The sequence below is a fragment of the Vibrio sp. A1-b2 genome, assembly GCF_021726015.1.
Lineage (GTDB): Bacteria > Pseudomonadota > Gammaproteobacteria > Enterobacterales > Vibrionaceae > Vibrio > Vibrio diazotrophicus.
This window is the reverse complement of the sequence record NZ_JAKKCI010000017.1, coordinates 1-49126: the sequence shown is the minus strand read 5'-3', so window position 1 is coordinate 49126 and position 49126 is coordinate 1. Positions and strand designations below refer to the sequence as shown.

The 49126-nt window shown below is 44.4% G+C and carries 43 protein-coding genes, 9 tRNA genes and 1 pseudogene; 12 read left to right on the top strand and 41 right to left on the bottom strand.

Annotation, left to right across the window (positions count from 1 at the left end; genetic code table 11):
- From L3V23_RS20845 to fkpA, 9 genes are all read right to left on the bottom strand, one after another.
- Window positions 1–128: GTP-binding protein (locus tag L3V23_RS20845; RefSeq protein WP_237292940.1), on the bottom strand; the 128-nt coding region annotated here is incomplete at its 3' end.
- A gap of 121 nt (window positions 129–249) precedes the next feature.
- A complete protein-coding gene (fusA, locus tag L3V23_RS20840; protein ID WP_042490266.1) occupies window positions 250–2346 on the bottom strand; it encodes an elongation factor G in 2097 nt (698 codons plus the stop codon).
- A 169-nt stretch (window positions 2347–2515) separates the two neighbouring features.
- The gene (rpsG, locus tag L3V23_RS20835; protein WP_042490263.1) at window positions 2516–2986 is read right to left on the bottom strand and encodes a 30S ribosomal protein S7; all 471 of its coding nucleotides are present in this window, start codon (window positions 2984–2986) and stop codon (window positions 2516–2518) included.
- Between the two features lie 98 nt (window positions 2987–3084).
- Complete coding sequence (gene rpsL / locus L3V23_RS20830; RefSeq protein WP_042490261.1) at window positions 3085–3459, bottom strand: 30S ribosomal protein S12; 375 nt, start codon at window positions 3457–3459, stop codon at window positions 3085–3087.
- A gap of 178 nt (window positions 3460–3637) precedes the next feature.
- Window positions 3638–3913: a sulfurtransferase complex subunit TusB gene (gene tusB / locus L3V23_RS20825; protein ID WP_102967335.1), complete on the bottom strand. Its 276-nt coding sequence runs from the start codon at window positions 3911–3913 to the stop codon at window positions 3638–3640.
- 9 nt (window positions 3914–3922) lie between these two features.
- A complete protein-coding gene (tusC, locus tag L3V23_RS20820) occupies window positions 3923–4279 on the bottom strand; it encodes a sulfurtransferase complex subunit TusC (protein ID WP_102967334.1) in 357 nt (118 codons plus the stop codon).
- Window positions 4276–4683, bottom strand: a complete 408-nt coding sequence (gene tusD, locus L3V23_RS20815; protein WP_102967333.1) for a sulfurtransferase complex subunit TusD — start codon at window positions 4681–4683, stop codon at window positions 4276–4278. The genes tusC and tusD overlap by 4 nt, the downstream gene beginning before the upstream one ends.
- Window positions 4680–5405 (bottom strand): transcriptional regulator, encoded by a 726-nt coding sequence (locus L3V23_RS20810; protein ID WP_042490253.1) that lies wholly within the window; start codon window positions 5403–5405, stop codon window positions 4680–4682. Before L3V23_RS20810 ends, tusD begins: the two co-directional genes overlap by 4 nt.
- Window positions 5406–5579: 174 nt before the next feature.
- On the bottom strand, window positions 5580–6356 hold the full coding sequence (fkpA, locus tag L3V23_RS20805) for an FKBP-type peptidyl-prolyl cis-trans isomerase (protein ID WP_102967332.1): 777 nt from the start codon (window positions 6354–6356) through the stop codon (window positions 5580–5582).
- 147 nt (window positions 6357–6503) lie between these two features.
- Here fkpA and L3V23_RS20800 point away from each other — a divergent pair, with 147 nt between their 5' ends.
- Window positions 6504–7484 (top strand): hypothetical protein, encoded by a 981-nt coding sequence (locus L3V23_RS20800; RefSeq protein ID WP_102967331.1) that lies wholly within the window; start codon window positions 6504–6506, stop codon window positions 7482–7484.
- A 46-nt stretch (window positions 7485–7530) separates the two neighbouring features.
- Window positions 7531–7758: a SlyX family protein gene (locus L3V23_RS20795; protein ID WP_042490246.1), complete on the top strand. Its 228-nt coding sequence runs from the start codon at window positions 7531–7533 to the stop codon at window positions 7756–7758.
- A gap of 23 nt (window positions 7759–7781) precedes the next feature.
- On the opposite strand, the gene L3V23_RS20790 is transcribed toward L3V23_RS20795, so the two are convergent.
- The 9 genes from L3V23_RS20790 to tsaE all read right to left on the bottom strand — a co-directional run bounded on the left by L3V23_RS20790 (window position 7782) and on the right by tsaE (window position 17168).
- Window positions 7782–7967 carry a DUF2065 domain-containing protein gene (locus tag L3V23_RS20790; RefSeq protein ID WP_102955671.1) on the bottom strand — a complete coding sequence of 62 codons (186 nt, stop codon included), beginning with the start codon at window positions 7965–7967 and terminating at the stop codon, window positions 7782–7784.
- A gap of 58 nt (window positions 7968–8025) precedes the next feature.
- Window positions 8026–9006: a protease modulator HflC gene (gene hflC, locus L3V23_RS20785; RefSeq protein WP_042490241.1), complete on the bottom strand. Its 981-nt coding sequence runs from the start codon at window positions 9004–9006 to the stop codon at window positions 8026–8028.
- Between the two features lie 2 nt (window positions 9007–9008).
- Window positions 9009–10211 (bottom strand): FtsH protease activity modulator HflK, encoded by a 1203-nt coding sequence (hflK, locus tag L3V23_RS20780; protein ID WP_102967330.1) that lies wholly within the window; start codon window positions 10209–10211, stop codon window positions 9009–9011.
- A 45-nt stretch (window positions 10212–10256) separates the two neighbouring features.
- On the bottom strand, window positions 10257–11546 hold the full coding sequence (gene hflX, locus L3V23_RS20775) for a ribosome rescue GTPase HflX (protein ID WP_042490237.1): 1290 nt from the start codon (window positions 11544–11546) through the stop codon (window positions 10257–10259).
- A gap of 38 nt (window positions 11547–11584) precedes the next feature.
- Window positions 11585–11848: an RNA chaperone Hfq gene (gene hfq / locus L3V23_RS20770; RefSeq protein ID WP_042490235.1), complete on the bottom strand. Its 264-nt coding sequence runs from the start codon at window positions 11846–11848 to the stop codon at window positions 11585–11587.
- A 192-nt stretch (window positions 11849–12040) separates the two neighbouring features.
- Entirely contained in the window at window positions 12041–12973 is a 933-nt protein-coding gene (gene miaA / locus L3V23_RS20765; RefSeq protein WP_042490234.1) for a tRNA (adenosine(37)-N6)-dimethylallyltransferase MiaA, read from the bottom strand.
- Between the two features lie 9 nt (window positions 12974–12982).
- On the bottom strand, window positions 12983–14983 hold the full coding sequence (gene mutL, locus L3V23_RS20760) for a DNA mismatch repair endonuclease MutL (protein ID WP_237292938.1): 2001 nt from the start codon (window positions 14981–14983) through the stop codon (window positions 12983–12985).
- An 8-nt stretch (window positions 14984–14991) separates the two neighbouring features.
- Window positions 14992–16710: an N-acetylmuramoyl-L-alanine amidase gene (locus L3V23_RS20755; RefSeq protein ID WP_237292935.1), complete on the bottom strand. Its 1719-nt coding sequence runs from the start codon at window positions 16708–16710 to the stop codon at window positions 14992–14994.
- Complete coding sequence (tsaE, locus tag L3V23_RS20750) at window positions 16704–17168, bottom strand: tRNA (adenosine(37)-N6)-threonylcarbamoyltransferase complex ATPase subunit type 1 TsaE (protein WP_042490231.1); 465 nt, start codon at window positions 17166–17168, stop codon at window positions 16704–16706. Before tsaE ends, L3V23_RS20755 begins: the two co-directional genes overlap by 7 nt.
- Window positions 17169–17433: 265 nt before the next feature.
- Here tsaE and queG point away from each other — a divergent pair, with 265 nt between their 5' ends.
- Window positions 17434–18546, top strand: coding sequence for a tRNA epoxyqueuosine(34) reductase QueG (gene queG / locus L3V23_RS20745; RefSeq protein ID WP_237292932.1), 1113 nt, complete (start codon window positions 17434–17436; stop codon window positions 18544–18546).
- A gap of 593 nt (window positions 18547–19139) precedes the next feature.
- Here queG and L3V23_RS20740 read toward each other — a convergent pair.
- The 9 genes from L3V23_RS20740 to L3V23_RS20700 all read right to left on the bottom strand — a co-directional run bounded on the left by L3V23_RS20740 (window position 19140) and on the right by L3V23_RS20700 (window position 20387).
- Window positions 19140–19216: transfer RNA gene (locus tag L3V23_RS20740), tRNA-Met, on the bottom strand.
- Window positions 19217–19277: 61 nt separating this feature from the next.
- Window positions 19278–19353, bottom strand: a tRNA-Gly gene (locus L3V23_RS20735).
- A gap of 33 nt (window positions 19354–19386) precedes the next feature.
- Window positions 19387–19463, bottom strand: a tRNA-Met gene (locus tag L3V23_RS20730).
- A gap of 149 nt (window positions 19464–19612) precedes the next feature.
- A tRNA-Gly gene (locus L3V23_RS20725) sits at window positions 19613–19688 on the bottom strand.
- A gap of 33 nt (window positions 19689–19721) precedes the next feature.
- Window positions 19722–19798 (bottom strand) — tRNA-Met (locus L3V23_RS20720).
- A gap of 149 nt (window positions 19799–19947) precedes the next feature.
- Window positions 19948–20023, bottom strand: a tRNA-Gly gene (locus L3V23_RS20715).
- Window positions 20024–20072: 49 nt separating this feature from the next.
- Window positions 20073–20148, bottom strand: a tRNA-Gly gene (locus tag L3V23_RS20710).
- Window positions 20149–20181: 33 nt separating this feature from the next.
- Window positions 20182–20258, bottom strand: a tRNA-Met gene (locus tag L3V23_RS20705).
- A 53-nt stretch (window positions 20259–20311) separates the two neighbouring features.
- Window positions 20312–20387 (bottom strand) — tRNA-Gly (locus L3V23_RS20700).
- Between the two features lie 384 nt (window positions 20388–20771).
- Here L3V23_RS20700 and L3V23_RS20695 point away from each other — a divergent pair.
- Entirely contained in the window at window positions 20772–21464 is a 693-nt protein-coding gene (locus L3V23_RS20695; RefSeq protein ID WP_102967325.1) for a hypothetical protein, read from the top strand.
- A gap of 43 nt (window positions 21465–21507) precedes the next feature.
- On the opposite strand, the gene orn is transcribed toward L3V23_RS20695, so the two are convergent.
- A complete protein-coding gene (orn, locus tag L3V23_RS20690; RefSeq protein ID WP_042490222.1) occupies window positions 21508–22053 on the bottom strand; it encodes an oligoribonuclease in 546 nt (181 codons plus the stop codon).
- A 165-nt stretch (window positions 22054–22218) separates the two neighbouring features.
- Between orn and rsgA the strand changes: the two genes are divergently transcribed.
- The 7 genes from rsgA to L3V23_RS20655 all read left to right on the top strand — a co-directional run bounded on the left by rsgA (window position 22219) and on the right by L3V23_RS20655 (window position 31816).
- Window positions 22219–23280 carry a small ribosomal subunit biogenesis GTPase RsgA gene (gene rsgA, locus L3V23_RS20685; protein WP_042490219.1) on the top strand — a complete coding sequence of 354 codons (1062 nt, stop codon included), beginning with the start codon at window positions 22219–22221 and terminating at the stop codon, window positions 23278–23280.
- A gap of 147 nt (window positions 23281–23427) precedes the next feature.
- Window positions 23428–24288, top strand: coding sequence for an archaetidylserine decarboxylase (gene asd, locus L3V23_RS20680; protein ID WP_042490217.1), 861 nt, complete (start codon window positions 23428–23430; stop codon window positions 24286–24288).
- A gap of 172 nt (window positions 24289–24460) precedes the next feature.
- Window positions 24461–25876 (top strand): SLC13 family permease, encoded by a 1416-nt coding sequence (locus L3V23_RS20675; protein WP_237292927.1) that lies wholly within the window; start codon window positions 24461–24463, stop codon window positions 25874–25876.
- 204 nt (window positions 25877–26080) lie between these two features.
- Window positions 26081–26968 (top strand): DMT family transporter, encoded by an 888-nt coding sequence (locus L3V23_RS20670; RefSeq protein WP_237292924.1) that lies wholly within the window; start codon window positions 26081–26083, stop codon window positions 26966–26968.
- Between the two features lie 191 nt (window positions 26969–27159).
- On the top strand, window positions 27160–28692 hold the full coding sequence (gene gpmM / locus L3V23_RS20665; protein WP_042490211.1) for a 2,3-bisphosphoglycerate-independent phosphoglycerate mutase: 1533 nt from the start codon (window positions 27160–27162) through the stop codon (window positions 28690–28692).
- Window positions 28693–28864: 172 nt separating this feature from the next.
- Window positions 28865–30007, top strand: a complete 1143-nt coding sequence (locus tag L3V23_RS20660; protein ID WP_102967320.1) for a murein hydrolase activator EnvC — start codon at window positions 28865–28867, stop codon at window positions 30005–30007.
- A 249-nt stretch (window positions 30008–30256) separates the two neighbouring features.
- On the top strand, window positions 30257–31816 hold the full coding sequence (locus L3V23_RS20655) for an HD domain-containing phosphohydrolase (RefSeq protein ID WP_102967321.1): 1560 nt from the start codon (window positions 30257–30259) through the stop codon (window positions 31814–31816).
- A gap of 65 nt (window positions 31817–31881) precedes the next feature.
- Here L3V23_RS20655 and L3V23_RS20650 read toward each other — a convergent pair whose 3' ends face one another.
- The 4 genes from L3V23_RS20650 to nudC all read right to left on the bottom strand — a co-directional run bounded on the left by L3V23_RS20650 (window position 31882) and on the right by nudC (window position 35876).
- Window positions 31882–32841, bottom strand: coding sequence for an acetyltransferase (locus L3V23_RS20650; protein ID WP_102967322.1), 960 nt, complete (start codon window positions 32839–32841; stop codon window positions 31882–31884).
- 118 nt (window positions 32842–32959) lie between these two features.
- The gene (locus L3V23_RS20645; protein WP_042490205.1) at window positions 32960–33595 is read right to left on the bottom strand and encodes a TetR/AcrR family transcriptional regulator; all 636 of its coding nucleotides are present in this window, start codon (window positions 33593–33595) and stop codon (window positions 32960–32962) included.
- 99 nt (window positions 33596–33694) lie between these two features.
- On the bottom strand, window positions 33695–34777 hold the full coding sequence (gene hemE, locus L3V23_RS20640) for a uroporphyrinogen decarboxylase (protein WP_102943107.1): 1083 nt from the start codon (window positions 34775–34777) through the stop codon (window positions 33695–33697).
- A 310-nt stretch (window positions 34778–35087) separates the two neighbouring features.
- Complete coding sequence (gene nudC, locus L3V23_RS20635) at window positions 35088–35876, bottom strand: NAD(+) diphosphatase (protein ID WP_102955622.1); 789 nt, start codon at window positions 35874–35876, stop codon at window positions 35088–35090.
- A gap of 181 nt (window positions 35877–36057) precedes the next feature.
- Between nudC and rsd the strand changes: the two genes are divergently transcribed.
- Window positions 36058–36546 (top strand): sigma D regulator, encoded by a 489-nt coding sequence (rsd, locus tag L3V23_RS20630; RefSeq protein ID WP_102955623.1) that lies wholly within the window; start codon window positions 36058–36060, stop codon window positions 36544–36546.
- Between the two features lie 98 nt (window positions 36547–36644).
- On the opposite strand, the gene rpoC is transcribed toward rsd, so the two are convergent.
- From rpoC to tuf, 9 genes and pseudogenes are all read right to left on the bottom strand, one after another.
- Window positions 36645–40847, bottom strand: coding sequence for a DNA-directed RNA polymerase subunit beta' (rpoC, locus tag L3V23_RS20625; protein ID WP_102967323.1), 4203 nt, complete (start codon window positions 40845–40847; stop codon window positions 36645–36647).
- Window positions 40848–40934: 87 nt separating this feature from the next.
- Window positions 40935–44963 carry a DNA-directed RNA polymerase subunit beta gene (rpoB, locus tag L3V23_RS20620; protein ID WP_102967324.1) on the bottom strand — a complete coding sequence of 1343 codons (4029 nt, stop codon included), beginning with the start codon at window positions 44961–44963 and terminating at the stop codon, window positions 40935–40937.
- 231 nt (window positions 44964–45194) lie between these two features.
- Complete coding sequence (gene rplL, locus L3V23_RS20615; protein WP_042490192.1) at window positions 45195–45563, bottom strand: 50S ribosomal protein L7/L12; 369 nt, start codon at window positions 45561–45563, stop codon at window positions 45195–45197.
- 59 nt (window positions 45564–45622) lie between these two features.
- A complete protein-coding gene (gene rplJ, locus L3V23_RS20610; RefSeq protein ID WP_042490190.1) occupies window positions 45623–46111 on the bottom strand; it encodes a 50S ribosomal protein L10 in 489 nt (162 codons plus the stop codon).
- Between the two features lie 282 nt (window positions 46112–46393).
- Window positions 46394–47095, bottom strand: a complete 702-nt coding sequence (rplA, locus tag L3V23_RS20605; RefSeq protein WP_042490187.1) for a 50S ribosomal protein L1 — start codon at window positions 47093–47095, stop codon at window positions 46394–46396.
- A gap of 4 nt (window positions 47096–47099) precedes the next feature.
- Entirely contained in the window at window positions 47100–47528 is a 429-nt protein-coding gene (gene rplK, locus L3V23_RS20600) for a 50S ribosomal protein L11 (protein WP_042490185.1), read from the bottom strand.
- A gap of 185 nt (window positions 47529–47713) precedes the next feature.
- Entirely contained in the window at window positions 47714–48262 is a 549-nt protein-coding gene (gene nusG / locus L3V23_RS20595; RefSeq protein WP_042490183.1) for a transcription termination/antitermination protein NusG, read from the bottom strand.
- A gap of 12 nt (window positions 48263–48274) precedes the next feature.
- Window positions 48275–48652 carry a preprotein translocase subunit SecE gene (gene secE, locus L3V23_RS20590; protein WP_042490180.1) on the bottom strand — a complete coding sequence of 126 codons (378 nt, stop codon included), beginning with the start codon at window positions 48650–48652 and terminating at the stop codon, window positions 48275–48277.
- A gap of 239 nt (window positions 48653–48891) precedes the next feature.
- A pseudogene (gene tuf, locus L3V23_RS20585) lies at window positions 48892–49126 on the bottom strand (elongation factor Tu); the annotation flags it as partial.

Genomic DNA, 49126 nt, shown 5'->3' with positions numbered 1-49126 from the left:
GAACCACCGTATACTTTTGATAGAGTAGTACAGATAGCTGCTGTTAGAGTTGTTTTACCGTGGTCAACGTGGCCGATAGTACCAACGTTTACGTGCGGTTTCGTACGTTCAAATTTTTCTTTAGACACGATCGTGTTCCTTCCTAGTTATGATTCACCTTAAGTCACGTACACTCAAGGCGCGCCAGAAATTGCTATTTTATGCGCCAACGCTCGTCAGCGCAATAGATTCGTTATTAATCAAATAACGTTAACCGCGTTCCGCAATAATTGCTTCTGCAATATTTTTAGGAACCTCAGAGTACTCAGCAAACTCCATAGAGTAAGAAGCACGTCCTTGGGTCGCAGAACGTAGGTCCGTTGCGTAACCAAACATCTCAGATAGAGGTACCTTAGCATGGATAATTTTCAGACCAGCAAGGCCATCATCCATACCTTCGATCATGCCGCGACGACGGTTTATGTCACCAACAACATCACCCATCCAATCTTCTGGAGTGGTTACTTCAACTTTCATTAGCGGTTCAAGAATGACTGGGTTTGCTTCGAGCGCACCTTTCTTGAATGCCATTGAGCCAGCGATTTTAAACGCCATCTCACTTGAGTCGACATCGTGGAATGAACCATCGAATAGTGTTGCCTTAACATCCAATACAGGATAGCCAGCTAACACACCGTTGTTCATTTGCTCCTCGATACCTTTCGCTACCGGGCTAATGAATTCCTTAGGAATTGCACCACCAACGATCTCATCAACGAAGACAAAGCCCTGACCTACTTCAGCAGGTTCAATCTTCAGCCAAACGTGACCGTATTGACCACGACCGCCAGACTGACGAACAAATTTGCCTTCAACTTCCGATTTACCACGAATGGTTTCACGGTAAGCAACCTGAGGTTTACCCACGTTGCAGTCAACGTTGAATTCGCGTTTCATACGATCAACGATGATGTCTAGGTGAAGTTCGCCCATACCAGAGATAAGCGTTTGACCCGTTTCTTGGTCTGTTTCAACGCGGAAAGATGGGTCTTCTGCTGCTAGTTTACCTAGCGCGATTGCCATTTTCTCTTGGTCAGCTTGAGAACGAGGCTCTACGGCGATCTGAATAACAGGTTCAGGGAATTCCATACGCTCCAAAATCACTTTGTGATTTTGGTCGCACAGAGTATCACCTGTCGTTACATCTTTCAGACCGATAGCCGCAGCGATATCGCCTGCACGAACTTCTTTAACTTCTTCACGCTTGTTAGCGTGCATTTGCACGATACGACCAAAACGCTCACGCTTTTGTTTTACTGAGTTGTAAACTGCATCGCCTGAATTCACAACACCAGAGTAAACGCGCATGAAGGTTAGAGAACCTACAAATGGGTCAGTCGCAATCTTAAATGCTAATGCTGAAAACGGTTCGTTGTCGTCAGCATGACGCTCAACTTCGTTGTCGTTTTCATCGATACCTTTGATTGAAGGTACGTCAATAGGTGCAGGTAGATATTCAATCACCGCATCCAGAACCGCTTGCACACCTTTGTTTTTGAACGCACTACCACAAGTAGCAAGCACGATTTCGTTATTCAGTGTACGTTGACGTAACGCTTGTTTGATTTCAGCTTCAGTTAACTCGCCATCATCAAGGTATTTTTCCATCAATTCTTCGCTTGCTTCAGCGGCAGTTTCAACCAAGTGGCTGCGCCATTCTTCAGCAAGTTCTTGCATGTCAGCCGGAATGTCTTCGTATGTAAACGTCATGCCTTGATCGGCTTCATTCCAGTTGATTGCTTTCATCTTGATAAGGTCGATAACACCTTTAAACTCTTCTTCTGCACCAATGTTTAGTTGGATTGGAACCGGAGTTGCACCAAGACGATGTTTAATTTGGTCTACAACACGTAAGAAGTCTGCGCCTGCACGGTCCATTTTGTTTACAAATACAATACGTGGTACGTGGTATTTGTTTGCTTGACGCCATACAGTTTCAGACTGAGGTTCAACGCCTGATGCTCCACAGAACACAACCACTGCACCATCAAGTACACGCAGTGAACGCTCTACTTCAATAGTAAAGTCTACGTGTCCTGGGGTATCAATGATGTTGATGCGATGATCTTGAAACTGTGCTTCCATACCACGCCAGAAAGTCGTAGTCGCAGCTGAAGTGATAGTGATACCACGTTCCTGCTCCTGCTCCATCCAGTCCATGGTTGCGGCACCATCGTGAACTTCGCCGATTTTGTGAGAAAGGCCAGTGTAGAACAGAATACGCTCAGTAGTGGTAGTTTTACCTGCATCTACGTGAGCACAGATACCGATGTTACGGTAGCGCTCAATAGGAGTTTTGCGAGCCACGATTGAATCCTCTTATTAGAGATAGGGACTATTGCTATAGCTAAAAACGATTCTCAGCTAAAAAACTATCTTCGAGAAAAATACTGTCCTCTAGATATAGCAATAGTTCCTAGCATAAGCATAGGAACTAAAGAAGTGCTGCAAGGAACCTTGCAGCACTGAAAAGGTATTACCAACGGTAATGAGCAAACGCTTTGTTCGCTTCAGCCATACGGTGAACGTCTTCACGTTTCTTAACAGCTGTACCTTTGTTTTCTGACGCGTCTAGCATTTCAGCAGCTAGGCGAGCAGCCATAGATTTTTCACCACGCTTGCGCGCAGCTTCAACTAACCAACGCATAGCAAGTGCGTTACGGCGAACCGGACGTACTTCTACTGGTACTTGGTAAGTTGAACCACCAACACGGCGAGACTTAACTTCTACCGCTGGGCGTACATTTTCAAGAGCTTCTTCAAATACAGCTAAGTGATCTTTACCAGATTTCTCAGCCATAGTGTCTAGTGCAGTGTAAACAATTTTCTCTGCAGTAGATTTTTTACCGTCAACCATAAGAATGTTAACGAATTTTGCCAGCAGTTCAGATTTGAACTTTGGATCTGGAAGGATCTTACGCTGACCAATAACGCGACGACGTGGCATGGATTTTCTCCGTTGTCTTTTTCAGGTTATCCAAAACTTTTCAGTTTCTTCAAAAATTAAAAATAATTTAGTGTTTGGCCTTACTTAACGGGGATCCATTAAGACTTAGGACGCTTCACACCGTACTTAGAACGAGCCTGTTTACGGTCGTTCACGCCAGCACAGTCAAGTGCACCGCGAACAGTGTGGTAACGCACACCTGGAAGGTCTTTAACACGACCACCACGGATTAGAACAACTGAGTGCTCTTGAAGGTTGTGGCCTTCACCGCCGATGTACGAAGTCACTTCGAAGCCGTTTGTTAGACGTACACGACAAACTTTACGAAGTGCTGAGTTAGGTTTTTTAGGTGTAGTAGTGTAAACACGAGTACATACACCACGTTTTTGTGGGCACGCTTCTAGTGCAGGCACGTTGCTTTTAACAACTTGCTTTACACGAGGCTTACGTACCAACTGGTTAATAGTTGCCATTAACTAGCTCCTGATTTGCTGAAATTAGCTTTGTGAAAAATCTATCCCTACTCACAATGCGTAAATAGGGACGCAAAATTCTATGCAGCAGTGGGATGTGTGTCAAGAAATATACAGATCTTTTTTTAGCCCATTGCTGAGGATAAAAATGAGAGAAAATTGATAAAGAGATGAGTAGCTACCAAGATATTGATTTTGCGTGACTTATCGTCAGCTCAACAAACTCGAATTTATTGATAATTTGAATGTTTTCCGCCGTTTTTTTCGACCACCCTCTCGCCAGAAGATCCTCTTCCAAAACAAATACCAGATTTGCCTGTGCAATTTGCTTGAAATACTCACAATGCCCACTGGTTGCGTAAACGGCATTTTCCACCAGCAATAAAGCATCTTCTTGTTGCAGATAACGAGACACAAGCTTCAGTTTTTCCAAAGATTTTACGATGTGTAGCACGTGAGCCCCTCAGAAAGTTAAAAGTTGGTCGAACTCATTCCAATGAGCTGCGATTTGCTGTGGGGAAAGAACTTCTCCCTCGATAACTAAGTCGCTCAGTTCAAGCCCCCAGTCTTGTAGGCTTTGAGAGCAAATATAACGCTGCTCAATATCATATAAATCAAGCAGTTTATAAGCGCTAATGTAATCGCGACTCAATACTTGAGACGGTTCCTGAGCCTTGAGGAGTTGCAGTACCCCTTCTCCGACGAAAAAAATGGCCAGATCTTCTGAATAGGCAGACGCAGCTAAAATAGCGTCTAACCCTTCACGTGCGGAAGATGTAGCATGAGGAGGAGTATGGAAAATAAAGGCGATTTTTTTCAAAACTGAATCACTCTATCCTGACTAAGCAACGCTTCGGCTAGACTACCCAGCCCAGATTGCTCAAAGTGCTCTGCAAGGTTATCCGAAGGTAATTGATGCTGACTCGCTTCATCTTTGCCAATCACACCACGACGCAACGCTGCAGCCACACACGTTTCCAAACGAACCTGATGTTTAGTCGCCAGCGATTGCCAAGCTTTCACCAGGTCAAACTCATCGTTGGCGGGAACTGTCAGCGATGAAGCATTAAATACACCGTCTTGATAGAAAAAGACACTTTTTAGCTGGTGCCCTTTTTCTATCAATGCCTCGGCAAACAAATAAGCGTTACGCGCCGATTGAGTTCCGTATACAGACCCGTTGACCACTAAGGTATAAGTTAACGAAGTGTGGTTCGAACTCACGCTTCATCATCCTCTGTTTTACGCTGACGGATATACAAATAAACAGTGTGCTTAGAAATATTCAGACGGTCCGCAACGCGGTTAATCGCATCTTTAATATCGAAGATACCTTTATCGAACAGCGCCATAACGATCTGACGGTTCTTAGTGTTATTCGACACGGTTTTATCCGTGTTGATTTCTTCAATCGTGCGTTCAACCGTTTGGTCTACCAGCTCTTCGACATCGCTAGCGAAGTTAACTGAAGATGCAGCATCTTGCGCTTCTTGAGTTGGCATAAACGATTGAAGAACTTGAGAGAATGGAGCATCAAGGTTGACGTTAATACACAGCAAACCAATAACACGATTCTCACCATTACGAATCGCAACCGTAATGGATTTCATCAATACGCCACCCTTAGCGCGGGTAAAGTAAGAACGAGAAAAGTTGCGTTCTGAACCTTCAATATCTCTCAGCATCTTAAGCGCAAGGTCGGTGATCGGTGAGCCGACTTGTCGACCTGTGTTTTCACCATTGGCGATTTTAATTGCAGAGGTATTTAAATCTTCTAATGAGTGCAAAACAATCTCACAAAAAGGACCAATCAAGCTGGCGATACCATCTACAACAGCTTCATAAGAGCGCAAAATCACCTTGTCGTGCTCAGTGAATGGTTTCACGTGCACGGATTCCATTTCGAGCAGCATGTCTGCATTATTAAATGTTTCTGTTGTTGTCACTGTACTTTGACCTTAAAACGCAAAATCAACAAATTGTTGTAAGTCTATCAGAAAATTTTATTTGAATGCTTAGCTATATCACTAACAAGTGATTTGAGACAAATTATGTGCTCAAACTCACTGAAAGAAAAAAGACCTGAACAAGTCAGGCCTTTATCAACGATTAAAGATAACTTATTGAGCCGCAGCGTCACCGTTATCAATTTTCAGTAACTCAACTTCAAATACAAGTGTTGAGTTCGCTGGAATTGTTGGCGTGTCTTGTTCGCCATATGCCAGCTCAGGCGGAATAACGAACTTGAATTTTGACCCAACAGGCATCAACTGAACACCTTCTGTCCAACCCGGAATAACTCGGTTTAGAGGGAATGTTGCTGGCTCACCACGATCGTATGAACTGTCGAACTGAGTACCGTCCGTCAAAGTACCTTTGTAGTGCACTTGAACAGTATCGGTTTCTTTTGGCTGTTCACCTTCTGCTGGTGTGATCACTTGGTAAAGTAGCCCAGATTCAGTTTTCTTCACACCTTCTTGCGCTTCAAACTCAGAGCGGAACTTATCGCCCGCTTCTTTGCTTGCTGCTGCTTTCTCAGCCGCTTTCGCTTGCATGGTTTCAGCCACACGTTTGTCCAACGCTTCTAGTGCTGCGCGAGTATCTTCTTCAGTAAGTTCTGCTTTGCCAGCAAAAACGTGTTCAATACCCTGAAGTACAAGATCTTTGTTTAGTTCGATACCAATTTCACGAGGCTTGTCTAAGCTGGTGTTTAGGTAGTTAGCGAAAGAAACACCAATAGCGTATGCCGCTTTATCATCGTCCGTTTTAAAAGTGACTGCCTGAGCTTGCTCTTGTGCTGCCGGGGTCGCTTCCGCTTTCGGTGCTTCATCTTTCTGGCAGCCGACTGCAAGAATGACTGTTGCAGCTAGCAGTGACACTTTAAATAGTGATTTCATTGAATTCTCCAAATTGTTGGCAAAGCTTATTTTATTGGTAAAGCTTCAGTATCATGCACAAAATCAGTTATCTAACTGGTGCATAACAAAAAGTTGTACCAATATAGCGGTATGTTTTGAGATTGTCTCTACGGATAATTAGACCTAATGCGGATAATTTACCATCTCACACTCTGTTTTACTGTCATCGTTGCGTTAAACGGCTGCTTTTTCTCTGGAAAAGAGCTAGAGCGCTGGGATTTAGAACCTAATGGTTCTGCCAGCTTCGGCTTAAGTCGTGATGGCCGATTTGCTCTTATCTATTCTCAAGAACACCAATTGGTTCTCTGGGATTTAAACTCTCGCGAGCAACTCGCGGAGCTCGGCGCTCAGGATCCTCAGCAAAACACCGTATCACGTATTCGAATTTCGGATAACGGACAATTTGCCGTTACAGCTAGCCAAATTAACTTTGCCGTTTGGAATCTCGCTTGGTCACAAGCAAAAGGGCTGTGGTCCATATCCGATGGATTAATCCGTGATATTGATATCAGCAGCGATGGTCAACAAGTCTTACTCGGTCTGTCTAATGGCAAAGCCATCTACGTCGATTTAGTCAGCGGAAGACGGATGGAGTTCCTCGCACACCAAGAAAAAGTCAATTCTGTCGCTCTTTCACCGAACGGACGCTATGCCCTCACCGGTGGTAATGACTATAAGGCTTACTTTTGGGACACGAAAACAGGACAAATCATCCACACCTTTGAACATCAACAAAGAGTCAATCGAGTCGCTCTGCAACGTGATGGTAAATTCGCTTTTACTTCTGATGGTGGAGATGAATCTTTTATCTGGCAACTACCAAGTGGAGCTCAGCAAGCACAGTTACACAGCTTTTCTCGCCAATTAATATTTTCTACTGCCCGCTTTTCTGATGACGGAACTTTGTTAGTCACAGGAACCCCATCAAGCCGAATAGAAGTTTGGGACAGTAAAACCGGCGATAAACTGGATAGCTTTGAAGCTGAGCCGAGAAAAGATGCGCGCCCTCCGCGAGCAGTAGTGTATGATGCCGCTTTCGATTCAAAGCAGCGAATCATATCAGGTACCTCCGCAGGCATAGCACAAGCTTGGCAGATGAGTAATTAAACCTGTAGAACGAACAACTGTAGACCATGACGATATGGGTATTACGATGACAGAACAACACACAGTACAGTTACAGCAACGTATTGATGATTTGGAATGCAAAGTCGCGTTTCAAGAACAGACGATTGATGAGTTAAACGAAGCTCTTGCTCAGCAGCAGTTATTGATCAACAAAATGAAAGATCAAATGAAATATGTCGTTGGGAAAATGAAAAATATGGAAACGTCAAATATGGCGGATCCAAGTAAAGAGCCACCACCTCCACATTACTAGCGCTCTCTGGTAAATCATGGGTTTTAAGCAAAGTAATACGCGATAACGGCACCCGCTACCACTAGGCACCCACCAAGGCGACGAAGTTGATTATCCGGTTGTTCACTAAGTTGAGCGACCATTTGCCGCCAGCCGTTGGGGGCAATTAAAGGGCCAAGTCCTTCTACCACCAGCACAAGTCCCAGTGCCATCCAAAGAGAATTCGACATTATTTGTTCCCATAAAGAAAGGCTCCCAAAGGAGCCTTTTTAGTCAGTTTTAAATGCGTTATTTCGCAACAGCGCCTTTTGCATTATTCATATACTGGAAGAAGTCACTCTTCGGATCCAACACTAGAATGTCGCCTTTATTGCTGAACGATTTCTCATAAGCTTTTAACGAACGTACGAAACTGAAGAACTCAGGATCTTTGTTATACGCTTCAGAGTAAATTTTCGCCGCTTTTGCGTCAGCTTCACCGCGAGTAACACGCGCTGTTTTATCTGCTTCGGCTAGAATAGTCGCCACTTCAAGTTCTGCTTGAGCACGGATAACTTCCGCTTTCTCACGACCTTGAGAACGGTGTTTACGAGCAACAGATTCACGTTCTGCACGCATACGACGATAGATAGACTCACTGATTTCGTCAGGTAAGTTGATTTTCTTCATACGGAAGTCAACCACTTCAACACCTAAGTCTTTCATCGCACTCTTACGAGTGTCGTTAAGCACGTTTTCCATGATCTGATCACGCTGACCATCAATTTCTAACGCTTGCTTCGCCGCTTCAGTTGTTACAACTTCCGCATCTGCACTGTCTGGTAATACATCTTTGTTGCGAGGACCAGAAACGATCTGCTTGATTTCGCGCGAACCGATTTCAGAACGTAGTACGTCAGTCACTTTACGCTCAAGTAACGCTTCAGCAGTCAGGGCATTACCACCACCCGTTGCTAAGTAGTATTGACCGAAGTCTTTGATACGCCACTTAACATAAGTATCGATAATTACGTCTTTTTTCTCTGACGTTACGAAACGGTCAGAACGGCCATCCATCGTTTGAATACGTGCGTCTAAAGATTTCACACGGTCAAACAAAGGCATTTTCATGTGTAGGCCAGGTTCGTAAATTTTCGCCGCATCGTTAGCATCTTTCATTACTCGGCCAAAGCGAATAACAAAGCCACGCTCACCTTCCGGGATGACGAATACTGACATCAACAACAAAGCAAGAACAACAACCACTACAGGGATCATTAACTTACGCATAATTAGTATCTCCCTTGACGTGAAGTAGTTGAACGATTTTGAGTATCGGTCTCGTTATCTGTAGCTGTACGTTGAGACTCTAACTCAATGTGGTCATAAGTCGCTGAAGACTTGTCTGAACGTTTGGTCGGCGTTGTTTGTTGACCTACTAACTTATCCATTGGCAAGTAAAGCAGATTACCGCTTGATTCAGAGTCAATCAGCACTTTAGAAGTATTGCTGTACACTTCTTCCATCGTGTCTAGATACATACGGTTACGTGTAACTTCAGGTGCCGCTTGGTATTCAGGTAACAGTTTTTCAAACTGAGCAACTTGACCTAATGATTCGTTAACTACTCGCTCACTATAACCCAACGCTTCTTTTTTCAGACGTTCTGCACGACCAGTCGCTTTAGGAAGAATTTCGTTTTTGTAAGCTTCGGCTTCACGAATGAAACGCTCTTCATCCTCACGCGCCGCAATCGCATCGTCAAAGGCATCTTTAACTTGCTCTGGCGGACGCGCAGACTGGAAGTTTACGTCAACAATCATTAAGCCCATATCGTAGCTATCAATGACTTGATTTAGCGTCTCTTGAGTGCTTTGACGAATCTGTTGGCGGCCACTTGTCAGGATGCTATCCATCAATGAGTCACCAATAACCGCACGTAGCGCTGAATCTGTCGCTTGGCGTAAGCTGTCGTCAGCATTGGTCACACGGTATAAATACTTGAACGGATCAGCAACACGGTATTGAACATCCATTGCTACCGTCACAACGTTCTCATCTTTAGTCAACATAAGACCTGATGCACGCATTGAACGGATTGCCTGAATGTTTACTGGTGTAACTTCATCAATAAAGCGAGGACGCCAGTTCAGACCTGGGTCAACAATACGGTCGTATTTACCTAGTCGTAAAACCACGCCGCGCTCAGCTTCGCTGATGGTATAGAAACCAGCAAAGAACCAGATAGCAATAGCGATAACTGCGATAACACCAAAACCAATGGCACCACCACCAGGGAAAGAAGGTCCTTTACCGCTTCCACCTTTGTTACCAAATTTTCCGCCCAGTTTTTGACTTAGCTTGTTAAATACTTCGTCCAAATCTGGCGGACCTTGCTCACGGCCGCCTTTGTCACCACGATTATTGTTATTACCCCAAGGGTCATTATCGCGGCCATTGTTGCCGTTGTTATTTCCGGGCTCATTCCACGCCATTAGAAAGCTCCATCATTTGATATGACGTTATACTTTAGCAGTCCTTTAAGTAACTATAAAGTCACGTAAAACTGCCTCTTCTCTTTTTTCTAGTCTAGACCAATCTACTTGCTGCATACGAATTGATATCAGCAAATTGCCATCAGAATCATACTCTTCGTCTTGAATGCACTTCATTTGGAAGAACGTACTGCGAATTCTACCTTGATGTTGTGGTGGAACACACAATCTGTATTCAACTATTTGGCTAGCCAGACGCTCTGTCAGAGCTTGGAATAGCAGATCAATGCCTAAACCATCCATCGCCGAAATCCATACGGTTCTCGGCAAACCTTCATCATCTCTTTCAATGCGAGGTTCTTGAACGTCTAGATTGTCAATCTTGTTCATGACTAGCAGGGTTGGCACTTCGTTAGCGTCAATCTCCTGTAACACATCATTTACAGCTTGAATATTCTCACGAAAACGGTCATCGCTGGCATCAACAACATGTAACAAAATGTCAGCTTCTTGCGTTTCTTGTAACGTCGCCTTAAATGCCGCTACCAAATCATGCGGTAGATGACGAATAAACCCTACAGTATCAGCCAAGATTGCAGGGCCGACATCCTTGAGTTCAATTTTTCTAAGCGTAGGGTCCAGCGTTGCAAACAATTGGTCTGCAGCATATACCCCAGCTTCAGTGATTCGGTTAAATAGGGTCGATTTACCCGCGTTGGTATAACCAACCAATGACACCGTAGGTATCTCTGCACGGGTTCTAGCACGCCTACCTTGCTCACGCTGCTTAGCTACTCGATCTAAACGGCGCAAAATCGCTTTAATACGTTCACGCAGTAAACGTCTGTCGGTCTCTAACTGAGTTTCACCCGGTCCACGTAAACCGATACCCCCTTTCTGACGCTCCAAGTGAGTCCAACCACGAATCAAACGAGTCGAGATGTGACGTAACTGAGCTAACTCAACTTGCAACTTACCTTCGTGGGTACGAGCGCGTTGAGCAAAGATATCGAGGATCAAACCCGTTCTGTCTATGACACGACACTGGCAAAGATGTTCGAGGTTACGTTCTTGGGCAGGAGAAAGAGAATGGTTAAAGATCACGACATCTGCTTCTGTCGCTTGAACCGCTTGTGCGATCTCTTGGGCTTTACCTTCACCAACATAATATTTAGGGTGAGGAGATTGACGGCTTCCTGTTACAACTTGAAGTGTCTCTACTCCTGCAGAAGATACCAGCATTTGACACTCGCTGAGATCTTCCCATTCACCCTGTTGCGTGAAGTTGATATGAACAAGTACGGCTCGCTCACCGGCTTCATAACGGTCAAACAAGCTATCAACTCCTTAATAAATATAGCTTTATGTTACTATTAATCTTCTGATTTCTCTGAAGGACGATCTGAAGGAGAACGCTCTGCAGTGTGGTGACTTACTGGACGAGCAGGTACCACAGTAGAAATTGCGTGCTTGTAAACCATTTGGTTAACAGTGTTCTTCAGTAGGATCACAAATTGATCGAAAGACTCAATTTGGCCTTGTAGCTTAATGCCGTTAACCAGATAGATAGACACTGGAATACGCTCGCGACGTAATGCATTTAAGAATGGGTCTTGTAGAGATTGCCCCTTAGCCATTTTATTTTCCTTATTTGTATTTTGTTGTAGTTATTTAGCTAGCGGTGCACTAAAAGTCTGTGCAGACCATGCCTATGAGCTAAATGAATAAAACCCCGTTGTTACTAGATATGGTGATAAAAACACCAAAAACAAGTAACGATCCCTGACAGGGTAAATTACGCAAAAGCGATCACATTATACACAGCGAAATCAATCTAACGCTATGGCATTTGAAACTGTTTCGAATGCAAGATCAATGTTTTCACTATCTAACCAAGTTAGATCATCCCAGCTGCGCAACCAAGTGATCTGGCGCTTGGCCAATTGACGGGTTGCACAGACTCCACGAAAGATCGCTTCATCTAAAGTACAGTTCCCATCTAAATAGTCCCACATCTGTCTGTAGCCAACACATCGAATCGACGGCAGATCAGGATGAAGATCTTTTCGAGCATAGAGTGCTTTCATTTCATCTTCAAATCCATTCTCAACCATTTTTTCGAATCTTAGCTCAATTCGACGATGGAGCTCTGCCCTTTCCTTGGGCGCTATTGCAAACTGCTTAACTCGAAATGGAAGTGGTTCTCCTTTCGTTTTAGTCAGCTCAGTTAGAGTTTTACCTGAAATTCGATAAACTTCCAATGCCCGTGACAATCTTTGTGGATCATTTGGGTGGATTCTCTCAGCAGAAACCGGATCGATCGCTTTTAACTGGTCATGCAAAGCATCCCAACCCAGTTCGATCGCTTCTTTTTCAATCTGTTGCCGAATTTCTGGATCCGCCGCCGGAAGTGGCGATAACCCTTCCAACAGCGCTTTGTAGTAAAGCATTGTGCCGCCCACCAGCAGTGGGATCTTGCCCTCTGCAACGATGTCGTTCATTTCTTTTAGTGCATCGCGTCTAAAATCCGCAGCAGAATAAGATTCACTCGGATCCAAAATATCAATTAAGCGATGCGGAGCAAGTTCTTGCTCCCGAGCGTCAGGCTTCGCTGTACCAATATCCATACCTTTATAAATCAAAGCCGAATCGACACTGATGATTTCAATCGGGTACTTTTGGCGCAGGCGTATTGCCAGCTCTGTTTTGCCCGATGCGGTTGGCCCCATAAGAAACAGAGCTAAAGGTAATTGTTTGGTCATGAGTTTTGCTTAAATGTTTAATGCTTGGATAGTCGCTGTAAAATCGACAGGCTTAACAAAATGTGCATCATGCAAAGGCAACTTGCCTTGCCATAACTGCTCTAATTCAGCAATCAACTGAATCGCTTCAGACAAAGTGTAGCTGGATTTGTTCACTGTCACATGGTCACTTAACCACTGAGCGAGCACTTGAGTATCAAGCTCACTTTCAGCCTGCGCTAAGTTCGAAGCGGCGTAAGATAACAGATCTTGAACTAAATTTTGTAAGTTTTGCTGACGCAATGGTTGAGGCACTCCCATCAACATGACGCTTTGTGCTGAGCGACGCTGAAACTCAATGCCAAACCTAGCAAATACCGCCTGATAATGCTCTAAGGCTGAAACTTCTTGTGACGATATTTTCAGTGATAACGGGACGAGCAGCGGCTGACTTTTTAACGCCCCTTGCTCAACACTCAGTTGTCCAAGCACTTTGAACCATTCAGCTTTGTGCAGTGAGAGCAGAACACAACCACTAGGGGAGTTCATCAGCAAATATCGTTCTTGAACAATAGAGATCGCTTTGCCCAGTTGCTCAATAAGCACAGGTTCGAGAGAAGATTGTGAAGAACCTGTTATTTCAAGCTCGTGGTTATCCACGTTGTTTACCAGTGCAGTTGCTGGCTTTTCAGTATGCTCAGGTGTTTTCATTAATTCCTGATAGGCATAAACCTCAGCTTTGCTCGGCGATTTAGAAACCACTCTCTCCTGAGGCGATTTACTCTTCGCTCTGTCGGATACCATCCACTCACTGCGTTGCGCATTTTCTCGCACCTGATAGGAATCATTCTGTGGTGAATAACTCCGTTCTGAACTCGCCTTTCTTGGATAGGCCGGTGAATTCTCGACCGCTTGCCTAGCTCTTTCCGCAGCCTCTTCAGACCGCTTGACGGGTTCTTGATTATCTTGCGTATGATTCCATTCGTCTGGAGAGTGGAACGCTCCCTCATTAATGCTTGGAGCATCAATATGCTGGCTCTCAGCCAACGCGCTGCTTAACGCTTGATAAATAAAATCATGTACTAAACGAGCTTGATGGAATCGCACTTCGTGTTTGGCTGGATGGACATTGACATCCACCTGATGAGGATCGATTTCGATATAAAGCACATAAGTAGCGAATTGATCTGCACGCAGACTACTTTCATAGCTTTGACGAATAGCATGATTGATCAACTTATCGCGCATCATGCGACCGTTGACGTAGCAATACTGAATATCGCTTTGCTGACGGGCACCTTCAGGCGTCGTAATCCAACCATGCAAACGCAAGCCCTGATGCTCAAGCTCAATCTTCAGCATTGAACGAACAAAGGCGCTACCACACACTGCGGCGATGCGTTTTTCCGCCTGAATTTCTGTTTTGGCGGCTCGGTACTGACGCACCATTTTCCCGTTGTGTCGCAGGTTGAATGTCACATCAAAACGACTTAATGCAATGCGCTTCAGAAGTTCATCAATGTGAGTAAATTCGGTTTTCTCGGTACGCAGAAATTTTCGGCGAGCAGGAGTGTTGAAAAACAAATCCAGAACTTCAACCGTGGAACCAATGGGATGCGCTGCTGGTTGAAGCTTAACTTCCATCTCGCGCCCTTCGCTATAAGCGGACCAAGCTTCTTCTTGAGTAGCAGGACGCGAAGTCAGCGTTAAACGAGAAACAGAGCTGATACTAGCCAGCGCTTCGCCTCGGAACCCGAGGCTGATAATCGCTTCAAGATCATCCAAAGTATGGATTTTTGACGTCGCATGGCGACTCAACGCCAAACCAAGTTCCTCTTTTGCTATTCCACAACCGTTATCGCGGATACGAATAAGCTTAGCGCCACCCTTCTCGATATCGATATCGATACGTGTAGCGCCAGAGTCTAAACTGTTTTCCACCAGCTCTTTCACTACTGATGCAGGTCTTTCCACTACCTCGCCCGCAGCGATTTGGTTTGCTAAACGGGCGGGTAATATTTGGATGGTCATAATCTTGATTACTTGTTTGGAATAATGAGCACTTGTCCGACGGCGAGCTGATCGGAGCGTAAATTGTTCGCTTTTCTGACACTATCAACATCGACGCCATACTGGCTAGATATCTTGCCTAAGTATTCGCCTCTTTTCACTGTATGTTTGCGTAAAGGCTTATCTTTCAGGCTCACCGTAATTCTCAATTTCTGTCCTAGTTTAAGAGTGTCAGATTTTAAACTGTTCTCACGCTTAATCTCAGCCACAGAAACTTTGTAAGTACTGGCGATCTTACCCAAATAATCACCTTTCGCGACCGTATGGGTAATCGTTTCGGTTTCTACCGGATTACTCACGACAGGAACCGGAATCGGGCTTGAAATACCCCCCGGAATAGTGATGACCTGACCAACCGATAAACTGTTACTGGTTAATTTATTGGTTCGTTTAATCGCTTCAATGCTCGTGCCGTATTTGTGGGCAATAGCAGAGAGTGAGTCGCCTCGCTGCACTTTGTATTTCTGAGTCTTATTGCGATTCGCGAAAAGTGTCCCTTCTGGAGGGTTCTCTTCAAAATATTGAGTTATCGCCTTTGCTAGCGCACGAGCCAGTTTGTCTTGATGGCTACGTTGGAAGAGTAACTGCTCTTCAGTAGGGTTAGAGATAAACCCAGTTTCCACAAGAACTGAAGGAATATCCGGTGATTTCAGAACAGCAAGACTGGCATTGACCGGATCCGCTTTGTGCAAGTGTGCCACTTTACCCATTTCGCTCAGGATGTTGGTAGCCACCTTGTAGCCTTCTTTTTGCGAATGGCTAAACTGTAAATCCAATAAGGTTTGGCTTACGTTTCGGTCACTGTTGTTCTTGGCTAATACCTGCCCAGCACCACCAAGCAACTCGGATTGCTGCTCATGATTCTCAACCCAACGGGCAATTTCCGTATTCGCACGACGTGTATTGAGAACAAACACAGAAGCTCCCCTCGGTTTCGGCGAGCTAAATGCGTCAGCGTGAATCGAAACCAACAAATGGGCTTTATTCTTACGAGCAATTTCTGAACGTTTATTGAGGTTAACGAAGTAATCTCCGCGACGAGTGAGAACACCTTTAATTCCCGGAACTGCATCCAACTGGTCAACTAACTTCTTTGAGATACTCAGCGTTGCATTCTTTTCGTATTTGCGAGTTGGACCAATGGAACCTGGGTCTTCGCCACCATGTCCAGCGTCAATAGCAACGACAATATTGGCATTGCCATAAAACTGAGAGGCGTCTCTGCTCACCTGAGTTGGAGAGCCAGAGCTCGAACCGCCTTGTGAAGAGGCATCATCATGAGGTAGGTCAACGACCAGACGGTGCCCATATTGTCCGCCGGGAGTCGGCGCTAATGTGAATAGTTTGGCTGGGGATTTTTTCTTTAACTCAAACACCAGACGATAAGTGCCCTTATCTGGAGGAGAACTGGCACGAATCTTCGTCAATACATCACTGTCCGTTACCTTCATCGGTAACTTGGATTTTGATGAAGTATTTTTAAGATCAATCACTAGCCTTTCGGGGCTAGTCAGAGTGAAATAGGTAAAACTAACTTCCGATTGAACATCTATCACCACTCGAGTTTCGTCTGGAGAGGGCCAAACACGAACCCCCTCTAGAACATTGGCACTCGCATTAGAAGTGATGAATGCTATCGCTAAAGTGAAAAAAACTACAAAAAGGCGCAGGCGCGATCCTATCAACATAACTCCAACTGACTCAGTAACGTACGTCCATAATCATTATTGGCTGTCAGCAACGCTTGGCGTTGTTCACCATCGTAACGAATTTCAATATCTATATCCGATGTAGGCAATAGCCCTTGGCCTTTCTCTGGCCACTCCACCAAACAAATAGCGTCGGCAGTAAAATAGTCGCGGATCCCCATGAATTCTAATTCTTCAGGATCAGCTAAACGGTAAAGATCAAAGTGATAAACCTGCCAGTCAGCCAATTGGTAAGGCTCAACCAGTGTATAGGTTGGGCTTTTCACATTACCTTGATGGCCTAGAGCACGAATAAAACCACGGCTAAAAGTTGTTTTTCCAGCACCAAGATCTCCGTGCAAATAGAGGGTCGTTTGCTGAGAACACAACTTTGATAGGGCTGTGCCAAGTTTTACCGTCTCTTGCTCATCTTTTAAAATAAACGTCTTAGTGCTCATTCAATACTTTCTCAAATTCATCTCAGGATCGTTTGATCCCAATGACTATATAAAAACCAATAGAAACCGAATAGTAAACTGGTATCGAATTGAGAGACAAGATCTCTTGTGTAAGCAAACAGAAAAATGTCTGTATGAACTCGCTAAATAACGTGAAGATCCTATCTTTTTACCTTGAGTGGTTCGAGTTTGAGCTAGATCCACTTGGTGAGATCCGTTAAGATCCGCTCCCTTTTAGGCTAACAATCCTAGTACATACTACGCCATGAACTATCAAGCACTCACTGATCAAATAAAACAATGGGCTACTGAACTCGGCTTCGAGAAAGTAGGCATCTGCGATATTGATCTTCATGAGCATGAAGCGGCTCTGCAAAAATGGTTAGATGCCGGATATCATGGCGAGATGGATTGGATGGCAAGGCACGGGATGATGCGTGCTCGTCCAGCAGAACTTCTGCCCGGCACAATCCGAGTCATCAGTGCACGGATGAACTATCTGCCTCCGAAAGCCCAATTCGCGTCGAACTTATCCGATCCGACTCAAGCCTATATAAGCCGATATGCTCTTGGACGTGACTATCACAAATTAGTTCGCAACCAATTGAAAAAACTCGGTGAAAAGATAGAAAAGGAAGTCGAAAAGTTAAGTTATCGTCCTTTTGTCGACTCAGCACCAATCCTGGAGCGCCCGCTTGCCCAAAAAGCAGGATTGGGTTGGACAGGTAAGCATTCGCTTATTCTCGATAAAGAAGCGGGGTCTTGGTTTTTCCTTGGTGAACTATTGGTAGATATTCCTCTGCCGGTGGATACACCTTCGGAAAATGAATGTGGCAAATGCAAAGCCTGCATCACCTCTTGCCCAACGGGTGCGATTGTCGCTGATGGTATTGTCGACGCAAGGAAGTGCATCTCCTATCTCACCATAGAGTTCGATGGCATCATTCCTGAAGAATTTCGTACAGCGATGGGAAATCGTATTTATGGGTGTGACGACTGTCAGCTCGTTTGTCCTTGGAATCGGTTTTCCGATCTCACACAGCAAAAAGACTTTCATCGTAGGGAGTCTTTTGAATCACCAGACTTATTGAGTTTGTTCGCATGGGATGAAAAAACCTTTCTGCAAAAAATGGAAGGCTCTGCCATTCGAAGAATTGGCCATCTGCAATGGCAGAGAAATATAGTCATTGCACTAGGCAATGCACCCTATTCGGAACAAATTGTTTCTGCTTTAGAAAAGGCTAAAGGCCAATCAGAGACTTTAGACGTGCACTTAAATTGGGCTATAGAAAAACAATTGGCGAATCTGCCAAGCTCCGTCACGAGCCATCAAAGGCTCATTCGTATAGTGCAGAAAGGGCTTCCGAGAGACGCGTAGTGAACCAATATAACGACTGATTACGCACAATTAATAAGCATATTCTTTGATACGCTTCTCAAAATGCACCAATGTGGAAAAAATTTCAAAGACGCGTCTATTTTTATATTTGAGAAAAGTTAGTCACATTAGCAGGAAATGATTAGGATCAATGAAAATACAGTTAATGATCGTTTTTTGACTATCCACATTAACATCATGAACATTACATTGTCATTAAAATCATACAGTTAAATAAAGATTCAACTATTCACTCAATCTCTATTACCGCAAAAGATCCTACTGACTCAAGCATTTTTTCTTGTAAAAAACAAATTATTCACTGAGTTATCCACATGCAAAATTTGTGGATAAGTCTGTTAATGAACAGTACAAAGAATGCCTGAACACACAGTATCAAAGGGATAAAGAGGCAAGTTTATGATTTGCGTTTATCTGGGGGTATTCTGCCTATGGGAATAGGAGAATTTCTTATTAGGGGGCTTATGCTTCACAGCATTATAGAAAGAGCATTGGCAGATTGCCAAATAATTGCAGTATTAAAAGAAAAAAAATCTGCGAACGAGCGCAGTTTACTTTTAATATTTTGAAATTGGTTGCGGGGGCCGGATTTGAACCGACGACCTTCGGGTTATGAGCCCGACGAGCTACCAAGCTGCTCCACCCCGCGTCCGTATTGTATCACCGTTAAGCACGATGAAGGCTTTTACTTTCTAATGAAAGAAAGAAACTGGAGCGACACACGAGGTTCGAACTCGTGACCTCAACCTTGGCAAGGTTGCGCTCTACCAACTGAGCTAGTGTCGCACGATTAACCGCATTTTGCGTTTAATCTAAATTTGGTTGCGGGAGCTGGATTTGAACCAACGACCTTCGGGTTATGAGCCCGACGAGCTACCAAGCTGCTCCATCCCGCGTCCGTATCATTGTTAAGCACAATGAGAGCTTTACTTTCTACTTAAAGAAAGGAATTTGTAGTGACACACGAGGTTTCCATTTCTTAACAAAAAGGCGTGACCTCAACCTTGGCAAGCTTGCGCTCTAAAGGGTGTGCAACTCTTCAAACTGGAGCGACACACGAGGTTCGAACTCGTGACCTCAACCTTGGCAAGGTTGCGCTCTACCAACTGAGCTAGTGTCGCACGATTAACCGCATTTTGCGTTTAATCTAAATTTGGTTGCGGGAGCTGGATTTGAACCAACGACCTTCGGGTTATGAGCCCGACGAGCTACCAAGCTGCTCCATCCCGCGTCCGTATCATTGTTAAGCACAATGAGAGCTTTACTTTCTACTTAAAGAAAGGAATTTGTAGTGACACACGAGGTTTCCATTTCTTAACAAAAAGGCGTGACCTCAACCTTGGCAAGCTTGCGCTCTAAAGGGTGTGCAACTCTTCAAACTGGAGCGACACACGAGGTTCGAACTCGTGACCTCAACCTTGGCAAGGTTGCGCTCTACCAACTGAGCTAGTGTCGCATGTCATTGTTCAGCACAATAAGAGCTTTCGCTTTCTAACTAAAGAAAGTGGAGCGACACACGAGGTTCGAACTCGTGACCTCAACCTTGGCAAGGTTGCGCTCTACCAACTGAGCTAGTGTCGCATGATTAACCGCATTTTGCGTTTAATCTAAATTTGGTTGCGGGAGCTGGATTTGAACCAACGACCTTCGGGTTATGAGCCCGACGAGCTACCAAGCTGCTCCATCCCGCGTCCGTAATCATTGTTAAGCACAATGAGAGCTTTCGCTTTCTAACTAGAGAAAGTGGAGCGACACACGAGGTTCGAACTCGTGACCTCAACCTTGGCAAGGTTGCGCTCTACCAACTGAGCTAGTGTCGCATCAACAACGTTTCCGTTGTTCAGGGCTGCGAATTATAAGAGCATTTTTGTGTGATGCAAGCCCTTATCGAAAAAAAAATTCTTTTTTTTATCGCTTGACTAAAAAGCATCCGCAAACAGCGCATTTTGCTTAAAAGACCACCAGTCTCGGTTAGTCATTTAAGGTTTCACTTAAATTCGAGCCCACGCATTATGCGAGATAAACCGTTATTCTGACAGAATTATTTGCAACTTATTTTGCGACCGACGTATTTTTAACCGTACAGCACTAAAATCTGCGTAAACTGACATTCGTAAAAGCTTCCATCTTTGAAAGCTTCTGACAAGGAAAGTAAAAAGGAAAATGGATTGAGAAAACTAATCCCTCAGCCACTCAAGCGTGAAATTTCACTACTGCTGGTGCTGATCACCACTTTTTTCTTCCTATCTGGTTGTGGCTCAATGCCAAAACCCATGCGCAATTTAGGGAAAAGTGATGTTGATTTTGTTATGGATGTTCACGCCAAACAGCAAAAACAAATGCTGATGGAATTGACTCGAAAACTTTACGTTCGAAATCCTTGGCAACTCAGAAAAAGTTCCGGCATGAGTGTGGACGCTCGTATGGCACAGATATTCGGCACCTACAATACGATTGAAATTCCCTCTTTGATTTTTGATGAACTAAACGGTGTCACTGGTATTGATGCGATTCTTCTTAGTTTCGATGAAAGCTTTCAGGGAGATCGGGTTTTCGCCGCTATGGTTGGGTTAACGGAGATGCTCAGGCGATCTTACAACCACCAGCAGGAATTTTTCATTATCGATTCATTAAATGAGCAATCCCTTTATAACAGCGCTCGTAACATTGAAATTTTTGTCTGGCGCCTCTATCAACGCAGAGACAGTAAAGGTGAGTTATTTCTGTTATCAAACCGCATGGGTGAATCAGATTACGACATCAGCTTTGATCGGTTGTTTTCCAAAATGGTTATGGTTCAGGACATGATGGCCTTGATCGTGGCCGATAAAACTAATCGTGGTATTACCAAAGTGGTTCAAAGTGTTGCTCAACTTGCCTTTCTACCCGTTCCATAAAAAAACCGCAGCGATTGCCGCGGTTTGATTCATGTATATACGCTTAAATCGACATGATGGTTTGACGATAATACTTAAGCTCTGCGATTGATTCGCGAATATCATCCAACGCCAAGTGACTCCCCTTCTTAGAGAAACCGTCCAACACTTCAGGTTTCCAACGACGAGTCAGCTCTTTCAAAGTACTAACGTCGATATAGCGGTAATGGAAATACTCTTCTAATTCCGGCATATGTTTATAGAGAAAACGGCGATCTTGTCCAATACTGTTACCGCAAATCGGTGATTTTCCGCGAGGAACCCATTTTTCTAGAAACTCAATAGTTTGTGCAACGGCTTGTTCTTCTGTCACTGAACTTTGGCGAATACGCTCTACCAGACCGCTACCTGTGTGCGTGTTGGTACACCAATCATCCATTTTGTCTAACTCTGACTCTGGTTGGTGAATCGCCAACACAGGTCCTTCCGCTAGAATATTTAACTGACTATCGGTGACAATAGTGGCAATTTCGATGATTTTGTGAGCTTCAGGGTCTAAGCCAGTCATCTCTAAATCGATCCAAATAAGATTTTGATCGCTATAAGACATAAGTGAGTGCCTATATGGGTTTGTCGATAAAAGAGGTACTATACCCAAATTCAGATAGCCAAGAAACCTAGCTCACCGCATTTACTCAAATGTGTAGAGCTTCAAATTTGGCACCAAACTCAATCAAATTCATCAGTACCATCGAATTCATAAAAGTAGATCATAGTGGCAAAGAAAAAAAAGCTGACTAAAGGCCAAGTGAGGCGAGTAAGAAACAACCAACATCGCAAACTTAAGCAAGAAGACTCCGTGCAATGGGAAGAGTCGATGCTTGAAAGCGCAAAATTAGGCTTGGTTATTACTCGTTTTGGTCAACATGCTGACATTGAAGATCCGGAAACAGGAACGATTCATCGCTGCAACTTACGACGCGGCATTGAAAGTCTCGTCTCTGGTGACAAAGTGATTTGGCGACCGGGCAATGAAATTCTGGCGGGAATATCCGGCGTAGTTGAGGCTGTAGAACCTCGAACCTCAGTATTAACTCGCCCTGATTATTATGACGGTTTAAAACCAGTTGCTGCCAACGTTAATCAGATGATCATCGTCTCTTCTGTATTGCCTGAATTATCGCTCAACATCATTGACCGATACCTAATCGCTTCAGAAACACTGGAAATTGCGCCACTGATTGTCCTCAATAAGATTGATTTATTAACTGACGCTCAGCGCTTGCAGTATCAAGAGTCTCTGGCTGAGTATGAGCGCATCGGTTACGAGGTGCTTTACGTCAGTAAGCAAACTGGCGAAGGCATTAAGGCTTTGGAAGAGAAACTGCGCGATAAGATCAATATCTTCGTGGGTCAGTCAGGCGTGGGCAAATCCAGCTTAGTCAATGCACTAATGCCAGAATTAGCCGAGTCGGTAGAAGAAGGGGCTATCTCTGAAGCTTCAGGTTTAGGTCAACACACAACTACTGCGGCTCGTCTCTACCACATTCCATCTGGCGGTGACTTGATAGACTCTCCGGGAGTTCGTGAGTTTGGTTTATGGCATTTAGAAGCAGATGACATCACAAAAGCTTATGTGGAATTTCGTTCTTATTTAGGCGGTTGTAAATTCAGAGACTGTAAACACGGTGATGATCCTGGATGCATATTACGAGAAGCCGTTGAGAAAGGTGAAGTGAGCCGAACTCGATACGAGAACTATCACAGAATCATCGAAAGTATGGATGAAAACAAAGCCAATCGTCAGTACTCGCGTAATAAGAAAGCGGATCTGTAGCGATATTTTGTTGCCATTTATAACCAAGTTGCTGACACCTGTGGTGAATTTCAGTAACATCTCGCGCCCAAAGCATAAGGTTTGCTGACCTTTTGAACAGAACAAACAATTTGGTTTATTGACCTAAACACATTGGAATGACAGACAATGGATAAAATTAAAGTTGGACTGCAGTATTGGATTCCACAACACGGTTTAACTCGCTTAGTCGGTAAGTTAGCCTCAGCTAAGGCGGGTGGTCTAACTACAGCCGTTATCCGCTGGTTCATCAAACAATATAACGTGAACATGGATGAAGCTCTGCATTCAGATCCAAAGCATTTTAAATCATTTAACGAATTCTTTGTGCGTGAACTAAAGCCTGGCGCTCGCACTATTGTTGAAGATGAATTAGTGATTACTCACCCAGCGGATGCTTGCGTGAGTCAATTTGGCTCTATCAACAATGGGCAGTTAATTCAGGCAAAAGGCCATGACTTCTCAGCACAAGAGCTGTTAGGTGGCGATGCTAAATTGGCTGAAGAGTTCCGTGATGGCGAATTCGCAACACTGTACTTATCTCCTCGCGACTACCACCGAGTGCACATGCCATGTGATGGCACTTTACGCCAGATGATTTACGTACCGGGTGATTTGTTTTCAGTTAACCCACTAACGGCTGAAAACGTACCAAACCTTTTTGCACGCAATGAACGCGTAGTTTGTATCTTTGATACCGAGTTCGGTCCAATGGCTCAGGTATTAGTAGGTGCAACCATCGTTGGTAGTATTGAACTAACTTGGGCAGGAACGGTAACGCCTCCTCGTGGTAACACGGTTTATCGTTGGGATTATCCGGCAACAGGTAACAAAGCAGTTTCATTCAAGAAAGGCGAAGAAATGGGTCGCTTTAAACTTGGTTCAACGGTCATCAACCTGTTTGCTAAAGACGCAATCCGCTTTGATGAGAGCATGAAAAATAATGTACCGACTCAACTAGGTACACCATACGCTCACATCAACAAATAAGCGTGTCTTCATCTTTTAAAATGCCCAGCTAAGTCTGGGCATTTTGTTTTTGACCTAACCCACACATCCGCCTTTTATCTCAGCAAAAAAACAAAACTTTAACCCCGCTCTAAGACCCTATTATTTCAATGGGTTAAGATTTAGCCATTCTTCTTGGAGTGAGGATATACCCATGCCGACTTTGCAACCCATGTTGCTCATAAAACTGTTAGTGTGTCTTTTGATTCCTCTTGGTGTCCTGATGATGCCAATAGATGCAATTCCCATTGATAACCTCACTCTGATACAGCATCGATTGCTGGCGATCTTCTTACTTGCAGCGCTCTTATGGGTATTGGAGCCTGTACCTGTGTTTGCAACTTCGATATTCATCATCACTCTTGAGCTCATTATGATCTCAAATAAAGGATTGCATTGGTTTCGTGCACCTTCCGAAGGTCATGAGTTAGGTGTACTCATTCCTTACACTGAAATATTTAGTGCATTCTCCTCTCCCATCATCATTTTATTTATGGGTGGCTTTGCACTGGCAATCGCGGCATCAAAATATGAGTTGGACAACAACTTAGCCCGAGTACTGCTCAAACCTTTTGGTACTCAACCGAGATTTATCATGCTTGGTCTGATGCTGATTACCTCTGTGTTTTCAATGTTTATGTCCAATACCGCAACCACGGTAATGATGCTGGCATTATTGGGGCCTATTGTGGCATCGGCACCCAAGGGCGATTTAGGTATTAAAGCTTTAGTGTTGTGTATACCTATTGCAGCAAACACCGGTGGTATTGCCACCCCAATAGGTACACCGCCCAATGCTATTGCTTTACAGTACCTAACGGGTGAACACAGTATTAGTTTCTTATCTTGGATGAAGATGGGTCTGCCCTTTGTCTTTATCCAGCTCACCTTCGCATGGTTCTTATTACAAAAGTTATTTCCCTCTTCTCAACCATCTATGACGCTTAAACTTGAAGGAACGTTTATGCGCAGTTGGCGAGCTATCGTGGTGTACATCACTTTTGCTGCAACCATACTTCTATGGATGACAACCTCGCTACACGGTATGAACACCTATGTTGTAGCAGTAATCCCGCTAGCGATATTTACCTTAACTGGCATTATGGGCAAAGAAGAGCTCAAACAAATCAACTGGGACGTACTCTGGCTGGTTGCCGGTGGTATCGCCATTGGCATTGGCTTAGAACAAACCGGTTTAGCAAAAGCTCTCGCGCACGCGATTGATTATGAGTCTCTGTCACCAATGTCCGTTGTTATTACGCTCTCAATCATCTGCTGGTTAATGGCGAACTTTATGTCAAATACCGCAACCGCGAACTTGTTGATGCCAATAGCAGCCGCAATTGGCACATCAATGCAAAGCTTATCCGAAGTTGGCGGTATTCAAGGGCTGCTGGTTGTTGTCGCGTTTTCAGCTTCTTTAGGGATGATTTTGCCCGTCTCTACACCGCCAAATTCACTGGCGTATTCAACAGGATTAATCGAAAGCAGAGACATGGCAAAAGCAGGTGTCATCATTGGTGTGGTGGGCTTGTTGATTGTGTATATCGCTACCTGGATACTCACCTAGCCGACTTTCCCTCTCTCAAAATCTCCCTTGTACAAGGGAGATTTTTGTTTTCAGCTATAAAAAGTTTTCCTGTCGCTGCACTACCCATAAAAAGCACCAATAACGCTGCTGTTGCTTCCATCGTAAATGATATGAATTTACTTTGTTTTCCCAAATCTTGATGGCATATTGAGTACCCTTTTCTCTCCCTCTCAAGGATCAATCATGGGCTATGAATGGCTGGCGCTTGCTGCGGCGTTTCTGTGGGCTATTGCCAGTTTACTTTCTGTTACTCCCGCCAGACATCTTGGAACCTTTGCCTATAGCCGATGGAGAATGGGATCAACGTTTACCATTTTAGCCACAATGGCACTGATTACTGGTGGATGGTCAACGGTAGAAGCATCAGCCGTTCCACCAATGATGCTGTCGGGACTTATCGGCATATTCATCGGTGATACCGCACTCTTTGCCTGCTTGAACCGTATGGGGCCTCGCCAGTCTGGACTACTTTTCTCTTGTCATGCCGTTTTTTCAACGGTGCTGGGATACTTTCTCTTTAGCGAAAGCATGACGCCTCTTGAACTCTTAGGTTCAACGCTGGTTTTCTCTGGTGTATTGACTGCCATCTTTTTCGGCAGAAGAGGACAAGCCAGCAACCATTTAGAAATGGTGCATGGCAACGTTTGGATAGGGCTAGGCTTAGGATTAACCGCAGCGCTATGCCAAGCTTTGGGTGGTGTGATTGCAAAACCAATTATGCAGACAGATATTGATCCTGTAGCTGCATCCTCAATCCGAATGCTGACGGCGTTTGTCGCCCACTGCATGCTACGAGCGACAGGAACTCGCGTTGCACGCCCGACTCAGAAAATGAATTGGAAAATTTTTGGTATTACTACCATCAACGGTTTTATCGGTATGGCGCTGGGCATGACGCTGATCTTGTATGCCCTGCGGGAGGGTAATGTAGGTATGGTTGCTCTGCTTTCTTCCACTACACCTATCATGCTATTGCCTATACTTTGGATCTATACCAAGCAAAGGCCGAACCGTTTTGCTTGGCTAGGCGCCATTGTCGCCGTCGCTGGAACAAGTATTTTGGTCTACTAACGAACTATTTTTAGTTTACTAACTATAAGAATAAACTAGCAATTTGAGACAATTTTTTTGATCAATTGGCTACATTTTATTGCAACGATAGGGAGAATCATTGATCTTGCCCTACAGTAACGGCTATAAAGTGTAGTAAAATTACGCTAATTTCAGTTTTTAGTTACTTTGAATTTGACGAGGTTATAAGTATGTCAGCTAAGAAGCCAATGGCTCTAGTGATTCTTGACGGTTGGGGTTACCGTGAAGACAGCAGCAACAATGCTATCAACAATGCGAACACTCCTGTGATGGATGCATTGATGGCAAACAACCCAAATACTCTGATTTCGGCTTCTGGTATGGATGTAGGTCTGCCTGACGGTCAAATGGGTAACTCTGAAGTAGGCCACACTAACATCGGCGCAGGTCGTATTGTTTATCAAGACCTAACTCGCATCACTAAATCTATCGCTGACGGTGATTTCCAAACAAACGAAGCACTAGTAACAGCAATTGATAACGCCGTTACTGCTGGTAAAGCGGTTCACCTAATGGGTCTTATGTCTCCAGGTGGTGTTCACTCTCACGAAGATCACATCTACGCAGCTATCGAATTAGCAGCAGCTCGTGGCGCAGAGAAGATTTACCTACACTGCTTCCTAGATGGTCGTGATACACCGCCACGTAGCGCTGAAGGTTCTCTACAACGTTTTGATGAACTGTTCGCAAAACTAGGTAAAGGCCGTATCGCATCTTTAGTTGGTCGTTACTACGCTATGGACCGCGACAACAACTGGGAACGTGTAGAAAAAGCTTACGACCTATTAACTGCAGCTAAAGGTGATTTCACTTTCGACTCTGCTCTAGCAGCTCTAGAAGCGGCATACGCTCGTGATGAAAACGATGAGTTCGTTAAAGCTACAGAACTCCGCGCAGAAGGCCAAGAGTCTGCTGCAATGCAAGACGGTGACGCGGTTCTATTCATGAACTACCGTGCTGACCGTGCGCGTCAAATCACTCGCACTTTCGTTACTGATTTTGCTGGTTTCGAGCGTAAAGTATTCCCTGCTCTTAACTTTGTGATGCTGACTCAATACGCTGCAGACATTCCACTACCAGCCGCTTTCCCACCAGCATCACTAGAAAACACTTACGGTGAATGGTTATCGAAAGCAGGTAAAACTCAGCTACGTATCTCTGAAACTGAGAAATACGCACACGTAACTTTCTTCTTCAACGGTGGCGTTGAGAATGAATTTGCTGGTGAAGAGCGTCAACTTGTTGCTTCACCAAAAGTGGCAACTTACGACCTTCAACCAGAAATGAGCTCTGCTGAGCTAACGGATAAACTTGTAGCGGCTATCAAATCTGGCAAATACGACGCTATCATCTGTAACTACCCGAACGGCGACATGGTTGGTCACACAGGTGTGTACGAAGCGGCAGTTAAAGCTTGTGAAGCGGTTGACGAATGTATCGGTCGTGTTGTTGAAGCAATCAAAGAAGTGGATGGTCAACTACTTATCACGGCTGACCACGGTAACGCAGAAATGATGATCAACCCAGAAACGGGTGGCGTACATACTGCACACACTAGCCTTCCAGTACCTCTAGTGTATGTTGGTAGCAAAGACATCGAGTTTATCGAAGGCGGTAAACTGTCAGACCTAGCACCAACGATGCTTGCTTTGACTGATACTGAAATTCCAGCAGAAATGTCTGGTCAAGTTATTTACAAATAAGTAGAACTTGCGAAGTGATTGTGGAAGCCCTAACTCAGTTAGGGCTTTTTTATCGCCAAATTTCGCTATAAGGCAAATACTATGACAAAGTTTTTGCATCCGGCACTCGCCTCATTCCACTCTTTGAGTATACTGGTTACTCATTGAATCTATTGGCGAACATACTCCCTACATGACAATCACGTTACGACACTACCTAAAGCACAACCTCGTCCACATAACAGTGACGTTGTTTTTCTGTTTTTCTGTTTTGTCTGTGTCCAATGTTTTTGCAGCTTCGCAGCAAGAACTGAAAGGCGTGACTGGAGAAATATCTCGCCAGAAACAAGAGTTGACCAAACAACAGAGCCAGCTTGATCAATTACAACAATCTCTGAAACAACAAGAGATTAATATTTCGAATCTTGAAAAGCAGATCAAAGACAGCAAAAGAGAGCTCACATCTGCAAATAAAAACATCAGTAAACTTCAAGCGAAAATAAAAGAACTCGAAGCAAAGCGCACACAGCAAGCTGATAAGTTAGAACAACTGCTTCAGACTTATTACATCACTAAAAACTCAACCGCAAACGGCAACTTACTCAACAACAACGTGGAAGAAGACCGCATCAGTCAATACTTCCAACATTTAGCCAAAGCACGTAGTGAGACCATTCAAGCGCTGAAACAGACTAGAGAACAGCTCGAAGAAAGCCAGAAACAGATACAGCTAGAACGAGACCAAATTGCCTCGTTGTTAGAAGAACAAACCCAAAAACGTGATCAGCTAGCAAAGACCCAGTCTCAGCGTAAAGGCACGGTAAACAAGATTCAGAAGAGCATCTCAGGCGACAAAGTGTATCTTGCAGAACTGCAACGTAATGAAACACGTCTGAAAGCTGAAATAGCCAAAGCAGCGAAACGTAATGCCATCCCTATGGATGGTATAAGCCAGCAACGCGGCAAACTCGCTTGGCCAATTAAGGGCTCCGTTTTGCATAATTTTGGCGAGCGTCAAACCGGTCAGGTGGATTGGAAAGGCATCGTGATATCTGCCAATTATGGCCAAGCCGTCACTGCGGTCTATCCGGGCACGGTTGTATTTGCGGAATATCTTCGAGGTTATGGTTTAGTCGTCCTGTTAGATCATGGTAAAGGTGACATGACCTTATATGGTTTCAATCAGTCTTTGATGAAAAAAGAGGGCGATAAGGTTACCGCTGGTGAAACCATTGCGTTGGCTGGCGATACCGGCGGTCAATCCCGACCTAGCCTATACTTCGAGGTGCGACGTAATAGCCGTGCTGAAAATCCTCGCACTTGGCTGACTCGATAACCTATTACTGAAACCGACCACTCTGTAACGTCAGTATCCATTGATATCTCGACATTGATTTAGCCTCGATTTATAAGCCAAATCTATTGGTAATCTATATTAATTAACCCCATCTTTACTTGTGCCATTTTTCGAATAGGTACAAAGCCAAAGCGTTGTCAGATAACCCTTATCTCTCACTCCACGCCGTAATTCCCTCAGCAAAACAGGTTAAAATTAAACCGTCTATTCACCAAACCCATAATCATTATGTCTATTACTGAAAAAGCGAAAAAGCTCATCACAGATAGCACTGACATTCTAACGGACAATGTCATTACATTAGGGAACCAGTACGGCTATATTGCCTATACATCAAACACCAGTGCGGCTTGGAGAGAGTCCATTGTTGGCGTTTCCAAAGGTTTAAATACTTTGCTATCTAACGACAAAGTACACACCCTTGATCCGAATATCCGTATAGAACTTAATGATTGGGATGAAGAAATCACAGCTTATTTCAGTGATCGTGCCATCGTGCATCAAAAAAGAGCCATAGAGCTCTATATGTACACGGGGTTACTAAAACATTATCGTCAGGCTTACATCACTTTAATTCAATCGCTGGATGCCAGCCATGATGATATTAACTGGGTGATTTCATTAATTCACGGTTACTTTGACCGTGGAGAGGCTATCACCTGTTACGAGTACCAAAAATTATCGTCTAACTCAAACCAAGAACTGGAAGAGATCAAACGGAGCCACAGAGAAGTGCTCAACAACAAGAACCAGTTGCTGTCGATTATCGAAAGTATTGACCAGCCTCTGTTTGGTGTTGATAACCAAGGCTATATCCGCCACGCCAATGGTTTAGGTCACAAGATACTCTCACTACAATCCCTCGAAGGTGATAATCAAAATTATTGGGATGTGAACCTAGACGATAAAGAATTTAACGTTAACAAACTCATCCCTGATTTCAATACCATCAGTGATTCGGATAAAACCAACAAGCACCTGTACAACATCGTCAATATCCACGGTACTCCTTATGAGTTGTATTTCTACAAATACAAAGGCATGGTACGTTATCGCGATGAACATGATTCCATCATAGTGATGCTGCGTGAGATCTCCAGTTTAGTGGCCTATGAAAATCAACTGGAATCAGAACGTCAAAAACGATTTGCAGAAAAACAAGAAATCATCCAAGTTTTGGGCGACATACTTGAAAACCGTTCAGATGAAACGGGGTTGCACGTTCGACGTGTTGCCTGCGTTGCAAGCAAATTAGGTATGCTTTATGGTCTCAGCCATGAAGAGGTGACCACTATTTATACCGCAAGTCCGCTTCACGATGTGGGCAAAATCGCAGTTCCTGATGCGATACTAAACAAAGCGGGCAGACTCACCAAAGAAGAGTTTGAGGTGGTTAAAAAACATTCCGAAGTTGGCCGAAACTTGCTACAAGGGAGCGATTCTCACCTAATGCAAATGGCTTGTATCATCGCGCATGAACATCATGAGAAGTGGGATGGTAACGGCTACCCATGCGGAAAAGCAGGAGAAGAGATCCATATTTTTGCCCGCATTGTGGCGATTGCAGATGTATTTGACGCCCTACTGAGCAAGCGTCCATACAAGAATGCTTGGGCGAAAGAAGAAGTTCTACAAGAATTTATTGACCAAAAAGGTAAGCACTTTGACCCAGAGTTAACTCAGTTACTTATCGATAACTTTGAAGAACTTGCACATTTACATAAAGAGGCTAACGAGTTTAATTTGCCGCAAATTCACCAGTTGCATGCCATTAACTACGCCGCTTAAGCGTTTGCTCAATAGATTCTTGAACAAGTAACTCTCAAACAGGAAAGCGATATCGCTTTCCTGTTTTAATTTCCGTAATAGCTTTCTAGCGTGTTAATTAGCCTAAATAGCTCTTGCTTGAGTAAACGGTTTATACCACCAGCCGCTTCCCGTCCTCCACCAGTCACAAACTGCGAGCACAACTGCCCTGCACCTTGCTTATTGTTTAATGGCGCGCGAAGAGAAACAGCGAAGCTGTTATCGTCAATTTTGGTCAATACAAGGTGAGCTTGAGAAGGCGATTGATTGGCAATTAAGTTGCCATATACACCACTGACACGATGAGAGAAATCCTCATCTGGCAGTTCAAATGCTCTTAAAGTTTCACTCTCATAGAAACTAGGGACAGAGATAGCTTGTGCAACATCCGCTTCATAAGCCGCTTTTAGCTGATAAAAAGGCGATGATTTATCTTTTATCACCTCGAATGGCGAAGGATAAGCCAACAGTATTTGATAGAGCTTTTCAGGGTGAAAATGCAGCTGATCAGTACTTTTTCCATAACCGTTGTAATTGATAAGGGTGCCGAGCTCTTTAAGCTGCTCTGACTCTTGCTGTGTTAGCCCCAACTCTTTACATAATTCATCAGCAACTCTATTCAAGTTATCGCCGTAAGCGGCAGTAATCGCCCATTCACGGAATCGCCCTTCTAACAATCTGTCGACAATCACAGCAGTGCACATATCGGGTTCTAAATGAATATGAGCAGATAACTGACTATGAGAAGGAATATCACCGGCTTGATGATGATCCGCATAAAACACATCGGCACCGACTTCAAGAGCCGCAAGTAACCCTGCATGGTTTTTCTGCATAGAGATATCAAGCACAGTGAGAGAATCGCCCGCTTTGACGTTCAGTTTATCAAGCAACTGAATATCCCTTTTAACACCCGTAACAAGCTGAGCTTCTTTAGGCTGAGCAAGCCTGAGCTGAAGAAGAGAGATGATACCATCGGCATCACCATTAAAAACATCGTAGTGCATGGCTGATAATTCGTTAAAAGTGGGGTTAATCAATAAACTATCAGCGTTTGTTGTTCAGAGACAAGATTGAAAGGTTATAACTCATCACCTTTCAACCCTATGCTTAGTGGTCACTCTTCTAAACATGAAGTGCCAGAATACCATCTTCCAAAAGTTGCAACTGTTCATAACCTTGCGGAGTGGTACAAGGTTTAACGAGTGAGATCATTTGCAACATGCCTTTATAAATCACTTGCTCGGTAATTTCGGTTTTCAATGACATTGCGGATTGATACGCCAGCCAACCTGAATAGACCATATGCAATGAGGTTACCAAGGTTTCCAAATCTTCTTTTTCAACATCAAGAAGCTCCATATCGACGAAGTTTTGCATGATATTGATTAAGTTTACATGCAACTTCTCTTGAGAAGCGATGTATTCAACGTGCAGTTCCTCATCACGCTGTAAGATTTCAGGCAAGTTTGAATAGAAGAAACGATATTTCCACATCAAGTTGAACATTGAATCGAGATAGTGCTTTAACAGAGTTAAGCTTTCATATTGCCCTTGAAGCGGTGTAAATCTTTCAATCAGCTCTTTCGAATAAAGTGCAAAGATCTCTCGTACAATCTCTTGTTTATTGCGGAAGTGGTAATAGAGATTACCCGGGCTAATCTCCAGATGGGCAGCAATATGGTTGGTGGTCATAGCGCGCTCACCGTTTTCATTAAACAGCTCCAAAGCTGCGTGAACGATTCTGTCTCTTGTCTTCATTGGCTCGCCAGATTGTAATTGACTCTATCGCAGTATAAATCAGTGATAGCTAAATTAAAAAAAAAGCGCTCGATTATGAGCGCTTCGTATGTCATTCATTTATTTGTTATAAGACTGATTGTGGTAAGGCTTGGATAGTTCATGTACCGCTTCAACAAACACTCCGGCGTTCTCAGGCGGAACGTCCAAGTGAATGCCATGACCAAGATTAAAGACATGACCTGTGCCTTCATGACCAAAGCCTTCTAGAATAGAGGCAACTTCTTGGCGAATGCGTTCTGGCTGAGCGTATAAAATCGATGGGTCCATGTTGCCTTGCAGCGCAACTTTATCCCCAATACGAGCTTTGGCATCAGCAATGTTGATTGTCCAGTCAAGACCAACGGCATCACAACCAGTTGCCGCAATGCTTTCCAACCACATACCACCGTTCTTAGTGAACAGAGTAACAGGAACTCGGCGACCTTCATTTTCACGAATCAAACCATCAACAATCTTATGCATGTATTGCAGTGAGAACAGGTTGTAATCACGAGGAGTCAATACGCCACCCCAAGTGTCAAATACCATTACAGATTGCGCACCCGCTTTAATCTGAGCATTTAGGTACTCAATAACACTGTCTGCAAGCTTGTCCAACAAGGCATGTAGCGTCGCTGGTTCTGCATACATCATCTGCTTAATCTTAGTGAAAGCTTTTGAGCTGCCGCCTTCTACCATGTAAGTCGCTAATGTCCATGGGCTACCAGAGAAACCAATCAAAGGTACTTCACCTTTGAGGTCTTTGCGGATTTGGCGCACAGCATTCATCACATACTGAAGCTCACCTTCTGGATCGGGTAAACCGATTTTATCCACGTCAGCTTTACAAGTAATAGGACGGTCGAATACCGGGCCTTCACCAGCTGCAAAACGTAGCCCTAGACCCATAGCATCTGGAATAGTCAGAATATCTGAAAACAGAATCGCAGCATCTAGAGGAAAACGACGTAGTGGCTGTAATGTCACTTCAGAAGCAAGCTCTGCGTTTTTGCACAGGGACATAAAGTCTCCCGCTTGCGCGCGTGTCGCACGATACTCTGGCAAATAACGCCCTGCTTGGCGCATCATCCACACAGGAGTGCAGTCAACGGGCTGCTTCAACAAAGCACGAAGATAACGGTCGTTCTTTAATTCTGTCATTCTGGCTTCCAACTTCTAGGCTTATTTCTTTAGTTTCTTTGTTAATTAGGCGCGTATTCTATCACTTATTTCCCTGCAACTAACCATAGATTTACGGTTTGTAGAACAGAGCTTTGCAACCTAGATCATGTTATTAACTTTTAAATCAATGGTTAATTTGCGTGCAAACTGAAACAGTGTTTAAAATCTCGGTGCTAGCGAAAACTACAATAATATACGGGTACTCAGTACTCGACATCTCATAACGACATCTTACTTACCCCCTCCCTCACCGGAGGGTTTTTTTTGCCTGTTTTCTCTCGCTTTTTAATTATATCGACGTCGAATATTCATCTTTGATAGCGTTAACTGTGTGTTCTATCAGCGCTCTGGCAATCGTACCTTTTGGTGCGACCGGCGGCATTTCACTTGGGGTAAACCACTGGGCATCACTCAACTCTGAATAATCAGGGCGAATATCACCACCAGCGAAATCAGCCAAAAATGCCATCATCATACTGGAAGGAAAAGCCCAAGGCTGACTACCAAAGTATCGGATGTTCTTAACGCTAATACCTGTTTCTTCCAACACTTCGCGAGCCACACACTGTTCTAGGGTTTCCCCAACTTCCAAGAACCCAGCAATCACCGTATACATACCTGTTTGATGACGAGGATGCTGTGCCAGAAGAATCTGATTCTCTTTTCTCACCGCAACGATGATGCATGGGAAAATCCGTGGATAATGAAGAGTTCGGCAGTCCTGACATTGCATCGCCAGATCACGATGGTTGAGATGGTTACGTCCACCACACTGTGGGCAAAAACGTAACGTTTGGCTCATGTGTCCATACTGAACTGCTCGGCTGGCGGCGAGAAATAATGCTTCATCAACAACCAATAATTCACGCAATGAGGTCATCTCAAAGTCTTTATCGAGATCGGCGTGATTCAGCCAGTAAACCGGATGTCCTTTGTATTGTTCAACTTCGATTGCAGTTTCGATCGGCAGTTCAAGATCCTTTGCCGTTCCGAATGGTACTGTTCCGTCAATGGTCCAAAGTTCACTTCCTGAAACAACACACCAATAAGCTGATTTGAGGTCACTATTTTTTAACATACAAACTCCTGTTGCTTGCAGTTCGTTCATTTTACTGGCAATCTAATTTCATACCAGAGTTTGTCTCTATTTGTTTACCACACATAAACTCTCGTGAAAACAACAGGCTGTATCCTACTCATACAGCGAAATGTGCAAAGGACAGTCTATCCTACGATAGCTCTATCTTGAGGGCGTGGCCATGCTAAAAAAATTCAAACAAACACAAGAGCAATGGGGCGGAGCCAGTGACGTTATCGATCATTGGTTAGAGAAGAGACAGCATGTAGTTGTTGAATATTGCAAAATTGCTGCACTTCAACCTTGTGCTTCTAAAGCCTCGGTTTCAGAACTCCCTTCACCTCAAGAACTTCAGTATTTCTGTCAGGAAATCGTCGACTATATTTCTGAAGGCCATTTTAAGGTCTACGATATGGTGATGAATAAATGGCAATCGACTGGTTTTAAAGCCACTGACGAGATTAATCGAGCTTATTCAGAGATCATCTTAACCACCGATCCTCTACTGAACTTTACCGATAAGTATGCTGCTGTAAGTGAAGAAGATGAGTTGGAAACTTTCGATGAAGATCTATCTAAAGTTGGGCAAATTTTAGAATCCCGATTTGAGTTGGAAGATCATCTGATCCAATTAATCATTGATAGCCTTTCGATTCCACCAGGCGCATAAATTAACTTAGATTCAGTAGCTAACTGCTTTATTTGATTACAAATTTTTTCCAATAAAAAAGGCACCTTTCGGTGCCTTTTTTCATATCGATAGTTCGATTACTCTTCTGAAGAGAAACCTGCGTTCAGTAGTGCAGCTAGGTTATCCGTAGCTTGCTCTGCTGAAGGGCCTTCTTTCTGAGCTTCACGCTTAGATTGACGCTCTTGGTGGTACGCAAAACCAGTACCAGCAGGAATCAAGCGACCAACGATAACGTTCTCTTTCAGACCACGTAGGTCATCACGCTTACCAGATACCGCAGCTTCAGTCAGTACGCGCGTCGTTTCTTGGAACGATGCCGCAGAGATGAACGATTCTGTCGCTAGAGACGCTTTCGTGATACCTAGAAGTTCACGTTCGAAACGTGCTGGCTCTTTGCCTTCTGCTTCTAAAGCACGGTTAGCAATCTTAACTTGTGAGTATTCAACTTGCTCACCAGGTAGGAACTCAGAGTCACCTGCGAAAGTAATTGTACACTTACGTAGCATCTGACGAACGATGGTTTCGATGTGCTTATCGTTAATCTTAACGCCTTGCAGACGGTAAACTTCCTGAACTTCGTTAGCAATGTAAGAAGTTACAGCATGGATACCACGCAGACGTAGGATGTCATGTGGAGACTCTGGACCATCTGCGATCACGTCACCACGTTCGATACGCTCACCTTCAAACACGTTCAACTGACGATGCTTAGGAATCATCTCTTCGTAAACTTCACCGCTGTCGCGAGTGATAACTAGACGACGTTTACCCTTAGTCTCTTTACCGAACGACACAGTACCTGTGTACTCAGCAAGGATTGCAGGCTCTTTCGGCTTACGAGCTTCAAATAGGTCTGCTACGCGAGGTAGACCACCCGTGATGTCTCGGTTACCGCCAGATTTCTGAGGAATACGAGCAAGAGTATCACCCACATTCACTTCAGCGCCATCTTCGATGTTCACGATAGCTTTACCAGGTAGGAAGTATTGAGCTGGCATATCTGTACCAGGGATCACTACATCGTTACCTTTCTCATCCACAAGTTTGATAGCTGGACGCATATCTTTACCTGCTGCTGGACGAGCTGCTGCATCCGTTACTTCGCTTGAAGATAGACCTGTTAGGTCATCTGTTTGACGAGAAACGGTTACGCCATCGATCATGTCTACGAACTGGATGCGACCTGCCACTTCAGTGATGATTGGCAATGTGTGCGCTTCCCAGTTTGCTACTGTTTCACCAGCATCAACTGCGTCGTTATCTGCTTTGCTTAGCAATGAACCGTAAGGAAGTTTGTGCTTCTCTTTGGTACGACCAAATTCGTCAATGATAGTTAGCTCAGACGCACGAGATGTGATTACTAGCTTGCCATCTTTGTTAATTACGAACTTAGCATTGTGTAGCTTAACAGAACCAGTGTTCTTAGCTTGGATGCTGTTCTCTGCTGCTGCCGTAGATGCCGCACCACCGATGTGGAACGTACGCATCGTTAACTGTGTACCCGGTTCACCGATAGACTGAGCAGCGATAACACCTACTGCTTCACCTTGGTTCACTAGGTGACCACGAGCTAGGTCACGACCGTAACATAGTGCACAACAACCGAAGTCTGCGTCACAGGTTACTACTGAACGTACTTTAATACGGTCAACAGAGTTGTCGTTTAGAACCTGACACCATTTCTCATCAAGAAGAGTGTTACGAGGAACTAGAACTTCTTCTGTACCTGGTTTCAGAATGTCTTCTGCAACCACACGACCAAGCGCAAGTTCAGTTAGCGGAACTTTAACGTCACCACCCTCGATGTGAGGCATCATGTCTACACCCTCGTGGGTGCCACAGTCGTGCTCATAAACTACTACGTCTTGAGCAACGTCTACTAGACGACGTGTTAGGTAACCAGAGTTCGCTGTCTTCAATGCTGTATCCGCAAGACCCTTACGAGCACCGTGCGTTGAGATAAAGTACTGAAGTACGTTTAGACCTTCTTTAAAGTTCGCAGTGATTGGCGTCTCGATGATTGAACCATCTGGACGAGCCATCAGACCACGCATACCTGCTAGCTGACGAATCTGAGCTGCAGAACCACGAGCACCTGAGTCAGCCATCATATAGATGCTGTTGAATGACTCTTGCTTCTCTTCTTCACCGTCACGGTTAATAACCATTTCAGATGAAAGGTTCTCCATCATCGCTTTTGCTACGCGATCGTTGGTCGATGCCCAAATATCGATCACTTTGTTGTAGCGTTCGCCCGCAGTTACAAGACCAGACTGGAACTGTTCTTGAATTTCGCGTACTTCTTCTTCCGCTTCTGCGATTTCAGTGTATTTCGCAGGTGGTACAACCATATCGTCGATACCAACAGATACACCTGAAAGTGCCGCATAAGCGAAACCAGCGTACATGATTTGGTCAGCGAAGATTACAGTATCTTTCAGACCTAGCTTACGGTATGCCTCGTTAAGTAGGTTAGAAATTTGTTTCTTACCTAGCTTTTGGTTAACGATGCTGTAAGGAAGACCTGACGGTACGATTTGCCACAACATTGCACGGCCGACAGTAGTGTCTACCATCTTAGTTTCTGTTGTGCTGTTACCATCTTCGTCAACAACGGTTTCTGTAATACGTACTTTAACGCGTGCGTGTAGCTCTGCGCTCTTAGTGCGGTATGCCTTTTCAGCCTCTTCTGGGCCAGCAAGGTACATGCCTTCACCTTTCGCGTTGATCTTCTCACGAGTCATGTAGTACAGACCCAATACAACGTCCTGAGAAGGTACGATGATCGGATCACCTGACGCTGGCGACAGAATGTTGTTTGTCGACATCATCAGAGTACGAGCTTCTAGCTGTGCTTCTAGAGTTAGAGGCACGTGCACCGCCATTTGGTCACCATCGAAGTCCGCGTTATACGCCGCACACACTAGTGGGTGTAGCTGAATCGCTTTACCTTCGATAAGTACAGGTTCAAATGCCTGGATACCTAGACGGTGAAGTGTTGGTGCACGGTTAAGTAGCACTGGGTGTTCGCGGATTACTTCATCCAAGATATCCCATACAACAGCTTCTTCACGCTCTACCATTTTCTTAGCTGCTTTGATTGTAGTCGCAAGACCACGAGTCTCTAGCTTGCTGTAGATAAATGGTTTGAATAGCTCAAGTGCCATCTTCTTAGGAAGACCACACTGGTGCAGACGAAGGTATGGACCTACTGTGATTACAGAACGGCCAGAGTAGTCTACACGTTTACCTAGAAGGTTCTGACGGAAACGACCTTGTTTACCCTTGATCATATCAGCAAGAGATTTCAGAGGACGCTTGTTCGAACCTGTGATCGCGCGACCGCGACGACCGTTGTCTAGAAGCGCATCAACAGACTCTTGTAGCATACGTTTTTCGTTGCGTACGATGATGTCTGGAGCAGCAAGCTCAAGAAGACGTTTCAAACGGTTGTTACGGTTAATCACACGACGGTATAGATCGTTCAGATCAGAAGTCGCAAAGCGACCGCCATCTAGTGGTACTAGAGGACGCAGATCTGGCGGAAGCACTGGAAGAACAGTCAGAATCATCCACTCAGGTTTGTTACCTGAACTTACGAATGCTTCAACTAGCTTCAAACGCTTCGTTACTTTCTTACGCTTAGTTTCTGAGTTAGTCGTATCTAGCTCTTCACGCATCTGTTCGATTTCTGCATGAAGGTCCATTGAGCTTAATAGATCTTTGATCGCTTCAGCACCCATCTTAGCGGAGAATTCATCACCCCACTCTTCTAGGCGGTCTAGGTACTCTTCCTCAGTCAGCATTTGACCTTTTTCAAGATCAGTCATGCCTGGTTCTGTTACTACGTACATTTCGAAGTAAAGAACGCGCTCGATATCACGTAGCGGCATATCCATTAATAGACCGATACGAGATGGTAGAGATTTTAGGAACCAGATGTGAGCAACTGGAGATGCAAGCTCGATGTGGCCCATACGGTCACGACGAACTTTAGTCTGTGTAACTTCAACGCCACACTTCTCACAGATAACACCACGGTGTTTTAGACGCTTATATTTACCACAAAGACATTCGTAGTCTTTTACTGGGCCAAAAATACGCGCACAAAACAGACCATCACGTTCAGGTTTGAACGTACGATAGTTAATCGTCTCAGGTTTTTTAACTTCACCAAAAGACCATGAACGAATCATGTCTGGTGAAGACAGACCGATTTTGATTGCATCAAATTCTTCGGTCTTATGCTGTGCTTTTAGAAAGTTTAATAAGTCTTTCACAATCAGCTCCTGTAAGGAGTTAAAAGCAGCCAGCCAAACGCCAGCTGCTTTCTACCAGATAATCACATTTCTCTGACGAGAAACGAATTACTCTTCGTCTTCTAGCTCGATGTTGATACCTAGCGAGCGAATCTCTTTCAACAATACGTTGAACGATTCTGGCATGCCAGGTTCCATGCTGTGGTTGCCATCTACGATGTTCTTATACATCTTAGTACGGCCGTTAACGTCATCCGACTTAACTGTTAGCATTTCTTGTAGCGTGTAAGCAGCACCGTAAGCTTCAAGTGCCCATACTTCCATCTCACCGAAACGCTGACCACCGAACTGAGCTTTACCACCAAGTGGTTGCTGAGTAACAAGGCTGTAAGAACCCGTAGAACGAGCGTGCATCTTGTCATCAACAAGGTGGTTCAGTTTCAGCATGTACATGTAACCAACAGTTACAGGACGCTCAAACGCATCACCTGTACGACCATCGAACAATGTCAACTGACCAGACGTTGGAAGGTCTGCTAGTGACAATAGTTCTTTGATTGAAGCTTCGTTCGCGCCATCAAATACTGGTGTTGCAATCGGTAGACCGTTGCGTAAGTTACCAGCCAGTACGCGTACTTCTTCATCGCTCATAGAAGCAATGTCGACGCTCTGACGAGTTTCACCAAGATCGTAAACCTTCTGTAGGAATTCGCGCAGCTTAGCAAGCTCTTGCTGTTCCTTAATCATTTGGTTGATCTTGTCACCAATACCTTTAGCCGCCAGACCTAAGTGAACTTCTAGGATCTGACCGATGTTCATACGCGAAGGTACACCCAGTGGGTTAAGTACGATATCGACTGGCTGACCAGTTTCATCGTAAGGCATGTCTTCAACAGGGTTGATCTTAGAGATTACACCCTTGTTACCGTGACGACCCGCCATCTTATCACCCGGTTGGATGCGACGTTTCACCGCTAGGTAAACTTTAACGATCTTCAGTACGCCTGGTGCTAGATCATCACCTTGAGTGATCTTGCGACGCTTAGCTTCGAATTTCTTATCGAAGTCAGCTTTCAGTTCGTCGTACTGCTCTGCTAGCTGTTCTAGCTGAGTTTGTAGTTCGTCGTCTTCTAGCGTTTGTTCTAGCAACTGCTTACGGTCGATAGATTCAACTTTAGCTTCGCTGTAGCCTGCAGTAAGTAGCAGAGAACGAACACGTGCAAATAGACCGCCTTCAAGAATTTGGAACTCTTCAGTCAGGTCTTTCTTCGCTTCTTTCAGCTGCATTTGTTCGATTTCAAGTGCACGCTTGTCTTTCTCTACGCCATCGCGAGTGAAGACTTGTACATCGATAACCGTACCTGCAACAGAGTTAGGCACACGTAGTGAAGTATCTTTAACGTCAGAAGCTTTTTCACCGAAGATAGCGCGTAGTAGCTTCTCTTCTGGAGTTAGCTGAGTTTCACCTTTAGGTGTTACTTTACCAACTAGGATGTCGCCACCCTTAACTTCTGCACCAATGTAAACGATACCTGACTCATCCAATTTAGATAGAGCCGCTTCACCTACGTTTGGAATATCCGCAGTGATCTCTTCAGCACCAAGCTTAGTATCACGAGCCACACAAGATAGTTCTTGAATGTGGATAGTGGTAAAGCGGTCTTCTTGAACAACACGCTCAGAAACTAAGATCGAGTCTTCGAAGTTGTAACCGTTCCAAGGCATAAATGCGATACGCATGTTTTGGCCAAGAGCCAATTCGCCTAGGTCAGTTGAAGGACCATCTGCAACTACGTCACCACGAGCAACAAGTTCACCTGGCATCACACAAGGACGCTGGTTGATACATGTGTTTTGGTTTGAACGTGTGTACTTAGTTAGGTTGTAGATATCGATACCCGCTTCACCTGGTACCAACTCTTCTTCATTAACCTTAACAACGATACGAGATGCGTCCACAGACTGAACAACACCACCACGTTTAGCAACAGCAGTTACACCTGAGTCAACAGCTACGTTACGTTCAATACCAGTACCAACTAGAGGCTTGTCTGCTCTTAGAGTTGGAACTGCCTGACGTTGCATGTTCGCACCCATCAATGCACGGTTCGCGTCATCGTGTTCTAGGAACGGGATAAGCGAAGCTGCGATAGATACTACTTGGTTTGTAGCAACGTCCATGTAGTCAACGTGTTCACGAGGGTGAAGACCAGATTCACCTTTTTGACGTGCTGTGATCAGTTCGTCAGCAAAAGTGCTTTCTTCTGTCAGCTTCGCGTTCGCCTGAGCGATAACGAATTGACCTTCCTCGATAGCTGATAGGTAATCAACTTCATCAGTAACAACACCATCTACTACACGACGGTACGGAGTTTCTAGGAAACCGTACTCGTTACAACGTGCAAATGCAGATAGAGAGTTGATCAAACCGATGTTTGGACCTTCAGGCGTTTCGATAGGACATAGACGACCGTAGTGAGTTACGTGTACGTCACGTACTTCGAAGCCAGCACGTTCACGAGTAAGACCGCCAGGACCCAATGCAGAAATACGACGTTTGTGCGTAACTTCTGAAAGCGGGTTGTTTTGGTCCATAAATTGTGAAAGCTGTGAAGAACCAAAGAATTCTTTTACAGCAGCAGAAATCGGTTTCGCGTTGATCAGATCTTGTGGCATCACGTTGTCTAGATCGCCTAGGCTTAGACGTTCTTTAACTGCGCGTTCAACACGTACAAGACCAACACGGAATTGGTTTTCTGCCATTTCGCCTACGCTACGGATACGACGGTTGCCAAGGTGGTCGATATCGTCCACTTCGCCAATACCGTTACGGATCGCGATAAGCTTCTTCATCACTTCGATGATATCAGTTTCATCAAGAGTGCCTTGCTCACCAGCGTCTTCACGACCGATTGAGCTGTTGAACTTCATACGACCTACAGTTGATAGATCGTAACGTTCTTCAGAGAAGAATAGGCTATTAAATAGCGTTTCAGCCGCTTCTTTCGTTGGCGGCTCGCCAGGGCGCATCATGCGGTAGATTTCTACAAGCGCAGAAATACGGTCAGTTGTGCTGTCAACACGGACAGTGTCAGACATGAATGGACCGTGGTCTAGATCGTTCGTAAATAGAACTTCTAGTTTTTTGTATCCCGCTTGAGATAAGTTCGCTAGTGCTTCTAGGCTAATCTCTTGGTTAGCCGCGATGATTACTTCGCCAGTCGCTTCATTGATGTAATCTTTAGAAGATACTTTACCAACTGTGTATTCAACTGGTACTTCAATGAATTCAACGCCATCTTTTTCAAGTTGACGGATGTGACGAGCCGTAACGCGACGACCTTTCTCTACATAGACCTTGCCATCAGCTTCGATGTCAAACGTAGCCGTTTCACCACGTAGACGCTCAGGCACCAACTCCATCATTAGAGTTTGGTCTTTCACTTCGAAGTTTACTTTTTCGAAGAAGATATCAAGGATCTCTTCAGTCGTCTTACCTAGAGCACGAAGAATGATCGATGCTGGTAGTTTACGACGGCGGTCAATACGTACGTATAGGTTATCCTTTGGATCGAATTCGAAATCCAACCATGAACCACGGTAAGGAATGATACGCGCGTTATATAGAACTTTACCTGAAGAGTGGGTCTTACCCTTATCGCTGTCGAAGAATACGCCTGGGCTTCTGTGCAGCTGGGATACGATAACCCTCTCGGTACCATTAATTACAAAGGTACCATTATCTGTCATGAGTGGAATTTCACCCATGTAGACTTCTTGTTCTTTAATATCTTTGACAGTACCTGCTGGCGCGTCTTTATCAAAAATCACAAGGCGTAGTTTTACGCGCAGTGGTTTTGAATAAGTTACACCACGGATTTGACATTCTTTAACGTCAAAAACTGGCTCACCAAGACGGTAGCTAACGTATTGCAGCTCTGAATTGCCGTTGTAGCTCTGAATTGGAAATACAGAACGAAAAGCAGCTTCAAGACCGTATTGTCCCTCAGGATCCTGTTCGATAAATTTATCGAATGAATCGAGCTGGATCGATAGCAGGTATGGAATGTCCAGTACTTGTGGACGAGTACCAAAGTCCTTACGGATGCGCTTTTTCTCGGTATAAGAGTAAACCATGGGGTTCCTCAGCTCGCTGATAAGTGACCCAAACTGTCCACCTTGAAGGTTTAGGACAGTGACTAAATCGCTGTTTACTGTAGTGACGGTTTGTCAGTTCGACTTCCGCTTTTTGCATGAATATGGGACGCTTAAACAGCGGGAAAATTCGCCCATACCCTACAGCGCAAAAAGGCCGGTGGTTATTAAACCACCAGCCATTAGCCTTTCGGCTAAGAAATTAAGTAATTATTACTTAACTTCAACAGTTGCACCAGCTTCTTCAAGCTCTTTCTTCAGTGCTTCTGCTTCTTCTTTAGAAACAGCTTCTTTCAGAGGAGCTGGAGCGCCGTCAACTAGAGCTTTAGCTTCTTTAAGACCTAGGCCAGTTGCGCCACGTACTGCTTTGATTACAGAAACTTTGTTCGCACCAGCAGCAGTTAGGATTACGTTGAATTCAGTTTGCTCTTCAACAGCTGCACCAGCAGCAGCGCCGCCAGCTACAACTGCAGCAGCAGCAGAAACACCGAATTTTTCTTCCATTGCAGTGATTAGTTCAACAACTTGCATTACAGACATTTCTGCAACTGCGTCTAGGATTTGCTCGTTAGTAATAGACATAACAATTCTCTTTTAAGTCAACAATAAGTTTATTTTGCAACCAGTAAAAAGCAAGGCAATTAAGCAGCTTCTTTTTGATCACGGATAGCAGCGATAGTACGTACCAATTTGCCAGCAGAAGCTTCTTTCATGCACATCATTAGGCGTGCGATTGCTTCGTCGTAAGTTGGTAGTGTCGCTAGTACTTCAACGTCAGTGATAGAACCTTCGAATGCAGCAGCTTTGATTTCGAATGCTTTGTTCTCTTTAGCGAAGTCTTTAAAAAGACGCGCTGCAGCACCTGGGTGCTCATTAGAGAAGCCGATCAAAGTTGGACCTACGAATACGTCTTGTAGACATTCGTAAGCTGTGCCTTCTACAGCGCGACGTGCAAGTGTGTTACGAACAACTTTTAGGTAAACACCAGCTTCACGAGCTTGTTTACGTAGAGTTGTCATAGCAGCAACTTGTACACCACGAGAGTCAGCTACAACTGCAGAAAGTGCACCACTGGCCGCTTCGTTGACTTCAGCAACAATTGCTTGTTTGTCTTGAAGGTTTAAAGCCATCTTGGATTACTCCTGGTTGATATTACACCACTCACTATTGTCACAACAGTGAGAGATTATTAGGTGCAGTTCCAGAAGAAAGGTAACCCATTCTTTAAAATAAAAAATGAAATCTTTCTGTCAGGTTCGGGCACCATCTACGTAGGTTGTATTAAGTTATCGAATGATAACGCCTACGGTCTTGGACGGAGACTGAATTCGGATTCAGAGAATCGGGCTTCAGCCCCAACCACAAATATTAGGCGCAAAATTATACACAAATTTTGCGCCTAAGCAAATGCATTATGCTTGAGTGTTCAGAGTATTCTGATCAACAGCAACACCAGCACCCATAGTAGTAGAGATGCTTACCTTCTTCAGGAAAGTACCTTTCGCTGAAGATGGTTTTGCTTTCTTAAGCGCAACTAGTAGAGCTTCTAAGTTCTCTTGTAGTTGGTTAGCTTCGAAAGACACCTTACCAATAGTAGTGTGGATGATACCGTTCTTGTCGTTACGGTAACGAACCTGACCAGCTTTAGCGTTCTTAACCGCTTCAGCAACGTTAGGAGTTACAGTACCAACTTTAGGGTTTGGCATTAGACCTCGTGGACCAAGGATGGTACCAAGTTGACCTACAACGCGCATTGCATCTGGAGATGCGATAACTACGTCGAAGTCCATAACACCTTTCTTAACTTGATCAGCTAGGTCTTCCATACCCACTAGGTCAGCGCCTGCAGCTTTAGCAGCTTCAGCGTTTGCACCTTGAGTGAATACAGCAACACGGATATCACGACCAGTACCGTGTGGTAGTACAGTTGCACCACGTACGTTTTGGTCAGATTTACGAGCGTCGATACCTAGGTTAACAGCAACGTCAACAGACTCTACGAATTTTGCAGTTGCTAGTTCTTTAAGAAGAGCAACAGCTTCGTTGATTTCGTACTCTTTAGTTACATCCACTTTCTCGCGGATTGTACGCATACGCTTAGTTAGTTTTGCCATTATATTAACCCTCTACCACTAGGCCCATTGAACGAGCAGTACCAGCGATAGAACGCTTCATCGCTTCGATGTCAGCACCAGTCATATCAGCAGCTTTAGTTTCTGCGATTTCTTGGATTTGAGCGTCAGTGATAGTACCCACTTTTTCAGTGTTTGGACGACCAGAACCAGACTTGATACCAGCTGCTTTCTTAAGAAGAACTGCTGCAGGTGGAGTCTTAGTTTCGAATGTGAAAGAACGGTCGCTGTATACAGTGATTACAACTGGAGTAGGTAGACCTTTCTCGATAGATTCTGTACGTGCGTTGAACGCTTTACAGAATTCCATGATGTTCACACCACGTTGACCTAGAGCAGGACCAACTGGTGGACTTGGGTTAGCCATACCCGCTGCAACTTGCAGCTTGATATAAGCTTCAACTTTCTTAGCCATGATATTTCCTAAATTTTGGGTTCAAACGCTAATTAACAATCAGCTCCCCGAAGTAACAAAACCAATTAAAGGTTTAGAAAACCTGATTCTCAAGTGGTAACACTCAAAAATGGTATTAATACCTGTAAAAAGGCGCGAAATTATAGCTAGCATTCGCGCCTTAAACAAGCCTAAAAGGTGTTTTTTTAGTCAACCTTTTCAACTTGTCCAAATTCAAGCTCAACTGGTGTCGCACGACCAAAGATCGATACAGACACTTTCAGGCGGCTCTTCTCATAATCCACTTCTTCAACCGTACCGTTAAAGTCAGCAAATGGACCTTCGTTAACACGAACCACTTCACCCGCTTCGAACATAGTCTTAGGACGTGGAGCTTCGCTCGCCTTCTCTAGACGGTTCAGAATCGCGTCTGCTTCTTTATCAGTAATTGGCGCTGGACGATCAGAAGTACCACCAATGAAGCCCATTACACGAGGGACGCTACGTACTAAGTGCCAAGATTCATCATTCATAATCATTTGCACAAGCACGTAACCAGGGAAGAATTTACGTTCACTTTTACGGCGTTGACCCGCGCGCATCTCAACAACTTCTTCAGTTGGGACAAGCACTTCACCGAATAGATCTTCCATGCTGTGCATCTTGATATGTTCACGTAGAGATTGTGCTACGCGACCTTCAAAGCCAGAGAAGGCTTGAACTACATACCAGCGTTTTTTTGGAGCTTCACTCATGTATTAAACCCTCTATACCCCAGTAGCAAAGGCCACTAGACGAACCATAATTCCGTCAATGCCCCAAAGTACTAGAGCCATTACAATACTTACCGCTAACACAATTAGTGTTGTTTGCATCGTTTCTTGGCGTGTAGGCCAAACAACTTTACGAACTTCCATTCGTGATTCACGTGCAAAACTAATTGCGGCTTTGCCTTTTGATGTTGTTGCAGCGACGCCTAGCGCAGCAGCAATTAACACAATTACACCTGCAGCGCGAATCACTACAGACAATTCACCATACAGGTAATTACCCACAACAGCGGCAGCTAGCAGAACGAAAGTGACAATCCACTTAAATGTATCTGCTGCATTTGAGCTATCAGGAGCTTCAGCATTTGCTTTCATAAACCAACCTGTCACACAAGTCTTACTATAGACGACAACAACCCCGCTGCTGCAGGGCAAATCCATAACATCAAGGTAAAATACCTCGATGCACTCTCTTTTTTATTTGTTAAAGAGCTAAATTCTTTAACAAATAGTCCTGTTTTCACACTTGCTTGTATAAAAAACTAGCTAATGCTTAATACAGCGCATAAAAAGGGCATCAAATGATGCCCTTTTTACTAGTGTCACGTCAAATCTTATTCAAAGATTTTAGCTACAACACCAGCACCAACTGTACGGCCACCTTCACGGATCGCGAAACGTAGACCTTCATCCATTGCGATTGGAGCGATTAGCTCTACAATCATTTGGATGTTGTCGCCAGGCATTACCATTTCTACGCCTTCTGGTAGAGAGATATCACCAGTTACGTCAGTTGTACGGAAGTAGAACTGTGGACGGTAGCCTTTGAAGAATGGAGTATGACGGCCA

Excerpts from the sequence above, each read along its gene's own strand:
- L3V23_RS20790 (WP_102955671.1), bottom strand. The coding sequence starts at position 7,967 with ATGTCGAATTCTCTTTGGATGGCACTGGGACTTGTGCTGGTGGTAGAA.
- rpsG (WP_042490263.1), bottom strand. The coding sequence starts at position 2,986 with ATGCCACGTCGTCGCGTTATTGGTCAGCGTAAGATCCTTCCAGATCCA.
- secE (WP_042490180.1), bottom strand. The coding sequence starts at position 48,652 with ATGAAAGCAAATGCTGAAGCTCCTGATAGCTCAAATGCAGCAGATACA.
- rplL (WP_042490192.1), bottom strand. The coding sequence starts at position 45,563 with ATGTCTATTACTAACGAGCAAATCCTAGACGCAGTTGCAGAAATGTCT.
- orn (WP_042490222.1), bottom strand. The coding sequence starts at position 22,053 with ATGTCTTATAGCGATCAAAATCTTATTTGGATCGATTTAGAGATGACT.
- mutL (WP_237292938.1), bottom strand. The coding sequence starts at position 14,983 with ATGACCATCCAAATATTACCCGCCCGTTTAGCAAACCAAATCGCTGCG.
- L3V23_RS20645 (WP_042490205.1), bottom strand. The coding sequence starts at position 33,595 with ATGAAGACAAGAGACAGAATCGTTCACGCAGCTTTGGAGCTGTTTAAT.
- rplA (WP_042490187.1), bottom strand. The coding sequence starts at position 47,095 with ATGGCAAAACTAACTAAGCGTATGCGTACAATCCGCGAGAAAGTGGAT.
- nudC (WP_102955622.1), bottom strand. The coding sequence starts at position 35,876 with ATGTTAAAAAATAGTGACCTCAAATCAGCTTATTGGTGTGTTGTTTCA.
- hfq (WP_042490235.1), bottom strand. The coding sequence starts at position 11,848 with ATGGCTAAGGGGCAATCTCTACAAGACCCATTCTTAAATGCATTACGT.
- L3V23_RS20755 (WP_237292935.1), bottom strand. The coding sequence starts at position 16,710 with ATGTTGATAGGATCGCGCCTGCGCCTTTTTGTAGTTTTTTTCACTTTA.
- miaA (WP_042490234.1), bottom strand. The coding sequence starts at position 12,973 with ATGACCAAACAATTACCTTTAGCTCTGTTTCTTATGGGGCCAACCGCA.
- L3V23_RS20670 (WP_237292924.1), top strand. The coding sequence starts at position 26,081 with ATGGGCTATGAATGGCTGGCGCTTGCTGCGGCGTTTCTGTGGGCTATT.
- rpoB (WP_102967324.1), bottom strand. The coding sequence starts at position 44,963 with ATGGTTTACTCTTATACCGAGAAAAAGCGCATCCGTAAGGACTTTGGT.
- L3V23_RS20675 (WP_237292927.1), top strand. The coding sequence starts at position 24,461 with ATGCCGACTTTGCAACCCATGTTGCTCATAAAACTGTTAGTGTGTCTT.
- hemE (WP_102943107.1), bottom strand. The coding sequence starts at position 34,777 with ATGACAGAATTAAAGAACGACCGTTATCTTCGTGCTTTGTTGAAGCAG.
- L3V23_RS20660 (WP_102967320.1), top strand. The coding sequence starts at position 28,865 with ATGACAATCACGTTACGACACTACCTAAAGCACAACCTCGTCCACATA.
- rsd (WP_102955623.1), top strand. The coding sequence starts at position 36,058 with ATGCTAAAAAAATTCAAACAAACACAAGAGCAATGGGGCGGAGCCAGT.
- fkpA (WP_102967332.1), bottom strand. The coding sequence starts at position 6,356 with ATGAAATCACTATTTAAAGTGTCACTGCTAGCTGCAACAGTCATTCTT.
- rpsL (WP_042490261.1), bottom strand. The coding sequence starts at position 3,459 with ATGGCAACTATTAACCAGTTGGTACGTAAGCCTCGTGTAAAGCAAGTT.
- nusG (WP_042490183.1), bottom strand. The coding sequence starts at position 48,262 with ATGAGTGAAGCTCCAAAAAAACGCTGGTATGTAGTTCAAGCCTTCTCT.
- L3V23_RS20800 (WP_102967331.1), top strand. The coding sequence starts at position 6,504 with ATGCGGATAATTTACCATCTCACACTCTGTTTTACTGTCATCGTTGCG.
- L3V23_RS20650 (WP_102967322.1), bottom strand. The coding sequence starts at position 32,841 with ATGCACTACGATGTTTTTAATGGTGATGCCGATGGTATCATCTCTCTT.
- gpmM (WP_042490211.1), top strand. The coding sequence starts at position 27,160 with ATGTCAGCTAAGAAGCCAATGGCTCTAGTGATTCTTGACGGTTGGGGT.
- L3V23_RS20795 (WP_042490246.1), top strand. The coding sequence starts at position 7,531 with ATGACAGAACAACACACAGTACAGTTACAGCAACGTATTGATGATTTG.
- hflK (WP_102967330.1), bottom strand. The coding sequence starts at position 10,211 with ATGGCGTGGAATGAGCCCGGAAATAACAACGGCAACAATGGCCGCGAT.
- tsaE (WP_042490231.1), bottom strand. The coding sequence starts at position 17,168 with ATGAGCACTAAGACGTTTATTTTAAAAGATGAGCAAGAGACGGTAAAA.
- queG (WP_237292932.1), top strand. The coding sequence starts at position 17,434 with ATGAACTATCAAGCACTCACTGATCAAATAAAACAATGGGCTACTGAA.
- rplJ (WP_042490190.1), bottom strand. The coding sequence starts at position 46,111 with ATGGCTTTAAACCTTCAAGACAAACAAGCAATTGTTGCTGAAGTCAAC.
- L3V23_RS20655 (WP_102967321.1), top strand. The coding sequence starts at position 30,257 with ATGTCTATTACTGAAAAAGCGAAAAAGCTCATCACAGATAGCACTGAC.
- asd (WP_042490217.1), top strand. The coding sequence starts at position 23,428 with ATGGATAAAATTAAAGTTGGACTGCAGTATTGGATTCCACAACACGGT.
- hflC (WP_042490241.1), bottom strand. The coding sequence starts at position 9,006 with ATGCGTAAGTTAATGATCCCTGTAGTGGTTGTTGTTCTTGCTTTGTTG.
- rplK (WP_042490185.1), bottom strand. The coding sequence starts at position 47,528 with ATGGCTAAGAAAGTTGAAGCTTATATCAAGCTGCAAGTTGCAGCGGGT.